Source organism: Emergencia sp., from assembly GCF_048465375.1.
In the GTDB taxonomy this organism is placed as follows: domain Bacteria; phylum Bacillota; class Clostridia; order Peptostreptococcales; family Anaerovoracaceae; genus Senimuribacter.
The window spans coordinates 634,387-692,057 of record NZ_DBFWLQ010000024.1; the positions used below are offsets into that span (position 1 = coordinate 634,387).

The window sequence follows — 57,671 nt, forward strand, 5'->3', positions numbered from 1 at the left end:
CATCGTAGGGGCACCTGCCAGCGTACATATCAACTGGCTGCCTGGCATGATCAAAATGTATTCTGCCCTGCATCCGGGCATCGATATAGAAATCAAGTGCTGTGACGATGCCAACCTCTTGGAGGAGATGATTTACGACGGCGACATCGACTGTGGTTTTATCATCATGCCGCCAAAGAAAAAAATCGAAACTGTAGAACTGATCGACGATCCCATGGTCGCAATTCTGCCGATGAACCATCCTCTTGCCAAGGCTCCATTTTTCCCCATCGACGATCTGGACAAATATCCCTATATCGACACGACAGTCAGCACTGATTTTGAAATTCACGCGGTCTTTGCCAGCCACGGCAAAAAAGCCAACATTGCCTACCGTCTGGACAACGAATTCAGTATTCTGTCTATGGTGAGCCAGGGTTTCGGCTTCAGTCTCTATCCAGAACTGCTGCTGAAAAATATTTCATTTCCTTTCATTAAAAAAAGGCTGGAAATTCCAGCCTTCAGAACCATCGCCTTTGCCGTCAGATCAAAAGCGACCTCTTCTACTGCAGCGCTTAATTTCTTAGACACTGCTCAAATATGGCTGCGACTCAACGAAGGCCGCAGATGAATACATTGGATGTTACAGGCCCAGACCAAAGTTTTCTTTCACTCTCTTCATGGTCTGCACAGAGATGGCGTTTGCTCTTTCGGCGCCGTCTTTGAGAATAGCAAGCAACTCCTCAGAATGCCTGATTTCTTCATATCTGGCTTTAATTGGAGCCAAGGCTTCAACGGTGACCTCCACCAAATCTTTCTTGAAGTCGCCGTATCCTCTGCCCTCATACTCTTTTTCCAATTCAGCCAGGGATTTGCCGGACAAGACGCTGTAGATGTTCATCAGGTTGCTGATTCCCGGCTTGTTTTCTACATCAAATTTGACAACGCCTTCTGAATCTGTCGTCGCTTTCATGATGGATTTCTTAATCTTAGCCGGATCATCCAGCAGCGAGATTCTGCTGTGGATGTTCTCGGCAGATTTACTCATCTTCTGGGTAGGATCATCGAGAGCCATGATTCTTGCTCCTTCTTTCAGATACCTGCCTTCTGGAATGACAAAGGTTTTTTTCCTGGTGTTATTGATTCTCGTTGCAACGTCTCGACAGAGTTCGATATGCTGCTTCTGGTCATTGCCTACAGGCACTACATCTGTATCATAAAGCAGGATGTCTGCAGCCATGAGAATCGGATAGGTGAATAGCCCCGCCGGTGCTGACTCCTGGTTTTTGCTCTTCGCTTTGAATTGGGTCATTCTGGACAACTCTCCTGTGTAAGAATTGCAGGTCAGAATCCATGACAGCTCCGCATGTCCCGGTACATCGGACTGAACGAATACGATAGATTTCTTCGGGTCGACGCCTACTGCCAAATAAAGCGATGCAACATCGAGAATGTGCTCTTTCAGTTCCTTAGGATCCTGGGGCAAGGTGATGGCATGCATGTCTACGATACAATAGATGCACTCGTGATCCTCCTGCAGCTCCACAAACTGCTTCAATGCGCCTAAATAATTACCTAAATGGATATTTCCTGTCGGCTGTACGCCGGAAAACACTCTTTTCATCTTTCTTCCTCCCTCAATTGGAATATACATATTCTACTATATTTCAATGTAATTGTTAATATCTATTGTCAAATATTCTCGTCGTTTTCTTTTCACTTCTAGGAAGTTCACCCATGACGACTCCCATCGGCTTGATCTGCAGTCCTACCTTTGTCTTAAAAGCAGCTGCGACTTCCTTTTCGACGGTCTTTTTGTCCGCCCCCTCCACGGTTTCAAAGAACAGGGTCATGATGTCTTTACCGTTCATATGGTCGATCATCACCTGATATTCGCTGCTGACCCCCTTGACATCGCGGAGAACGTCCTCCACCTGTCCCGGATAGATGTTGACACCCTTTACCTTGATCATGTCGTCGCTTCTGCCGATGATGCGGTCGATTCTCGGGAATTTGGAACCGCAGCCGCACTTTTCAGGAATAATGCGTGAAAGGTCGTGGGTTCTGTATCTGATCAAAGGCGCCCCTTCTTTGCGTAAGGTCGTGATGACGACCTCGCCGATTTCTCCATCAGGCAGCACTTCGCCAGTCTTCGGGTCGATAATCTCGATGTAGACAAAATCGTCCCAGTAGTGCATCGGTTCGTCTTTGTGGCAGCTGATGCCGATTCCCGGTCCGTAGACTTCGGTCAACCCATAGATGTCGTAAAGTTCCACACCCAGTTCATCTGCAATACGATTTCTCATCTTGTCGCCCCAGCGCTCAGAACCGATGATGCCTTTTCTCAAATGAATTTTTTCTCCAATTCCTCTTTTTTCGATTTCTTCAGCCAGAAGAAGTGCGTAGGAAGAAGTGGCGCAGAGTACCGTACTCTTGAGGTCTACCATCATCTTTAGCTGCTTTGCCGTGTTGCCCGGACCCATCGGAATGGTCATGGCACCCAGTTTTTCTGCGCCCAGCTGGAAGCCGATCCCTGCCGTCCACAGCCCGTATCCCGGCGTAATCTGAATTCTGTCCGTGTTGGTGATGCCCGCTGTCTCATAGCATCTCTCAAACATCAAAGCCCAGTCTTCAACGTCTCTTTTTGTATAAGGAATGATGATCGGTGTTCCTGTCGTACCGGAAGAAGAATGGATTCTGACGATTTCTGCATCTGGCACAGCCTGAATGCCAAGGGGATAGACCTCCCGCAGCTCATCCTTTTCCGTAAAAGGAATCGCTTCGAAATCAGCCTGTGTTGCCAAGTCCTCTGTATTTAAGCCGGCGAACTTCTTCTGATATAAATTGCCGTCATACTGTTTTACCTTGTTGATCTGTCTCTTAATCAAATCGTATTGTTTGTCATTTAACTGCATTGTGTTTACCTCTTTTCTGATATTCTGAGTGGGTATGAGGCAATAAAAAAGCCTTTGCCCCATAACGATAAGGGACAAAAGCTATACTTCTGCGATACCACCCTAATTCGCCTGCCTTCACAGACAGACGCACTCTGGACATACTAGCATATGTCATTCGATGTCACGGTCGAATCCCGTCTCCCCTACTCAGCTCTCTGCCTTTCGGTTTGCCCTCCCGAGTCCATTGGCTGCCACGTCCACTGCTGTAATCTCACCATCTACAGCTCTCTCAAAGCGACCTTTGCCAGTTACTACTCTCGGTCATCGGTTTTGATGTTTTCTATTCATTTCTATATTTAGGGATTTTATCACAGGTTTTTTCTAAAGTCAATAGGGAAAATTGTACTTTTGCTCAAGCTTCTGCGTCATATACCCCTGCCCGGTATAATGGCGTGTATCAAACAAAAAAGTGCCATAACTGTCCAGTTTTCGCTAAAATCAGGCAGATTTGTCTATTCACAGTATATAACTTTAGCTTCGGACCACCTGCGAAACCGCACAAAGTCAGAAAAACTGCCATATACAGACCAGGGCAATCTATATATGGCCTTCTAATCCATATTGTCCTCGTTTTCATTTCCTTTAACGACGACATACCCCTGTCCGATTTATAAAAAGTGCCATAACCGATCTGTTTTTTGCCCTTTTCTGGCACTTTGCGCACTCTATGAAGAGATTCCGTCTACGTAATATGTGGCAGAATCAAAATTAATTCTGCCACACTCTCTATTATGCATGTTCAATATCGGTAAACTCTGAAATCTCTCTGCTGATGGTACAGAGGTCCTCAAGGCCCAGCCCGTGGATATCCTCATGGCCTGTGATTCTGGCAAAGGTGCGCAGTTCATCAGCGCTGACATTGAGGAAATTGGCCACTCTCTCTGCTGCCGCATCTCCTTTGAGGCGTTTGCGCAATTCCGGATCCTGGGTTGCTACGCCGACAGGACAGTTTCCGCTGCCGCAGATGCGATACTGCTGGCAGGCTGCCGAAATCAATGCTGCAGACGCGATGGCCACTGCGTCTGCTCCCATGGCGATGGCTTTGGCGAAATCAGCAGAAACGCGAAGACCGCCAGTGATAACCAATTCGATGTCACTGTGAACAGAATCCAGATATTTTCTCGCCCGATGCAGTGCGTAGATAGTCGGCACGCTGGTCGCTTCTCTTAGGAAAAGCGGGCTGGAGCCAGTAGCACCGCCGCGGCCGTCGATGGTGATGAAATCTGGTTCTGCAAATACACAGAATTCCAGATCCTTTTCAATCTTGCCGGCGGCGATTTTGATGCCGATTGGTCTGCCTTCTGAACGCTGGCGAAGTTGGCTGACCAGAGCCTTCAGGTCTTCCTTCGAGTTGATGTTTGGGAATTTAGACGGGCTCTGTACATCCTTGCCCTGCTCCTTGCCACGAATCGCTGCAATTTCGGCTGTCACCTTGTCTCCAGGCAGATGTCCGCCCATACCTGGCTTGGTGCCCTGTCCAATTTTGATTTCGATGGCATCCGCCTCGCGGAGATTTTGGTCGCTCGCACTGTACAGGTTCGGTACGTATTCAAAGATGTATTTATAGGCTGCCGCCTTCTCCTCTGGCAGGATGCCGCCCTCGCCGCTGCACATGGCAGTCTTTGCCATGGCGCTGCCCTTTGCCAGGGCTGTCTTAGTCTCCGCAGACAAAGCGCCGAAGGACATGTGGGATATGTAGATGGGGCTTTCCAATACCATAGGCTTGGCCGCCTTCTTGCCAATGACCGTCTGTATATTGACTGGTGCATCATCGTCCAGCGGAGGCGGATTCAGCTGCGCGCCGAGAAGCAGGATATCGTCCCAGTCCGGCATAGGCATCTGGGTGCTCATGGCTGCATGAAGAGATTCACCCGACACTGCCATCTCGTGAATCTGATCCATATAACGGCAGCTGTCGTCATGTCTTAGGAAGGCGGCATCATAGGCCAGCTCGTTTTCCACTTTCTTGTCTGAAGCTGGTGCAGGCGCTGCTTTCTCGCCATCGACCGGATTACCTTCGTCGTCCTCGATCAACTCAAAATTATCGATAGATGAGCCGCACATGAAACATGCGTCCAGATCAGTGATCTTCATCCCTTCCTTTTCTTCATCAAAAATATACTTACATACTCTGCATTGATATTTTGCCATTTGTATCCTCCTCTTCATTTTGTGTAACCTATGTTATATGATACCACAAAATCTACTTGAAAACCATCATACATCTTTGTCGATACTGGTGAACCCTTTGCCGCTGCCCCATACCGTATCCACATGAAGGACAGTGACAAAGGCAGCCGGGTCCGTCTGCGCGAGAAATTTTTTCAGCAGCATGCTCTCTCTCGGCGAGCAGAGCACCACCAGTTCTTTCTTTTCTACGCCAGTAAACTCCCCTACCATTTTTCGGCTGGAAACGCCGCGGTCCAGGCTCTTCATGACAAATTCGATGGTTTCTTCTGCTTTTGAAGTGATGATGTCCACCTGGACAATCTTCGTCTCGAAACCGTACATGATGAAATCCACCATCTTTGAGGCGATAAACTGAGTCACCAAGGCGTAGAGCGCGATATTGCGTCCATAGATAAAAGCCGAAATGATGATGATGCAGGCGTCCAAGGCGAGGAGAATCTTGCTGATATCCACCTGGGGCATAAACTTCTTCTTGATGATCTTGGCGATGGACTCTGTTCCGCAAAAGGCATAACCTCTCCAAAAGACGATTCCGTTGCACACCCCTGAAAACACACCGCAGAAAATGGCGGCCAGAATCACATCCTTTTCTTCCAGCAGTTTAAAATCAAAGAGTTCTAATACGAACAGAATAGCTGGATACATGATTGTCACTACCAAAACTTTCTTCGCTTCCTTGAGGCCGATGGTGGCAATGACGACAATCAAAATCACAAATGCGCCGGCATAATACATCAACGAAAAGTCAAGGTTGACATAATACTGCATGATTCTTACGATACCAGTCAGGCCGCCAATCGTCAAGCCGTTGGGTATCATCACTGCCGTAGTGGCAAAAGCGCCGATGGCGCAGGCTAAAATCAGAAAAAAGTAATCAACGATTCTCTGTCTCATTGTTTCCTTCATATTCTATCCTTTCAAACACGACATTTCCAAAGATATCTACAATCTTTACGCAAATAGGGCTTTTCCCTGCAATAATTTTTTCATAAGAGGTCGTAAGTTCTCCCTTTGTTCTCACGAAGATGACCTCGGGGCGATGGACGCCGTCTGTATGATGAAAATCGATACTCCAGCCTTCGACCATCTGCAGTGAGTCATCTTTTAGAACTTGCTTCACCCTGTCCTTCGACTTCTTCTCTACAGTCCTAGCTAGTTCCCGCTCCTTCAAGGACACCAGGCTTAACTTCAAAAGGCGTTTATCAGAGGAAGGAATCTCCTCTTCTCTGATTTCCACGACTGCATCTATTTTTGCCTTCCCCTTCGGTTTTAAATCAAAAACCTGGAAAGATTCTTCCTGTCTGGCCAGTCTTTTTATGGTACTTTCAATGGCCAGACTGCCTGAATCGCAGGCGATAAATCTTCTGTCCATCTGTCCAGCTGTTGCAGGCAGAGTTCCGCTGCCACAGAAAAAATCTGCACAGATATCGCCCTCCCGGGTACAGCTCTCGATCATCCGTGAAAGAAGCTGCTCTGGTTTCTGCGTTGCATAACCGGTTCTCTCCGCGGAAGTCCGTCCTACCATATCTATGTTCCACACGTCCTTCATATTCACCATGGTGTACCAGCCCATTTCGTCCTTATATTCTTTCACGCCTTTGAAACGATAAGGCTTGAACTGCCTGTTGTAGGATTTCTCCCGCAGAGGGTAAAACTGATACTTTGGTCCTTTGGCATATACCAAAATCGTATCATGCTTTCTGGCGAAATGTTTCTTGCTGGTCCCCCCGGATTTGTAAGTCCAGATGATTTCATTGACAAAGTTTTTCTCTCCGAAGATTTCATCCATCAGAACCTTTGCATAGTGCACCACATGCCAGTCCAAATGCAGCCAAATCAGACCGTCATCGGCCAGCAGATCTTTCATCAGATAGAGGCGCACCGCCAGCATCTTCAGATATTCAGAAAGACCTTTCTCCCATTTGTCGCCATATGCCAGATGTTTGATGTTGGTGCCTGCAGCCTTGACCACAGCATCATAGTTAGATTTTGAAAAAAAGGGCGGATCGATATAAATCATCTGTATTTTCCCCGCCATATGCCGCTCATCGAGCAAAGTCTTCATGAAAACTTTGTTATCACCATGGCAGAGCAGGTTCTCCCCGTCTGACGCCTCAGCTCCGACTTCTTCTGTGAGAAGCAGCGGTTTCGCGCTTACGTTTTTGTACTGTCTTTGACTTTCCCCTATCATCTTTGCGAATTCTTTTATCAGACTCATTTGCCTTTCCTCTGTTTCCGCCTAGCAGACAGCCTATCAGGTCTTCTCTGCCAGCTTTTTTCAGGGCTTTGATTACAGTGTTCTTATTTTCAGGCTTATTATAGTGAATCAATGCCCTCTGCATCTTCTTCTCTTCTATATCCTTAGCGACGTACACCGGCTTCATAGTAAAAGGATCTCGTTCCGTGTAATACATACAGGTTGCCAGGGTTGCCGGCGTAGGATAAAAGTCCTGCACTTGATCAGGTACAAAGCCATATTCTTTCAAAAATAAAGCCAGCTCTATGGCGTCAGAAAGAGTGCTGCCTGGGTGAGAGCTGATCAAGTAGGGAATCAGGTATTGCTTCATGCCCAGTTCTTCGTTGATTTTCTTGTATTCTCTGGCAAAGTCTATGAACACCTGTTTCTCCGGTTTGCGCATATAATACAGCACTCTGTCAGAGATGTGTTCCGGTGCCACTTTCAGAGTTCCGCTGACATGGTGCTCACACAATTCTCTCAAAAAAGTCTTATCCTTGTCAGCCATGACATAATCGTAGCGGATACCCGACCTGATAAATACTTTTTTTATTCTGTCTATCGATCTGACAGCCCTCAGTACATCCAGATAATCACTGTGATCCACCTCCATGTTTCTGCACGGATGAGGATAGAGACAGTCCTGATTCTTGCAGACGCCGCTTGCAAGCTGTTTCCTGCAGGCAGGTTGTCTGAAATTAGCCGTTGGACCTCCGATATCGTGAATATAACCCTTGAAATCCTCTTTTGTTGTCAGTTTTTCTGCTTCTCGGACGATGGATTCCTTACTTCGGCTCCTCACCTGTCTGCCCTGGTGATAGGTCAGAGCGCAGAAACTGCAGCCGCCGAAGCAGCCACGGCTTGACACGATGCTGAACTTGATTTCTCGGAACGCCGGTATGCCGCCTTCTCTTTCGTACATGGGATGATATTCATTCTCAAAGGGAAGTTCGTAGATATCGTCCAGCTCTTCCCTGTCCAGCGGCGGCTGTGGCTGATTCTGTATCACATATACTGTTTCCGCATACTTTTCAGCAAGACGCTTTCCGTTGATGTAATCATTGTTTCGATATTGCAGGGCGAAGCTGCGGCAATAGGTTTCCTTGCAGACTGCAATCTGCTCAAAATCCGGCAGGCACACCGTATCCTCATCCATTTCAAGGCACTTTGCCTTATAACAAGTCCCTCTGATCCAACAGATATCACCCACCTCTATGCCGGATTCCAAAGCTTCCGCAATCTCGATGATGGCGCGCTCACCCATGCCGTAAATCAATAGATCTGCTTTTGCATCCAGCAGGATAGATCGTCTTACCTTATCGCTCCAGTAGTCGTAATGTCCCAGACGCCGAAGGCTTGCTTCGATGCCGCCGATGATAATTGGCACATCCTTGTATGCCTCTCTGGCTCTGTTACTATATACGATCACTGCCCGGTCCGGCCTGCGTCCTGCTTTTCCTCCCGGTGTATATTCATCGGCCTTCCGCCTGCGTTTAAAGACGGAATAATTGTTGACCATAGAGTCAACGGTTCCACTGTTAATCAAAAATCCCAGGCGTGGCTTTCCAAAACGCTGAAAGTCTGCTGCCGATTGATAGTCAGGCTGCGCCAGAACGGCCACCCTGTATCCTCTGCTTTCCAGCAGGCGCCCGATAATGGCTGTGCCAAAAGAATGATGGTCAACATATCCGTCCCCTGTAACGAGAACAAAATCCACCTGTTCCCATCCTCTTTTTTCCATATCTTCTCTCGTAACTGGTAAAAACATCTCGATCCTTTCCAAACAAACAAAGGGGCAGGCTCGGCCTGTCCCCTGATTTAAGGTTAATCCACTGTGACATTCACAAAATTCAGTTGTTTCTTTTGCGTCAAAAGGCTCACCTTCTGCGCGTCTTCGCTAGTGGCAATATTTAGCTTTCCATTCTTCAGACTCTGATAGAGGGCATCATAACTTTCCTGATCAAAGACTTCAAATCTGGAAGTTTTCACGTCAAGGCCGACTGCATCCTCAGACGCCCCCAGTACAAGATTGCTCCCGCCGGCAAGCTCTCCGTTATAAAAGGCTGCAAGTTCTGTCTGCACAGCAATTCCACATTCTTTTACTGCTGAGGTTATGACATTTTTGGATTTTGCATTCATATCAGATCCACAAGCGATGACCTTTGTATTTGCGATATCAGCTTCTGTCTTTACAGAATCAAAGATATCATTTCCGCAGGCAAAAATCACCTCGGTCCCATCTTCGTACCAGGTTTCTGCTTTCTTTTGAATATCTGCTGCCGTTTCTCCTTCTTTTTTGTAGCTGTAGTTGATCTCGGCAACGACACCGATATCCTCCGCAGCATCATTGCAGCCCTGAATAAATCCATAGCCGTAATTCTTCATGGATGGAGTGCTGTTTTCACCCATAAAACCTAACGTCCGATATCCATCTTCTACTGCTGCATAGCCAGCCAGGTAACCGAGTTCATTTTCGGCAAACTTGACACCGACAGCGTTGGTTCCTGTCTCTTGGCCGCCTTTTTTGTCTGTCGGATATCCGTCAATCAAGAAAAAGGTCTTGTCCCCATATTTCTCTTGCGCAGTGTGAATCACTGTTTCAAATTCTTCTCCACAACAGGCGATTACAGAAGCACCGCTTTGGACTGCCTGATCGATCTGTTCTAATCTGGCATCTGTTGAGTCTTCACTGGGCTCATAATATTTATAGGTGAGGCTATTCTCCTCTGCGTATTCCCGCAGCCCCTCCCAGGTGCTCTGGTTATATGCCCCATCGTCGATAGATCGTGACTGGGACGTTGTAATCATTGCGATTTCATAAGTATTGGTACTTTCCGCCTCCTCCTTACCACAAGAAAAGAAGGTAAAAATCATGGCTGCACACATCATAAACACTAGTATTTTCTTCATTTGCATTCCCTCCAAATTTAGCGTAATTCTTCCCATTAACATTATAGTCTAATCCGCATTCATTGAAAAGGACTTTTTCCCTGCAGGACTTCTATGAGATTTTCTGTAATTCTGGCAGTCAGCCCCCAGATAATTCTGCCGTCTATATCATAGATGGGAATCTGCCAGTTACCGACTCTCCACTGATAATCTTTTCCGATTCCCACTTTGTCATAGGGAAAATTCTCATCGATATCAGTAAAGATGTTTTCGCTGTGAACCTCTGGCGGATTCTCTATGAACTTCGAAAGCGGCACAAGAAAAATCTCGTCTACTTCTTCGCTTGCCAGTTTTGCCTCTTGATAAGCCTCATAAGGGATGATTCCCATATATGTGAACAGCGTATAGTTTGCATAGCCGTAAAGGGTATCCCCCTGGCTGATCAGTTCAATTTTGTCTGGCGGTATACCGATTTCTTCAAAAGTTTCTCGCACTGCCGTATCTCTCGGGTTTTCACCCTTTTCCACATGTCCGCCTGGAAAACACACCTCTCCTGGCTGTGACTCCATGTTCTTCGCCCTCACTTCAAAGAGCAGGTGCACGCTGCCATTCTTTTCAACAAAAGGCACCAGAACCGAGAAAAACTTGTGCTTGCCGATCGGTTTTGCGGCCCAATTTTCATAAATGTTTCTGATATCATCTAGCGTCAAATTCAAAATCCCCTTTCACAAAAAAATAAGGGGCGGTCATCCGCCCCTACCCATGTCGTGATAAATTAATTGAGTATTTCGTATTCAGAGAAATCTACGCCGATCATTTCTTCTTTTTCGGCACTTAAGCTGACAACAAAGTCCATTCCATAATTCTTTGAGATGACTTTCAGTCTGCCAAGGAACTCTGGAAGATCTCCTAATGAAAAATCTGCATGCTTGAGAATACTGTCGATGTAAATCGTTTCGATATCGTGATCGGAACTGATAATTCCATAAATAAAGCCTATGTATTCATCACTGTTGGTGATGTGCTCGTATTCTTCCATGCAGACTACTCTGATCTTATATTTCAAATCGTACATTAACCTTGAGTTCTTATTAATGAAAATGAGACTTCCATTACTCTGCTCAACCTGCTCATTTGCAAGATCGATCATCTGTTTTGTTTTTCCTGTTCCTTTATGTCCAACCAATAATTTAACCATGATTATTGTCCTCCCGTTCTTTTGTATTATTGTTATTATACACTAACCCCGAATTACATTCAATGTTTTTTTAGATAAAATAGAGATGGAAAAAAATATGCAGAGAGGGAAACCCTAAGCTTGCCCTCTCTGCAAAAAATTCTATAGGAACGGATTAAACGATGCCTACGTATGGTGCTACAGAAATGATCACTGCCGCAACCACTAAAATCGGTACAAGAATCTTCGCCCACTGTTTCAGGAAGACGTTATACGGTACGCCCGACATTTCGCAGATACCCATGTTGGTGGATTCCGGATAATGTCCGCAGACGAAGTTGATGCCGCAGGTAAATACGGACAACAGAACCGTCTGACCTCCCAGAGAACCTGCACTGGAAGATGCAAACAAGGTGAATGCTAATACGCCGAAAATCGGCATGGTGATGCCGGCAACTCCACTTGTGGACTGCAGGAAGATACCGATGAGCAGATATACGCAGATACCAGCCACAACAAAAGCCCAAAGCGGTACACTGCTGAGAATGTTCTGAATCCAGTAGATAAACGTAATGCTCATGCCTTCTTCACTAGAACCCATGAAGATAGAGATTCCTCTGGATGCGGCCAGTACCAATACTACGCCCACCAGGTCTCTTGCACCTTCTGCAAATACGGAAACGAACTGCTTTTCTCCCATTCTGTTGATGACAGCTACGACGATGGCACCGATCAGCCATACTGTTGAAAATTCGTTAAAGTACCAATCACCAAACGGCATAAATTTGTCAGTTCCTACGAAGTTTCCAAGGAAGCTGCCGCTGATGGCGTTCTGCAGGCCGTTGACATAGTCATAAGCCGTACCGTCGCCTATAGGGATGGAACCCCAAGGAATATACCCGATGATGCAGATCAAAATCATAATGATAAATACAGCTAATGAAGCCTTGCGGCGTCCCGTCAATTCTGTATTCCCAGATTCAGTTTCTGTCAAAGCCGTATGAGTGTCCAAACCAGCCACACAGGACAGATCCGGATTTTTCTTCACTTTGTTTGCGTACTTGATGACAGAGAAGATTCCCATTGCCAGCATGACGACAAAGAGCAGCAGTCTCAAGGTGATACCAGATCCCAGCGACAACTCATCGTTACCGATGGCCGCAACGGCTGCACCGATAGAATAAGGATTTACAACACTGGCCATGTTACCTACGGTGGCGCCGATCAGAATAACCATCATACCGGTGACGACGTCATAACCGGCTGATACAAATAATGGAATAATAACGATTGCATAAGCAGGAAGTTCCTCCCATGCACCATAAACAGTACCCATCAAGGCGAATACAAACATCAGAATTGTGATGAGGGTGTTTCCTTTAAAGCGCTTTACCAATCCGCCAATACCAGCATCCAGTGCGCCAGTGCTGTTGAGTACAGCCAAGAATCCACCAGAGATCAAAATTGTAATAGCGATATCCGCAGCAGAGATGAATCCTTCAATCGGGGCTAAGAAAAAGTCCCACAGTCCTACAGGATTGGTTCCCGCATTTTCAATAATATTACCATCGCCATCAAAGGCTGCATTGAAATGGATGATGTTTTCTCCAGCATCATTGGTGGTAACCACAGATGTCGGCACAAACCAAGTCAAAACAGCTACAACCGCAAGGAAAATCATTACGATTGTCAACGCTGAAGGCATTTTAAATGTCTTTTTCATGATAATTTCTCCTAATAAATATATTTTTTCTTTTGTATCTTTTCTTATTTAGCCAGCTGATAGATGGCCTCCAGGCAGATCTTCAGCCAGATTTCCAGCTTGTCCAGTTCTAAGCATTCGTTCGCCTGATGCATGGTGTCTTCCTGATCCGGCAGAAGACAGCCGAAAGCTACACAGTTGTCCATCGTTCTGGAGTAAGTCGCACCGCCGGATGACATCGGCTGACTTTCTGTGTCTCCCGTGACCTTCCTGTAAGCTTCCATCAAAGTCGTAACCAGCTTTGAATCCTTTGGTACATAGAGAGCATCTTCCTTGGAAGCGACTTCGAAGTGATAGCCGCTGTCTTTCAGAACAACTTTTACCTTTTTTTCAATCTCTTCTATCGGTAAGCTGACAGGTACTCGACTGTCACAGTAAAGGTTCAGTTTCCCGTCTTTGACAAAGATTTTACCGATATTCAGTGTCAGCTTGCCGGAAGCCTCATCTTCTGCAGCGATGCCCATCTTCTCGCCATACAGACAGGTTCCGAAATGGTCGTTATAGAATGTAACGATTTCTTTCAGTTCTCCCTCTACAGGCAGTTCAGCCAGCAGCTGCATCATGTAGCTGACAGCGTTCTTTCCCTCTTGAAGATGTGCCGCATGAGCGCCTACACCCTTTGTTGACAGAATCAGTCTGCCATCAGATACCTCGTAAGTGTAGATAGATGGATCTTCACTTGTATTGATGGCTTTTTTCAGTTCTTCTTCAAGTGCGCTCGGCAGAGACACTTTAGCTGAAGAAGGAACGGAATTAAACGCGCCACCGCCTTCAATCTCTATATCCTCGGTTATTGGTCTTGTCAATATGTACTGCAGCATTCCCATTTCTGCATAAGTTACTGGGAACTCAGCATCTGGTGAGAAAGCCAAAGTTGGAAGTTCTGGTTTTACCTCTTTTAGGTAATACTCCATACATTTCCAATCGGTTTCTTCGTTGGTTCCGAGGATGATACGAACTCTCTTTTTCAGAGGAACGTTCAAGTCCTTGAGAATCTTCATCGCATAGAGGCAAGTCAGAACAGGACCTTTATCATCCAGAGTCCCCCTGCCCCAGATTTTTCCATCCTTGATGACGCCTCCCCATGGGTCGCTTTCCCAGCCGTCTCCAGCAGGAACTACATCCACATGGCCTAAGATGCCAAGGAGTTCTTCTCCTTCGCCATATTCAATGTGACCGACATAATTGTCAAAATTCTCGGTCTTAAAGCCCATCGCTTCACCCATTTTCAGAGCTTCCGCAAGGGCCATTGCCGGACCTTCACCAAAAGGCATTCCCGGCTTTGGTTCTCCTTCAACACTGTTAATTCTGCAGAGGGCAGAAATATCACGTGCCAAAGGTTCCATGGAATCTTTAATTGCTTTTGTAAAATCCATAAAAATCCTTCCTTCAATTTGTATGATTTAAAATACAGACATAAATTATTTTATTTTTATTTCATCAATAATGCAAGTAAAATCTTCTGGATTTGTCGTTAAAACAAATTTTTCTGCTAATTTTAGAGAAAAAAACAATATAAGTTCAAAAAACTAGTTAATATAAATAAAAAAGATACTGCACAATAGCTGTACTTTAACCATTTTGCAGCATCTCTATGATAGTTTGTGATTTATTTACGGTTAAAATCCATGGCGACCTGTGCGTATAACATTGCGCCCTTTAAGAGAGCACTTTCATCTACGCAGAATTTGCCAGAATGCTGCGGCCAGATGGCCCCGCAAGCCTCGTTGCCTACACCGAGTAGCGCAACCGCTCCTGGCACCTTCTGCATGAAAAATGCAAAATCTTCTCCGCCCATGGTGGCTTCTGAAGAAACAGGTGCTTCTTCCCCCATGATTTTCTTCGCTGCTTCACACGCAATGGTCGACATGGTTTCCTCGTTTATCGTCGGTGGAACCAGCCTAATATTTTCTACTTCTGCCTCTGCGCGGAATACCTTTGCAGTATCCTTAGCGATACTTTCGATTCTCTCAGGAAGCAGTTGCCAAGCCTCGTTGCTGAAACAGCGGGAAGTTCCTTCTAAAACAGCATCTTCTGCCACTACGTTCCAGCGAGTGCCCACATCCATCCGTCCTACGGTTACGACGGCAGAATCCACTGGCGCAATTTCGCGGCTGACGATGGTCTGCAAGCTGCTGACGATAGCGGAGGATACCACGGCGGCGTCCACACACTGGTGGGGAGCCGCACCGTGTCCGCCCTTTCCTTTGACCCGAATGATGAACTGATCGGCAGAAGCCATCCTCGGACCCGGTTGGCAGCAGATATGTCCTGCAGGAACGTCAGACCACACGTGAATGCCAAAGCAGCCGTCAACGCCGTCTAATGCACCCTGCTCAATCATTGATTTTGCACCAGTCGCAACCTCTTCAGCCGGCTGAAATGCCAGCTTCACGGTTCCACACAGTTCTGCTTTCATATCGTTTAGAATGTGTGCGGCAGTCAGCATCATAGATGTATGACAGTCATGACCGCAGGCATGCATAATCCCCTCGTTTTTGCTGGCATAAGACAGTCCTGTATCTTCGTTTACGGTCAGTGCATCCATGTCTCCGCGAATCAGAATCGTCTTCCCCGGTCTTGCGCCCTGAATCGTGGCAAGAACTCCTGTTTCCAAACCGCAGGCTTTCCATGGCACGCCGATTTTATCCAGCTCCTCTTTTACCATTTTACTTGTATTGAACTCGTGCTCGCTGATTTCTGGATTCTCGTGAAAATAGCGGCGCATTTTGATCTGATAGTCGCCGTATTTTGCGGCCGTTTCTAAAATATTCATTTTCATCACCTTATTTCATTGTTATTTTAAATACATAAGAGAACCACATCTGATGTGATTCTCTTAATATATGTAATACTTTTATTGTATCATGTGTATTCCTTTAAATCTATCATTGCAGCACATGTTTCATGGGTTCCTTCCTCTCGACTACGTCGTTATATGAACGGAACCCTTATAACATCTTCGCGAAAAGTCCTGCAACGAAAACAGATGTAATGGTTACAGTGACAAATCCACCCACTACCATAGATGGGAACATCTTGCTCAGCAGATAAGATCTCTCCTCCTCGTTAGCGCCCAAGGCATTGCAGGTGGATTCAGTGATGATGGCATCACAAGGGAATCCGTATAAGGCAGTCAGACCGTTGGCAAAAGCCAAAGGAAATGACATTCTCAATATCTTGGAGATGAGGAATGCAGCGATGGCCATGCCGATGACGCCGATGACAATCAAAAGAATCATCGGTCCGATGATGCTCTTCAGCATTGCAGGCGTGCAGTCCTTCAGTCCGTCAAATACATACATCATCAGAGCAAACATGGTAATCTGGAAAGAATTAGCTCTGTTTAACAGATTCGTGTCCAGGAATCCCAATCTTGTAAAGACGACCCCCAATACCAGCGCCCAGATTGCGCCGTTGATGCCACTCCAACTGCCCAGCATGAATGCGAACCATGCCACGATACCCAGTTTTAACAGCATAAGAACCGGCGTATTCCACTTGTCAGGAACTTTCGGAATTAGCTTTTTGACATCATCGTCACTTGCGATAGCCGTCATGCCTACGTTGGCCATTTCCTTTCTATCTCTCTCTGTTAAGACGACTTCGCCGCTGCGCAGTCCCTTCAAAAGGCGTCTTCCTTCCTTCTGGAGGCAGACAGCGGTCAAAGGATAGCCGGCAAAACCCTGGATGCAGTACATGGCAATAGCAAATACGCCAGCCACTTTAAGTCCTGCCGCTTCTGCGGCATCACGCATAACCGTAGCAGCCACGATACCGCCTGTCAAAGGAGGCAGTCCTGCGATGACATAAGCCTTATCGATGATCAGCGGTCCTACGAAATATCCCAGTCCAATCATCCCCGCCAGTCCAGTCAGGCAGACCACGATCGTCCGCCACTGTTCCATCAGCTGCTTTAAGCTGATTACAGTACCCATGTGGGTAATCAATAAAAAAATACCTGTGGTTCCTGCAAAAAGCAGCATATTGGAATCTCCAATTACTTCTTTTGGCAGAATTGTCCAGTAGCCGATCAGCAATACGACTGCTGTTACAAACACAGATGGAATCCACGCTTTTGTTATCGTTGATACGACTTCGCCGATGACATAAACAGCTGCACAGATTACAAATGCTAGTACGAAATTATACATTCTTTCTTACTTCCTTTCTATCCTCAATTTTTATATATTAACCTTCTAGGAATTTCAGTGCCGTGCTTGCCATTGCAGCTACACCGGTTGGCATAGCTTCTTCCTTCATAGCGCACTTCGGATTGTGAAGAGAAACCAGATCCCCTTCGTGCCCTGCAAATAGAAGCATGTATGCGCCAGGAATGTCTGACAGCTCTGTAAAATAACTGAAATCCTCACTGAAAGACTTTGGCTCTCCCAGCTGGACGATAGCATCTTCCCCCAAGGTTTCTCCTATGGCGGATTCTGCCACTTCGATCAAAGCTTTATCATTATAACAGGCCGGATAGCCCACGATGTGGTCCACTTCTATTCTACAGCCGCTGAGGGTCCCAACGCCTTCTGCGATTTGCGTTACTTGCTCTTTGATCTGACCGCGAACTGCATTATTGTAAGTACGCGCTACACCGGAAAACTTTGCTTCTGACGGGATGACATTGACCGCCTCCCCTCCCTGAATAGTACAAATCGGAAACACGACTGTCTCCAGTGGATTGATATATCTGGCAGGAATCTGCTGCAGCAGGGTAACCATCTCACAAGCTGCCAAAATCGGGTCTTTTGTGGTGTGCGGCTCTGATCCGTGGCCACCTTTTCCCTTGACTGTTACATTATAGATGTCCACTGAAGTCGTCAAGGGGCCGGCATGGATACCGATTTTGCCGACTTTGTCTTCGTCAGGGTACACATGCATTCCGTAGATGGCGTCCACCTGAGGATTCTCTAAAACGCCCTTTTCTACCAGTTCTTTCGCACCGCCCGGCATGGTGTCCTCACTGTGCTGAAAGATCAGTTTTACGGTGCCAGCAAATTCTTCCCGTTTCTGGCAGAGAATCTTTGCCACGCCCAAAAGCATTGCCACATGCATGTCGTGACCACAGGCGTGCATCATACCCGGCACTTCACTGGCATATGACAGCCCTGTCTCCTCCTCTACAGGAAGAGCGTCGATATCCGCTCTCAGAGCGACGCACTTACCCGCTCCCTTTTTTCCGTCAATGATAGCGACGACTGCAGTCGGAACCGGACTCTCAATCTGATCCACACCGTATTCCGCTAATTTTTTTCGAATCAGATTGGCTGTGCGAAATTCCTTTCTGCCAATTTCAGGATGTTTATGTATATCTCGTCTGAGTTCTATGACCTCTGACGAGTTTTCCATTGCTAACTCATGTATTTCCTTCATAACTTTTCACCTTCCTTTTTGTTAACAGACACAATAATAGCACGTAGAATGAACAATGGCAAGGAATTTTTTTACGCAATTCTAATAAAAGAAACTTCAAAAAAATCTGAATCATGCCCATGTTGTCTGGATTCCTGTCATGGTGTAAATCAAGTAAATTGGCACACAAAAAAAGAACCAATGAAAAATCATTCGTTCTTTTTCGAATATTCTTTTAATTGCATATTAAACAGAATTGATGGAAAAAATTACAAAAAATCAATAGGATACTGCAAACTGGCATTTTCATAACAATCTTTTATAACTGCAGCGTCAGAGATTCTTAAACATAAATTTGAAAATACCGCCAAGGACAGTTAACCCGAAGGCAATTGCAAGATGAATGAACTTTCTTTTAGTAAAGAATAAGACGAACAAAATAAGTGCAGCGCCCCAAAAAACAGTAGATAATAACAACATTGTGTGTTTACTCATGTCTGACCTCTCTTTCTTTCTACGAATATCTACATATAGTATTATTTTTATCGTTTCCTCAGTCGAAGTTGTCCACAGGCAGCGTCGATATCGGCACCCAGCTCCCTCCGCACCGTAGCAGGAATTCCCCGCTTCTCCAAAATCTGCTGAAATTCCGCAGCCCGCTCACGGCTGACCGTATCAAAGCCTGATTCTTCCACTTTGTTCAAAGGAATCAGATTGACATGACAAAGCATGCCGCGGAGCAGTGTGCAGAGCCGGTCTGCGTCGCCGTCACTATCATTGACACCGTTTACCAATGTGTATTCAAAGGTGATGCGGCGTCCAGTCTTCTCGGTATAAGCCCTGCAGGTTTTCAGCAAAATGCCCAGCGGATACTTCTGGTTGACCGGCATCATCGCCCCTCTGATTGCGTCAGTCGTTCCATGGAGTGAGATTGCCAGATTTACCTGTGGAAAATCTTCTGCAAAACGTTCAATCACCGGCACCAGTCCGCAGGTGGAAACAGTGATGTTTCGCATGCCGATATGCAAACCGTCTTTATGATTGACGATTCTGAGGAAGGCTGCCAGGTTCTCATAGTTGTCAAAGGGCTCTCCTGTACCCATAACGACAATATGGCCGATTTTTTCGCCGGTATCGGCTTCTGCTTCCATCAGCTGTGAAAGAATCTCTCCCGGGCTTAAATGACGCATGAGGCCATTCCTCGTCGATGCGCAGAACCGGCACCCCATTCGGCATCCCGCCTGCGAAGATACACAGATGGAATTGCCGTATTTATATTTCATGAATACACTCTCAATCGTGCAGCCATCTGCAAGTTCGAAGAGATATTTCCGCGTACCGTCGGACTTGGATTTCTGTATTTCCAAGATATTCAGTCTGCCGATCTGACTGACCTCTGCCAGCTGCTCGCGCAGGGCTTTTGGTACATTGGCCATCTGCTCAAAGTCCGTCACACCTTTATAGATCCACTGAAACACTTGTTTCGCTCTAAAAGCAGGCTGTCCTAGGGATTTGATCAAAACCTCCAGTTCAGAAAGCTGCAGGTCACGTAAGTTTATTTTTTCGTTCATCATCTTTCCTTGTCATTCTATCTCGTTATAGATATAAGTGTTGTGTACATTCTGCGGGTATCCATCATCGGAATGCCCTCCTCCCGGCTTTTTACCTGCATTACTTTCAAGTATAGCAGAAAAAAACAGATTCTGCATCAAGAAAGTGAAATCTGTCTTCTGCACTTTTGGCATCCTCCCCGTACGGAGGCAGTTTGGATATTAGGCCCGCACTTTTGTGTCAATAACATACAAATAGCTTTGCACCGGCGAATCAGCGCAAAGCTATTTATTTCACTCCTATTCTTTTCAATCAATTTTTTCCACATGGATGGCGCCATTACGGCTTTTAGCCATCTGCAGCACCTGTTCCACTTCCTCACGGCTGAACAAGAGACGTCTCGTCATCACGTCCCTCAGAAAGTGCATGCCCTGATGGCCGCCCCGAATCCCTTCCAGATGGATATCCGTTATTTCTTCAAAGTCCCAGTGAATAACGTGTTTAAATACGAGAAAATCATACTCCATAGAAATCCCTTCTTCCGTCGCGTAGGTCTCTTTTCCAAAAATCACTGCCAACAGCAGGACGACACCGATGACAGCGGAATACTTCACTGATGAAAAGGCACTCAGAGCGATAAGTGCGATCCCCGCAATCGAGGCCGCCGCCCTGGTGGACTTGCTCAAGGCCCTGTCATCATACGCTTTGACCTTAACCATTGCGCTTCTCTGCCTTTCTCTTCGCTTTCAGTTCTTTGATCTCTGCTCTCGTCTTTCCGTCATATTCTTTGTATTTAATGCCAATGCCCATATAGGAAATCACGATAGCGAGGACCGGGTTGATCAGGTTCATAAAGGCGTAAGGCATAAATGCCCAATTGGACACGCCTAAGGTTGCCGACTGATAAGCTCCACAGCCGTTCCAAGGAATCATCGGTGACCAGAGGGTAGCGCCATCTTCCGTGGTTCTCGACAGGAAGCTTCTGCTCAGACCCTTTTCATCAAAGGCTTTGGTGTACATTCTTCCAGGAACCAGGATGGCCAGATATTGGTCAGTCAGAACGACATCACAGATGATACCTGTTACGATGGTACAGAGGACAAGGCCTCCCACTGTCTTCACCCTTTTTACCAGTCTGCCCAAAAGGACTTCGACAAATCCGCACTTTTCCAACACGCCGCCGAAGAACAGGGCGAACATGATGAGAGAAATAGTCCACATCATGGAGTCAATGCCGCCTCTGTTGAGCAAATTATCTGCAACTGCATTTCCGCTTTCGATGCTGAAGCCAGTCTGCAGTCCTCCAAATACTTCAGCAAAGGAAGCACCCTGAGCAGCCATAGCGACCACACCGCCGCAGGCCGCCGCCAGAAGCAGAGACGGTATTGCCGGAATTTTCTTTACTGCGCCGAAAATAACCACCAGTACCGGCAGCATGATCCACGGTGACAGATAGAAGTTATCGGCAATCGCGTTTTGAATATCCAGTGCCAGAGAAGCATCGTAACCGGATTCGTCAATGACCATGACACCTACGATGCCATAAAGAACCAGGGCGATTAGAAATGACGGAATGGTGGTCGTCATCATCGCGCTCACATGGTCATACAGCGGTGTTTCAGCACCTGCCGCCGCCACATTGGTACTGTCAGAAAGGGGAGATAACTTGTCCCCGGTATAAGCACCGGAAATGACCATGCCTGCCGCTAATGCCGGATTGATACCCAGCCCCATGGCAATGCCCATCAACGCTACGCCTACCGTTCCGGAAGCTGTCCAGGACGAACCGGTTGCAAGTCCCACGATAGCGGTCAAAATTGCACCTACCACCAGGAAGGCACCCGGCGAAATCAGATCCAATCCATAGTAGACCATGGCCGGCATAGTGCCTGACCATACCCAGGAACCGATCAGCATGCCCACGCACATGATAATCAAAAGGGCTTCCACCGTCCTTCTGATACTGTCAAAAGCGCCTGCTGCGATATCCGCCCAGGAATAGCCGCACTTAACTGCAACGAGAGATGCAACTACACAGGACGCCACAATAGGCATGTGGGGATCCAGTCCCCATTTTACCGTACTCAGTATGATAATGACCATCATAAAAATTACCGGAATCAATGCTTCCCAGACCTTTGGCAGCCGGGGTTTTCTTTCTTTTGTCATGATAATTCCTCCTAACAAATATAATATCAATGAAGTAAATAAGTATATATACACGGCTTCCGCCGGATACATCAGATTATATTATCAGCTCTGGTCCGACTTCTTCAATGACTGGCAGCATCTCCGCAAGGGCGATTTCTACCTGCTGGAGGCCGAAGCGGACATCCCTTTCCTCCATCGCTGTGGACATGCAGAACATGCCTCGTTCCGCGTTAAACACGCCTTTGGTCAGCAAGAGCATATAGAGCAGTTTATTCAACTCCTCATGGGAGGCTGCAACGTCCCTGTAATTGCGTACTTCCCTATCTGTAAACAGAATGTTGTAAATGGAGCCTTCACCGCTGACCTTCATATTCAGACCCAGGCGGTGATAAATTTCTCTCATCTCTTCAGCGAACAGCCTGCCCAGACGGTTCACATGGTCCACTGCCTCTTGATCATAGCATTCCATGGCTGCCAAGCCGGCCGCTACAGTCAAAGCATTGCCGTTAAAAGTACCTGAATGGTACATTTTCTTCTGTTTCGGGTCGTAAAGCTCCATGATTTCCCGCTTTCCGCCGAATGCGCCGACCGGCGTTCCGCCGCCGATGATCTTTCCTAGCGTGGTAATATCCGGAGTGACTCCATAGAACTTCTGCGCCCCGCCTAATGACAGTCTGCCTGTGACAACCTCGTCAAAGATGAGCAGAATATGATAGTTTCTGGTGATGTCTCTCAGGAAGGCCAGATATTCTTTCATCGGCGTAATCTGCCCTGCTGAGCCCATAATCGGCTCGATGATCAGGCAAGCCGTCTCCCGATAGTTTCCTTCTATGACCGCCCTAGTTCTCTCGATATCGTTAAAAGGCACGACCAGGACATCTTTCAGCGCATTAGCAGAAACACCTCTGCTCTCGGGAATCACTTTCATCTGATCCAGTGTACCGGCTTTTTTGATATTGGGGTCAACACTGGCTTCAAACACATCTGTGGTGCCGTGATAGCCGCCCTCTGTCTTGATGATCTTCGCCTTTCCCGTATAAGCCCTGGCAATGCGCAATGCATGCATATTGGCTTCTGTTCCCGAATTGGTAAAGCGGACCAGTTCCAGCCCCGGAAAACGCTCTGTCAAAAGGCTGGCGAGACGAGTCTGTGCTTCAAAAGGCGCTGCGTAAGCGCTGCCCAGAGAAATCTGCTTCTGCACTGCCTCTGCTGTCTGTCTGTGACCATGGCCGTGAATTAAAGAAGTATAATTGTTCTGGAAGTCTAAAAGTCTGTGACCGTCCACATCGTAGAGATATGCGCCACTGCCTCTTTCAATAAAATTGGGGTATGGCAGAAAGAAAGTGGCCGTTCGCGTATCGCCGCCGGGCAGAAATCTGCGCGCTTCTTTATGGAGTTTCTCTGATAAAGGCCGCTCCTGTGCATATGCTAACTTCACTTTTTCCATTGCTGCTGTAAAACGTTTCTTCATCATCAACACCTCTCGATCATCTAATAACATAGCAAAAACTGTGCCACATGCCCGAACCCGATATTTCGTGAGAATTTTTAAATTTTCGCCTTTCGGCCATGAAATTTATTTCTCACTATAAAGAAACCGTGAAAAAAGTTTCACGGTTTCGGATCTATTTTATATTCATTGATCTTGTTCCAAAGCTGCCTCGGGGTGATGCCCAGCGCCCCTGCACACCTGGTCACATTGCCCCCTGCTTCTTGCAGCGCGTTCTCGATATACTGCTTTTCAAAGGCTGTCCGGGCGTCTCGCAGGGTCAGATTTTGATCGATCTTCATACCGCCGTCGCCAGATACAGTGTGAAGGGAGACAGGCAGGTCGTCCGCTGTAACGACCCCCTCTTCACTGAGGGCCACCATCCTCTCGATAATGTTTTTCAGTTCCCGCACGTTGCCGGGATAGTCATAACTCAGCAGGACGGACATGACTCGATCCTCCACCTTGACGATTTTTTTCTTCTGCTCCATTTCGATTTTACGCAGGAAGAAATCGATCAGCCCCGGCAGATCTTCCTTTCTCTCTCTGATGGGCGGAATCACCATGGTCAAGGTGTTAATTCTGTAGAGCAGATCCTCTCGGAACCTGCCGCTGACGATCTCGTCCTCCGGCACCTTGTTGGTTGCCGAAATCAGTCTCACATCGAGGTCGATGGACTTATTGCTGCCGATCCGTTCAATCTTCTTATTCTCCAAAACCCGCAGCAGCTTCCCCTGCAGGCTCAGTGGCAAGTCACAGATTTCGTCCAAAAAAAGAGTACCAAAATTTGCCTCTTCAAACTTGCCGATCCGTTTTGCTGTCGCACCGGTGAAGGCGCCTTTTTCGTGACCGAATAGTTCTGATTCAATGACGCCCTCCGGGTAGGCCTGACAGTTGATGGGAACAAAAGGCTCCTTACAGCGGCTCCCCCGGCTGTGGATGTAGTTTGCAAATACCTCCTTGCCTACGCCCGACTCTCCCAGCAGCAATACGTTGATATTGGTGCCCGCCGTCTTGTCACAGAGGTCCAGCAGTTTGAGAAATGTTTCGTTTTGGGACTGCAGAAACATGTTCTCGCTGTTTTGATTTTTCAGCAGAATGTTGCTCTTCTCCTCCAGCCGTTTCAATTTTGCCAGTCGTTCCACTTTAATCATCAGTTCTTCTAGATCATTGCTCTTTACAAAATAGTCCTTTGCGCCGTATTTGATCGTGTCCACAGCACTTTCGATGGAGCCGTAGGCTGTCATGACGATGATATCCAAATCCGGATTGGTTCCCGTCAGCTGTTTGATCAGCTCCTCGCCGTCCATCTCCGGCATGCGCAGATCAGTGATAACCAGGTGAATCTCATGATCTCGAAGAAATTCTATAGCCTGCCGCCCATTGGAGCAGGCATCCGTGTGATAACCGGCTCCATCCAAAATCAGAGAGACCACCTTCTGGTATTCTGGTTCGTCATCTACAATCAAAATTCTATATCCGGCTTTGCTATTCATCTTCCATCCTCCTTGTCGGTATTTCAATATAGAAGGTCGTGCCTTCCCCTTCCGCACTTTCCGCTCGGATCGTCCCCCCGATCTGCTCCAGCTGCGAGCTGATGATATAAAGTCCTAGTCCGGTTCCCTGTTCTTTATCAGTATAAAAAGGATTGAAAATCTTCAGAAGCTTTTCACTGTCAACACCACAGCCGTTGTCTCGGAACATGATGCGCACCGCTTCTGAATCCGCATGAACATAAATCTCAATCCGCCCCTGTCGTTCCACCTTTTCTAAAGCTTCAATGCTGTTGTTGAGCAAATTGATGATGATCATTTTCATCAGATCTTCATTGAGATAGACGTGAACACTTTCCCCCCATTCCAGACGGTAATCGCAGGTGATGTTCCTTTTTGTCATCCGCTCTTTTTCCAGCCGCAGAATATTGCCGATCAGCTCGTCAAGATTGACCTCTTGGCATTCGTCGCTGGACAGCTTAGAAAATTTCAGCAGACTCTCAATCAAACCATTGATTCGGTTGATAGAATCGTTGATCACTGCCACAGCATGCTTCCCGTCTTCTCCTGTGCAGAAATTTTTGATCAAATACATATAGCTTCGAATCAGTCCCAGAGGATTTCTGATTTCATGGGCCAAGCCGGCAGAAAGCTGCCCTACAGCAATCATCTTCTCCTCCTGGATGTTTCTTATTTCGTTGATATATCTGCGGGTACAGTCCTCTAGTATGTAAAGCCGCTTCTGCTCGTCGGTCAGGTCGATGGTCTTTTTGATGTAATAGTGCTGATCCAGCCTGAACACTTTTTCGTCATCCCTGCCAAAGAATCGCTGTAATGCGCTGTTCTCAGAGACCGAAGTCTTCTGCAGCTGTTCCTTGCCTGCACCTGTAATCCTGCAAAGTTCCCTGTTCACCTCATTGATGGTGCCGTCCTCCTCTGTAATGATCAGCCCCCGGTCTAAGGTGTCAATGATTAGACGCAGCTGCTCTTTGCTGTGCAGCAGTTCTCTAGTCTTATCTGTGACCTTTTTTGCCGTCGAAAGATTCCATATGGTAAAGGCCACGAGGGAAAGCATAAAACTCAGAGCGATCTTATAAATAAAATCGACTTCCTGCATATCAACCATCTCCGGCTCCAAAACACCAAACCACTTGCTCTGGGTCTTGGCAATGAGATTTTTCTTCTTCATGGACAAAATGCCCTTATTAAATGCACTGAGCAGCTGTTTTTGCGACTTTTCTATGGCAATGCATACCTCTTTGCGGGAAAAAGAATACTTTAAGAATCGGTAATACTGATCAGTCCGCTTTTGATTCAAGTGGTAGGATATCTTTGTCTCGTCTCCGGCCACCACCTCTACCTGATCCGTTTTCAGCATGTCCAAAGCCTGGTCAAAATCCTCCGCATAGACGATTTTGATGTTTTTGTGACCGTAAAGCTCCATAATTCTATCGGCAGAATCCGCCTCTGTCCGCTCCACGGCAATTCGCACATCTTTCATCTCCTTGATATTCTGAAAAGGTGACTCTTCTTTGACCAACATCTTTCCATGCATGATATAAAGAGGTTCCGTAAAAAAATAGTCGTCTGCCGGCAGATCTCCTCGTTCGGCGATAACCGCTTGAAACTGTTTCTGCTGCAGTCCTCTCGCCAAAGCCTCTGTCCGCTCCAATTTGACAGAAATAGCATTTTCTACCTCAACAGAAAGCTGAGATAGAAAATCAATCAAAATACCGTCGTTTTCTTTCTCTTCGTTGACAAAGGAAAGAGGCAGGTCGTTGTATTTGACGCCGCAGACGATGTCCGTATCGTTTAAGTAACTTTGCTCCGCCTTGGTCAGGGGAAAGCTGTATTTGATGAAATCAATCCAGTCCAGATTGTATCTGATCAAAACGTCCAGCGCCCCGGCAAAGGCCGTCACTAAAACACTGCCTGCAATCAGAAAGGCTAGTCCTCTTTTCATAATCCACCTGCTTCCTGGGAAATTCTTATCCACAGTATAGCAGAAAAGAAAGTGGCCTGCATCAAAAAATCGTCATTTATCTATCCAGGTCTCGGGATTGGACAGCAGGTTCTGGACACCATCAAGGAAGGCTGCCACATGATAACCGTCAGCGACGGCATGGTGGATAGTGATGGAATAAGGCATCAGACGTCTTCCTTGGCGGGTAAAATATTTCCCAGCTTGGATTACGGGGAAATAGCAATCGCTCTGTGCATAAGGGATTGGACAGTAGTGAGTGAATTCTATCCAGGGGACCATGCCAATCATACAGCTATTTGCCGGCGGCATATCCGGTTTCGCCAGAATCCCATGATTATTCTTAAACTTTGCCATATCCTCTTCATAACGCTGTGAAAACGTTATGAAGCTATCCGCATATGCAATCCACATATTCGACATGGTCTTGTCATCTTCATGCAATACAGCGAAAGATGGATGCAGTACATCAAAATATCCCAATTTGCCGTCAATCGTGGTAATCCTAAACTCTTTCTGTACAGCCAGCTGTTTTAAGGTTGTATAAAGGTAGGCGGCAAAAAAACTGCTTCCCTTCTCTTTTATCATGTCATAAGTCTCTGTTATGTCCATCTCTACAGTCATGGAATAACCAGTTGGCAGCATTTTGGTAAAATAATAAAAGTATTGCTGCCTTTCCCAGTCTGCCATGTCAATAGGATGAAACGTTTCGTTTATCTTTTTCATAATCTTATCTCTCCTTTGCAGCTAGTATACACAATCTCAGATGGAGAGGCAATCAACGCTCCGTAGACAACAGTTTTACGGCAAAAAAAGCCCGGGAAATGCCTGCTTTGCAGTCTCCCGGGCTTCTATTGGCTTGTATTTATCTGATTTTTGCTAAATTCTCTCTACGCCGATTCCAGTCTTATGACCGTTGAGGTCAAACTCACTGAGACCGTCTTTCTTCTCGATGGCAACAGCAAGAGTTTCCTTTTTGATATAGTCCTCAAAGGTATCTACAGCTTTCTGCACCTCTTCATCTGCGGCAACAAAGATTTTGATGTTGTCCATCATCTCAAAGTCTTCCTGCTTACGCATCTGCTGAACCTTGGAAACCAGTTCTCTTGCCAGTCCCTCTGTAGCCAGTTCAGGAGTTACTGTCGTATCTAAAATGGTGAACACGTTGTTCTCCATGGCTACGGCAAAGCCCTCCTTGGCGCTGATACGCACATCGACAAAGTCTTTCTCAATGTCGAAATCTTCGCCGTCCAGGTTCAGAACCACCTTGCCGTCTGCCTCCATCTTAGCGACAAACGCAGCTGCATTCTCTTTTGCAAGAGCGCCGCCAAAGGCTTTGATCTTTTTGCCTAGAACAGGACCTGCCACCTTGAAGTTCGGCTTCAAGCTGAAGTTCATAAAGGTATCCAGATCTTCTGCAAAGACTACGTTTTTCACGTTCAGTTCTTCCATGATCAGTGGAGTCAAATCTTCGATGGTAGCTTTATACTTTCCGTCCACCATGATTTCGGAAAGCGGCTGTCTGACCTTGATTCTCTCCTTTTCTCTGGTGCCTCTTCCCAGAGTGACCAGGGTTCTGACCAGATCCATTCTCTCTTCGACCTTTTTGTCGATGAGTTTTTGATTTGCTTCTGGGAAATAGGCCACGTGAACGCTCTCTTCGCCAGTCAGGTTGGTATAGATTTCGTCAGCTAGGAACGGTGCAATCGGAGCGATCAGTTTTGCTGTACCGACTAAAACTTCATAAGTGGTCGCATAAACGCTCTTCTTATCCTCGGTCATCTCCTCTGCATAGAATCTTCTTCTCGCTCTTCTGATATACCAGTTGGACAAATCTTCAGCCACAAAGTCGGTGATGGCTCTTACGGTCTTCATATGATCGTAGCTGTCCATATATTCCGTTACGTCTTTAATCAGTTGGTTGTATTTTGATAAGATCCATCGATCCAACTCCGGTCTTTTGTCATAATCAACGGCCAGTTGGTCGGCTTTGATATCGTCCTGATTGGAATAGAGAACGAAGAAGTTGTATACATTCTTCAGTGTTCCAAAGAACTTGCTGACAACGTCAATTAATCCGTCCTCGTCAAACTTGGTCGGTGACCAGGCTGGCGATACGCTGAGCAGATACCATCTGGTAGCGTCTGCACCGTATTTGTCGAAGAGTTCAAATGGTGAGACTGTATTTCCCTTGGACTTTGACATCTTCTTTCCTTCTTTGTCCAGGATCAAATCGTTTACCAATACATTTCTGTAAGGAGCCTGGCCTTTGATAAAGGTAGAAATCGCCATCAGTGAATAGAACCAGCCTCTGGTCTGATCGATACCCTCGCAGATGAAGTCAGCCGGAAACAGCTTCTCATCAAAGATGTCTTTATTTTCAAACGGGTAGTGCCACTGGGCAAATGGCATCGCGCCAGAGTCGAACCAACAATCCATGACTTCTGGAATTCTGGTCATCGGTTTGCCGCAGTGAGGGCATGTGATGTGAACATCGTCCACATACGGTCTGTGCAGCTCGATGGTATTATCGATGTCTTCGATGGCTTTTTCCGCCAGTTCATCTCTGCTGCCGATGCATTCCAGATGGCCGCATTCGCATCTCCACACCGGAATCGGCGTACCCCAGTATCTGGTTCTGGAAATCGCCCAGTCCTTCACTTCTGACAGCCAGTTTCCAAATCTCTTCTCGCCGACAAAATCAGGATACCAGTTGACAGTGTTGTTATTTTCAACAAGCTTGTCTTTCAGCTTGCTCATCTCGATATACCAGCTCGGTTTCGCATAGTACACAAGCGGCGTGTTGCATCTCCAGCAGTGCGGATAGTTATGCTCCAGCTTCGCTTTGCTGAAGATCTTATCCTCGCTGGCCAGCCATTTGATGATGTCCACATCCAGACCCTCTTCCATGACAAAACGTCCGGCCCACGGAGTCTCAGTATAACATCCTCTTTCGTCTACAGGCTGCAGCATCGGAAGATTATATTTTCTGCCGCACTGATAGTCGTCTTCACCGAATGCCGGTGCAGTATGGACGATACCAGTACCGTCTTCAACGGATACATAGTCCATGCAAGTTACGAAGAACGCTTTCTTATCTGCTTTTACAAAAGGCATCAGCTGTTCGTACTCAATGTATTCCAAGTCGCTTCCCTTCATTTCGGCAGCCACTTCGTATTTGCCTTCGCCCAGGACTTTATCAGCCAGCGCTTTGGCGACATAGAAGATGTTTCCTTCCTCTTCGCCCTCTGTCATCTTTGCTTTGATATAGTCAATGTCAGGACCTACGGTGAGCACGGTGTTGGAAGCCAGAGTCCAAGGCGTTGTCGTCCACGCTAAGAAATACTCGTTTTCAGCATCCTTTCTCTTGAACTTGGCGACCAGGGTGTTGACTTTTACTTCCTTGTAGCCCTGGGCTACTTCGTGGGAAGCCAGTCCCGTTCCGCATCTTGGACAGTAAGGGAGAATCTTGTGTCCTTCGTAGATCAGCCCTTCTTTGAAGAATTCTTTGAGAATCCACCAGCAGGACTCGATATAATCGTTGTCCAATGTGATATATGGGTCGTCCAAGTCCACCAGATAACCCATTCTCTCTGTCATCTCTCTCCACATACCGGTGTAGGTAAATACAGACTCCTTGCACTTCTCGTTAAATTCCTTGATTCCGTATTTTTCGATATCTTGTTTGCCGCTCATGTTCAGCTGCTTTTCCACTTCGATTTCTACAGGCAGTCCGTGAGTATCCCAGCCCGCTTTTCTGTTGACCTGAAATCCCTTCATGGTCTTATAACGGCAGATGGAATCCTTCAGGGTTCTCGCCATGACGTGGTGAATGCCCGGTTTCCCGTTTGCCGTCGGCGGTCCTTCATAAAAGACAAATTTAGGCTGACCTTCTCTGGCTGTCACGCATTTATGCAGCAGGTCTTCCTCTTTCCACTGTTTCACCTGTTCGTTCTGCACTTCTGCTACAGGTTTTTCTGATAGTTTCTTAAACATTTGTATTCTTGCTTCCTTTCCATTTCTTTGGTTAGGTTAGGGCAGCGCCGTAAAAATCACAAAATTAAAGTTTTGGCTTTTCTGGCGTTTGACCTACCAACGATTTCTTTCAGAAATCAGGTTAGGGTATAAAGAAAATCCCTAACCGAATATGATTTCGATTAGGGACGATTAGTAACTTAACCGCGGTACCACCCTAGTTGCTTACCTCCAGTACAGCTTACACTGCACTTAAGGTGCCTCTCTTTAAAGTGTCAGACTCCAGAGTGATATTCACATCCTGTTTCACCGACTGTCTCTCACCAAATGACAGTCTCTCTGTAAGGATCTTACACAGTGCTACTGGTTCCTTCAACGTCTGCATATTGAATTGTCAATACTTACGTACCCAGATATTTTAGCACTTCTCACTTGTTTATGCAAGTAAAAATTTATATTTATGAATTTCTCAGCTTATTAACGGCCTGTACACGATTTTCAACCTCAAGTTTTTTATACAGTCTATGATTATGTACTTTGACGGCGCTTTCTGACATGGCAAGCGCATCTGCAATCTGCACGTTGCTCTTCCCTTCCAGCAAAAGCGCGGCCACAGCCCGTTCGCCGTCGCTAAAGCCATAGCGTTTTGCAGCCAGGTTCAAGCCTTCTTCAAAGGTACTGTCCCTTCGGCAGGATTTCCAGACTAAATAGAGGTTGGTGCTGCTGAGAATCAGCCATATCAGAATCGATACCAGGTCTTCCCCTATCATATAGTCACCGCCGCTGCGGTAGTATAGAGAAAGCAAAGCGTCTTCCACGCATTCAAAGAGGAAAGCCGCATCATAAAGCAAGATGACGCCCCTGTTGATTCCAAGGCTTGTGTGAAAGATTCTGACTGTATACCGAGTACCTTTGACAGATATGAAAAGCCAGACGATTCCACCCAACAGGAGGTAGACAGTATAGTACGCCTTATCAGAGATGTTTACGAAGTCAAGCACCAGGTTGCCTGCCACGATGAGGCTAAAGACTATGCCCATGTACCTCTCCCTTGGCTGTCTGGCAAATTTACGCTCAAACTCTATGAAATAGTATGCCAGCACCGTCCAAAAGGCGTTATCTACGGCAAGCATGATATTTTCATAATTATACAATTTGACCTGCCAGAAATAATAATAGAGAAAATCGATGATATTGAGAGCTGCAATCATAACAAAGAATATGGTGGTATTGTTTTCTTTTATGCCGCTGTCAGCAACTAACATGTCCTTTTGTCTCAGCAACAATTGAATAGCCAGTGCGGCAACGCCCAGTAAAACAGTCATGCCATAGCACAGCGTGATGATACTCTCCATATAACGCCTCCCAATACGACAAATACGACAAAAAACCAGGTATCATATCCTAGTTTTTTGTCATTGGATTTTATTTTACTTTTATTATATAAGAAGGACTTATAAATGTCCAGACTTATCTGTCGTTTGCCAAAGGATTAAGCTTCTAATGCTTTCAAGGCGGCAATTTTATCTTCTTCCCTCTGCTGAAGGACTTTTTGATATTCCTCCTCGGTCATCTTGGTCATGGTAATGCCGGTAAATCCATAGAAAATAGATATCAATGGGTTGACCCAGTTGAGGACGGCATATGGTATGTAGCCAGAACCAACGCCCAGGAAACTGCGCATGGTAGCACCGCAGGTATTCCATGGGATAAAGTTGGAGGTGATGGTTCCGGAGTCTTCCAGACATCTGGACAGGTTCTTCGGCGCCAATCTCATATCCTCAAAAGCTTCCTTATACATTCTTCCTGGAAGAATAATTGCCAAGTATTGGTCAGAGCAGAGTACATTGACGATAAAGCAGGATACGATTGTGACCGTAACCAGTCCTCCTCTTGTCCCTCTTGCCAATTTCAGCAGTGCCTGCGCCAGGGTGCCCATGATACCGGTGCAATCTACAATACCGCCAAATACCATGGCGCAGAGAATCAATGAAATGGTGTTCATCATGCCCTGCATACCTGCTGAAGAGAGCAATCCGCCCAGTTTGGCGATGACCATGCTGGCGTTTTCCGGAACTGCGGTTTCCCATCCATAGTTTGTAATAGAAAACACTTGCTTGAGCAGAGAAGAATCCTGCATAGCGATAAACGGGATGCCCAGGACCACGCCGCCCAAAAGGGAAGGCAGCGCCGGCAGCTTCATGGCCACTGCAACGATGACGAACACAGGTGGGATCAGATAAAGAATACCTACGTTAAAATTATCTGTGATAAAGCCTAATATTTCCTGTACAGTATCCATATTCGCGCTTCCGCCGCCACGAGTGAAACCGATGACCAGATACACGGCCAAAGCGATGATTAACGACGGGCCTGTGGTAAATACCATGTGCTTGATATGGTCAAACAGCGTTGATCCGGCAACGGCAGGTGCTAGATTTGTCGTATCTGACAGCGGCGACATCTTGTCTCCAAAATATGCGCCTGATACTACCGCGCCAGCGGTCATAATTGCCGGATAGCCTAAGGCTGTGCCGACACCAATCAGTGCCACACCCATGGAACCTGCTGTGGACCACGAAGATCCTGTTGCCAGGGATACGATGGAGCAGAGCAGACAGGCAGTAAATAAGAAAATGCTCGGTGAAATGACCTTAATTCCAAAATACATCATGGAAGGAACGACACCGCCGGCTACCCAGGAGCCCAGCATCAAACCTACGACTGCTAAAATCAAGATGGCCTGCATGGTCCTGTTGATGGCAGCCAGAATACCCTGCTCCATAAAAGGCCATTTCCAGCCGTTGATTGCCGCGATGATTGCCGCAAAGGCTCCGCTCAGAATCAGCGCGAAGTGCGCCTTATCCTCGTTGGGATCTACCATGATCGATAGGTACAAGAGTACCAGCAGTACAACCATAACAAGGATGCATTGCCACATAGGAATTTTTTTACCCATAATAAATCTCCTATAAAAAATTGTAATGAGTGATAACTTCCAGGTCTCATTAAATCATCATAGGAGATATTGTGCAATTTAACTTAAGTTATTTGCATGTTAACTTAAGTTACAGCGTAAAATTTTGTCTTTTTGACCAGAAATAAAAGGCGATTCCCAGGAGGCTCCAGATGACGAGACAGATTCTCGATTCTGGCGCTAAGTAAGACGGCATGCCCGGAACCAGCAGCAGCAGGACGAAGATCAGAGAGAAAAATGCGCCCACGATGGCAAAGAGTTTCAGCATTGGCTTGTGGTCCTGCGGGTTTGTTTTCAGGGTTTTCAGGGTTGCCAAACATGTATAACCATAGCCGATGGCCGCCCCGATAGATGACATATCCACAATCCAGCCCAGCACCTCCCGGCCAAACCACGGTGCGGTCAGAGAGATGGCCATGATGAACAAAATTGCGTTCTTTGGGGTTTTGCTCTTTGGATCGATTTTACCAAACCAGGCAGGAAGGGCTTTTTCTCTGGACATGGAATAGAGCAGCCTGCTGGTGGCCATATAAAAACCGATGATGCCAGAGAGCACCGCGCATATCAATGCGACACCTAAAAAGATGAGTCCTGCTTTTCCCATGATGAACTCCACGGCTTCACCAGTAGGCCAGTCATAACCTTTTGCCATAAAGGTTTCCCATGGCATTACCGCAGCTGTAATCGTATTGATGGCGATGTAAACAAATCCACCAAATAGAACAGCAAAAATCATGATGCCATTTGCTTTTTTCGGAGAAAAGTCAAATTCCTCTGCCGCCTGGGGGATGGAATCAAAGCCGACAAAAGCCCATGGTGCTATGGCAACCACAGCGACGATAGATGCCCAGGAGGATTTACCGTCAGGATACGCAGGCTGTAAATTGGATAATTCAACCTGCGGATTGAGAATGGCGCCAATCAGCAAAATGAAGACTGATGCGACTAAGGACAGCGCCATGACAGTCTGCATCCAACCTGCAACACTGATGCCTTTGATGGAGAGGGCTGCAAATAAAATCAGCGCCAGAGATGCTAAAATGATCTCCCCTGCATAAATGTCCCAGCCAGCCACTGAATACAGATATCCCACCTCCAGCACGCCTCCCAGAAGCTTTCTGCTGACCAGACCCAGTGCCGTAGCATTGAGAGGTACGATGGACAGATACGACAGACCTAAAAACCAACCGCAGATATAAGCGTTTCTCCGTCCAAAGGTGTTCTTTGTAAAAGTGTATTCACCGCCTGCCACTGGATATTTCTGCACCATATAGCCGTAGTTCATCGCTATAGTAATCATAATCAAAGCGCCGATGGCTAGTCCGATTGCGCTGCCCAAGGGGCCGGATTTGGGCAGAAAGGTAGTGCCTGGCATGACAAAAGCTCCCCAGCCAATGATACTGCCCAGTGCCAATGACCAGACGTTGATAGGTTTTAACTTCCGTTCTAAATTCAAGTCTGTATGATTTTTCATATATTTGTCTCCTGTAGATGTTGCGTCGTAATGTCTAAAACACTATCGATTATAGCATATCAGGAAAAATTTATCAAAAATAGTTTGTATCATATTCCTTTTGTGGTAAAATCTAGGTAACAGGAGGTGAAGGTTATGCAATTAGTTTTATTAGGCCTCGTATTTGTAATCGGCCTTTTTGCTTATTATCTATTCAGCACCAGAGGCGGTTCGAGTGACGACAGTAAAAAAACAAAGAAAGATGACGATTTGAAGAGAGAGGAAAACGTAATCTTCCTGCCTGATGATCTGGAAAAAATAAAGAGTAAGCATAAAAAAAAGTAGAAACAAAGAAACGCCGCTGCGCATATGATAAGGCAGAGGTGTTTTTATGTCATATGGAATCAGACGAATCAAAAAATCTTTTGCAAAGGCTCTGCATATTTCAATTGAGGATCATCCAAAAATTGTCATCATGAGCGATTGCCACCGGGGCAGTGGTACCTGGGCAGACAACTTTCTTAACAACAGACCCATCTATACGGCTGCACTGAAGCACTATTACAGCCGTAATTTTACATATATCGAATTGGGAGACGGCGATGAGCTCTGGGAGAATCGCCGTTTTTCTGATGTCTATAACACGCATAGAGAAATCTACAATATTTTAGAGGAATTTCACAATGAAAACAGGCTTTACATGGTTTTTGGCAATCATGACCGCGTCAAAGAAAACTCCGCTTACGTTTGGAAAGGCCTGACAGAAACAATTCCCTTTTACGAATCTATCATCGTCGATGGTCTTGACATTCCCCCTATCTACATGTTTCACGGATACCAAGGCGACCTGATCAACGACCAGTTCTGGAAAATCTCTCGCTGGCTTGTCCGCTATCTTTGGCGTCCCTTGGAAATTCGTGGAGTGAAAGATCCGACCAGTGCAGCCAAGAACTATACAAAAGTCCGTCACATAGAGGAGAACTTTATCAACTACAGCTGTCAAGAGCGGTGTGTCGTTGTCGCCGGTCACACTCACAAGCCCACACTGATGAAAACGGACTGTGGCATGTATTTTAACAGTGGCAGCTGCGTGCATCCAGAAGCGATCACTGCCATCGAGATTCAAAACGGCTTTGCCCAATTAGTCAAATGGTCGATCTGTTCTGGTGCAGATATGGGTTTATACGTATGCAAAGAAGTGATTGCCACACAGGAACTGTGAAAAATCATTGCCAGCCGGTTCGGAGAGCCGACATGGAGAGCATTTTTACTATATAGAAAATTTTTATGTTAATGAGTATAAAAATATGTAAATATATGTAAATCGAATTTGTATAATCGTTAAAATGAACTAACAAGAGCATAAAAATAAAGATTTTATCCTCTTGCCTTCAATTATTTACCAGTTTTTTACTTTTTCTTATACTCAAAAAAATATTTTTTGCTCATATAGTAAAATTTCCAAAGGGATTCCATATCCATATCATTTTAAAACTGCTTTAACAATTTTTATTTACATATTATTACAATTATGTTAGAATATATTTACAGTTTGGAGGTGCACCATGATTAATTATCTAAAATTAACAGAACAGGATATAGAAGCACAGGAAACCGTATACAGAATTGCCACGGAAGTAATCCAGCAGCTGCCGGAGGGGCGTTTGAATTGCAAAATAATGAACAACCGTTGCTATTATTATTGGGTTGATGCAGTAAACAAACAGCACTATATACGAAAAAAGGATCGGGATTTAGTTCATCTGTTAAAGTACAAGAAACTACTTCAGCTGACGATTGATGTAATCCGAGAAAATCTAAAAATCCAAAACCGCATCCTGAAGACTTACAAAGAGTATACTCCGGCATCCCTCTACGAACTGTTGCCTAATACATACCGAGACATGCCGGTTTCATTTTATACAAGTGAGTTCCTTCCTTCAGATGCAGAAGCAGAGGACGACGACGAAAAGTTCATTGCAGAAGGTCTGAAGCAAAAGACGAGTTTTGGTCTATCGGTGCGGTCAAAATCCGAAGCCTTAATTGCTGAACTGCTCCACGCGGCATCTATTCCCTTTGAATATGAAAAGAAACTCGTTATTAGAGATGCAAATAACAAGAAAGTTAAATATCGCCCTGACTTCACCTTTACGCTGCCCTCCGGTTTAAAAATCTATTGGGAACACGTGGGACTTCTGCATGACGAGGATTATCGAAAACGCACGATGAAGAAATTTATGGATTACTATCTCAATGAGATCATCATGCCTGACAGCCTCATCCTCACCATGGAAACTGCTGACGGCGCCATCGACATTGCCGCCATCGACAGGGTTATCAAAGGGCAATTACTGCCCTTCTTCCAATAGTTTTATCAAATAATCCTATCCTAAAGCCACATCCAAGGTCATCATGATGACAAAACCGACAGCAAAGCCGATCGTGCCGATATTGCTGTGGTTTCCTTCGCTGGCCTCAGGAATCAGCTCTTCCACCACCACGTAAATCATCGCACCCGCCGCAAAAGCGAGGATGTATGGCAATATCGGTGATATGAAATGGGTTAGAAAAATCGTCAGAACTGCTGCGATAGGTTCTACCACTCCAGAAGCGGTTCCATACAGGAAGGCTCTGCCTCTGTGCATCCCATTCTCACTCTTCAGCGGCATGGAAACAATCGCGCCCTCCGGGAAATTCTGAATGGCGATTCCCACCGCCAAAGTCATGGCGCTTGCCATGGTAATATCGCTGTTGCCTGTCAGCATGCCGGCAAAGACCACACCCACTGCCATGCCTTCTGGAATATTGTGCAGGGTCACTGCCAGGACTAACATCGTATTCTTTCTCAGTTTACTATCCCTGCCCTCCGGAGTGCTGCTTCCTAAATGCAAATGCGGAATGGTCTTGTCGAGAGCCAATAGAAACAAAATTCCGATCATGAGCCCCGCCGCTGCTGGAACAAAGGCCAGTTTACCCATTGATTCAGACATATCCATGGCCGGTATCAAAAGGGACCATACGGAAGCCGCAATCATGACGCCAGATGCAAAGCCAAGCAAAGCTTTCTGTATCAACGGTTTGATTTCGTTTTTTAATAAAAAGACACAGGCCGCGCCTAAGGTCGTGCCTAGAAATGGTATCAATAGCCCAAAAAAAGTCTGCATAGAGAATCTCCTTTCACTCCTTATTCTATACCACACACCCGATATTCTATTCACGAAAAAAGAAGCTGCCACAAATCTGTGACAACTTCTCTGGTTTATTTCAGTAATTCTTTTCTAGAAAGATTGATTCTGTTCTGATTGTCGATTTCAGTTACCTTAACGGTGACCTTATCTCCGATATTCATCACGTCTTCCACCTTTTCAACTCTTTCCTTCGCCATCTTGGAGATGTGCAGGAGACCTTCTTTGCCCGGCAGGATTTCGATGAAAGCTCCGAAGTTCATGATTCTCATAACCGTTCCTTCATAAGTTTCGCCTACTTCTACGTCCTTGGTCAGAAGTTCGATCTGCTTTCTTGCAGCATTGGCGCCCTCCATGTCAGCACTGTAAATACTTACAAGACCTGGATCATCTTCTGAGATATCGATCTTTACGCCGGTCTCTTCCACGATTTTGTTGATGGTCTTTCCGCCCGGCCCGATGACAATTCTGATCTTGTCAGGGTCAATACGCATTGTAATGCTTCTAGGTGCATATTTTGACATCTCTGCTCTCGGCTCAGGAATTTCTTCTAACATCTGTTCCATGATATACATTCTGCCGATCTTTGCCTGCTCCAATGCCTTCTCCAAAATCTCTCTGGACAGTCCATGGACTTTGATGTCCATCTGGATGGCGGTGACACCGACTTCCGTACCAGTTACTTTGAAGTCCATGTCGCCCAGGAAGTCTTCCATGCCCTGGATATCGCTCAAGATTGCCATTTTGCTGCTGCCGTCTTCTTCGACTCTTTCAATGAGCCCCATGGCGATGCCTGCTACCGGTCTCTTGATCGGAACACCAGCATCCATCAGCGCCAGACAAGAGCCACAGGTAGATCCCATGGAAGTTGATCCATTGGATGACAATACATCTGAAACCACACGAATCGCATATGGGAATTCTTCAACAGTAGGCAGTACCGGAATCAATGCTCTTTCTGCCAGAGCGCCGTGTCCGATTTCTCTTCTGCCAGGGCTTCTTGACGGTCTCGCTTCACCGACAGAATAAGCAGGGAAATTATAGTGATGCATATATCTCTTTTCCGTCTGCTCACTGATGCCGTCGATGGTCTGTGATTCACTAGCCGGTGCAAGGGTGCAGGCACTCATAACCTGTGTCTGTCCTCTCTTGAACAAGCCGCTGCCGTGAACTCTTGGAAGCAGTGATGTTTCACACCAGATTGGTCTGATTTCGTCCAATTTTCTGTTGTCCGGCCTGATGCCTTCGTCAAGAATCATAGCGCGTACACATTCTTTTGTAATATTGTAAAGTACACTGGCAATATCTTTTTCATTTTCCGGATAGATGTCAGCAAAGTGTTCTTTCGTCTCCACTTCCACTGCATCCATATTGTCCAGTCTTTCCTGCTTGTCCTGTGTCTTAATCGCCGTCTTCATCTTGTCTACTGCATAAGCTCTGACTGCCTGGTCAATTTCTTCAGGAACTGTGTAGAGTTCAATTTCCTGCTTTGGCTTGCCAACCTCTGCAATGATTTCATCGATAAATTCAACAATTTTTTTGATTTCTTCATGAGCAAAGAGAATCGCGTCCAGCATGATGCTTTCCGGCACTTCTTCTGCTCCTGCTTCAACCATCATGATGGCTTCTTTCGTTCCTGCCACTGTCAGATTCATCAGAGACTTCTCTCTCTGTTCCAAAGTCGGATTGACGATAAACTGACCGTCAACCATGCCTACACGAACAGATCCTGTAGGACCTTCCCATGGAATATCAGAGGTTGCCAAAGCAACAGAGGAACCGATCATCGCCATGATATCAGTTTCACAGTCCGGATCAACGGACATAACAGTAGCGACGACAACGACGTCATTGTAGTAGCCTTTCGGAAACAGTGGTCTGAGTGGTCTATCCATCAGTCTGGAGCAGAGGGTAGCTTTTTCACTCGGTCTGCCTTCTCTTTTTATAAAACCGCCAGGAATCTTTCCTGCTGCGTACATTCTTTCTTCATAATCGCAACTCAGTGGAAAAAAGTCAATGTCAGGTCTCGGCTCTTTCGATGCGCAGGCTGTCACGTTAACTACGGACTCCCCGTATCTGAGCATTACCTGGCCATTTGCCTGTTCGCAAACTTTTCCGATTTCCAGTTGAAGAAGTCTCCCTCCAACTGCTGTTTTAAATGTTCTGTAATCTGTAAATCTCGCCATTATTAATAAACAACTCCTTCCTGTTTATTGTATTTTTCAGTTTGGCTTTAACTATTTATCAAAAAAGGCGACTGCGCCGCTCCGCTAGGGAACCCTAGGTTCCCTTCGGCGCCTGCTTCGCAGGCTGAGCACCCTCCTCAGGACGGCGAGGGGAATCCCCTCTGCACACCCCCTTTTTTGAATGATAGGAAATCAATATTTCCTATCGTATCAAAAAAATAGCGGGGTTTTTGCCCCGCCAAAATTTTCAGTATTAATACTACTTTCTCAATCCTAAACGTGCAATCAATGTTCTGTATCTCTCAACATCAACTTCCTTTAGGTACTTGAGAAGATTTCTTCTCTGACCAACCATTTTCAAAAGTCCTCTTCTTGAGTGGTGGTCTTTCTTGTGAATCTTTAAGTGTTCATTCAGATCGTTGATTCTTGCAGTCAGAATGGCAACCTGAACTTCTGGAGAACCAGTATCTCCTTCTTTTGTAGCATACTCTTTGATGATGCCTGCTTTCATTTCTTTTGTAATCATATTTGTCTCCTTTTCTCAATTCGCTTTCACTGGGTTTTCGCCGGAGTGTCGATAAACTAAGTGAAAGTAATGTTTCAACCAGATAACTATATCATATTCGTTATGTGATTGCAAGCTTTATTTTTCAGTATTTCCGCCGATTTTATCGTGGAAGGCTTTGGCCTCACGGCAGTCTCTGACGATTTGTTCCGATAAATCCTGAACGCTGTCGAATTTGACCTCATCGCGCGTTTTTTCCAAAAATTCCACTTCGATATGTTTGCCATAGAGTTCCTTATCAAAGTTAAAGATATGGGTCTCCACATTTTTGTTATAATGTCCTACGGTCGGTTTGATTCCCACGTTGGTAACGCTGGGATATCTGACGCCGTTATAAGTACAATATGTCACATAGACGCCGTTAGGCGGCGTAACCATGGAGGGATCGATGACCAGATTGGATGTCGGAAATCCCAATTTTCTCCCCAATCGGTTGCCTACGACCACTTCGCCGCCGATAGAATAGTGTCTGCCCATATAGGTCATACATTTTTCCACCTGGCCGGACGCAATCAATGTCCTGATCAAAGAGGAGCTTACCACGTTTCCCTTAATTTTATAAGCCGACATCTCGGTTACATCAAAGCCTTTCTCCAGCCCGACATTTCTGAGAACATCGGGATTTCCCTGTGCCTTGTAGCCAAAATGGTAATTAAAACCGCAGAATGCCGCCTTCATATTGAATTTATCAAGCAGCAGTTTCTTGATGAAGTCTACAGGTTCCATGGTCATAATCGCCTTGGTAAATTCGATGTTAAAGAGATAGTCGACGTCCAGAGACTCGATAATCTGCGCTTTCTCTTTTTTGCTCAATATGTTTTTTACTTTTTTCTCTTTCGGCAATAGGTCTTTCGGATGATTGGAAAAAGTGAATACCGCAGCCTTGAGATTCTTTTCCCTGGCAGTCTTTACCATCTGCCTGATCAACTCCTGGTGCCCCAGATGAACCCCGTCAAAATTGCCCAAGGCAACAGCTGCAGGTTCGATATCTCTTATTTCTTCCAAAGTCTCAAATATTCTCATTTCTACACTACCTCACATAAAACACTTTGTCTGCCACCAATTTTTTGTACTTCTCATTGAAAAACGCAACTCCCAAAAAAACTTCTCTGCCCTCAATCCGGCCGAAAACATTGTAAGCACTTTTGTACTCTTCCCGCATGGGCAGATAAAAGGAGCCGTCTTCATATGCAGGTCTTTGCACGATCTCACATTTGTCCAAAGGCAGATGCCAGCCGCTGGCAAATTGTACAGCAGTCACCTGATCCGTGACCACCTTGCCAAAGTGGACCAGCGGCTCGAAGGTCTGTTGTAACTTCGATTCTATCTTTTCTTGCGGCCATTCTTGAAAGGCGTTCAAGTCAATAGCCGATTGGATATCAAAAATACCGCTTCTGGTCCTCTCAAGACTTGCGAGGGTGCCCCCGCATCCCAGATACTCACCTACATCCTGGCAAATCGTTCTTATGTATGTTCCCTTTGAGCATTCTACAGTAAAGGTCACCGTCTTTTCCTCTGCAGACAGATGAATCTCTTCAATCTCCAGGGACTTGATGAATATTTTTCTGGTTTTAACCTCTACTTCAATTCCGGCCCGGGCATATTCATATAACTTCTTGCCATTCACCTTCAGCGCAGAATACATGGGCGGCTTTTGATCGATGACTCCATAAAAGCCTTCGAACGCGGCTCTGATTTTATCTTCATCGATACCAGAAGTATCAAAACGTTCCAGTGTCTCTCCCCAGATATCCTGGGTATCTGTCACCAAGCCCAGCACCATGGTACATCTGTATTTTTTCATATCCAAATCCAGATATTCCATAATGCGCGTGCTCTTTCCAATACAAATAGGAAGAACACCTGTAGCCATCGGATCCAGCGTACCAGTATGGCCGATTCTTTTGATGCCCAGAGTTCTTCTCATTACACTCACAACATCGTGTGAAGTCATATTCTGCGGTTTGTTGATATTAAGTATACCTTCTGTTATCATAATTTCCCCAAGCTGTCTGTCATTCTTTCTGTAATCATGTCAAAGGCTTCTGTCAAACTACAGTGAAGGGTAAATCCTGCGGCTCTCTCGTGTCCTCCTCCACCTAAGGAGGCGGCAATTTCTGCCACATTGACCCTCTTCTTTGAACGCATGCTGACTTTGACCCTGTCGGCGTCTGCTTCTTTTAAGAATGCTGCCACCTCTACGCTGCTGATACTGCGGAGTTCTTCGACGACTCCTTCCGTTTCCTCCATCAAGGCGCCGGTTTCTGTCAGCATTTCCTGCGTCACATAGGCAATGGCGCCCTGCCCGTCGCAAACTGTGGACAGCGTATTCAGTGCGCGGTTTTTAATCAGAATCTTTTCCATCCGGTTATTTTCATAAAGTTCTACGCTGATTTTGTTGGAATCAAAACCTGTATCGTAGAGCGCCGCTGTAATTTCATGGGTTTCTTTTGAGGTGTTGGAATACTGAAAATTCCCAGTATCTGTAGTGATTGCGGCAAAAATGGCTTCTCCCATCTCCCGATCGATCTGCAGATTCATCACCTTTAAAAGCTTAAAAATCAATTCACCCGTAGCTGACGCCTTACTATCGACATAATTGTAATCACAATATAATTCTGTCGTCCCATGGTGATCGATGCAGATCGTTACCGGACTCTGCTGAAATTTTTCTTTCCGCTTGAAAAATCTCCCCGCATCGCCGCAGTCGATACAAATTGACAGATCTGGCTTCGTCACGATGTTTTGATCAAAAGTACAGTAACCTCTGTCGAGAAAAGCCAGGTTGGCAGGGATATGATCTTCGATCAAGATATAGCACTCCTTGCCTAGATTTCGCAGGGCTCTGCACAATGCCGCGCTAGAGCCCAGGGTGTCTCCGTCCATATTGACATGGGGAAACAGCAAAATCTTCTCCGCTTTTCCGATTAAATTACCAATCTCTTCAAAGCTGTTATTCTTCATGGTCTATACCTAATTTGTTTATCACTTCTGAAATATGTCTGCCATACTCCATCGAAGTATCGATTTTAAATATTAATTCCGGAATGTGTCTCAGCTTGATTTGTCTGCCAATTTCCTTTTTGATCAGACCCTTTGCGCTTTTGAGACCTTCCAAAACCTGCTCTTCCTCTTCCCGTTTTGCTTCCTCGTCTTTGCCTGTGGTAAGCACGGTGACGTAGCAGGTTGCGTAACTTCCGTCAGAAGTCACTTCCACATCAGAAACACTGATCATTCCTGATGAAAGTCTGGGGTCTTTCAGTTCCCGCAAAAGCATCTCACTGACGACTTTGCGGATTTCTTCACCCAGACGGCCTTGTCTATATCCTTTTCCCATCTTCTTGTCCTTTCGTTATTTCAAAAGGGGGTTGACATACCGTCCTCTGTCTTTCGTTTTTTTGCCATATTGTATTGCACAGACCGGACACCTATGAAGGCAGCCCAAACAGTGAACGCACTGCTCTTTGACCCACACCGGCCTGCCCTCCTCCATCTGGATAGCTTTTACAGGACAGATGGTCTGGCAGAGTCCACAGCCGATGCAGGTATCTTCTGCCAAAAATTTCTTTGTCCCACATTTGCCTTTATAGAAGGAATAGGCGACTTTACTGACTGCACCCAGCCCAATACTCGAATGATAACTCGTTCGAAAATTGAATCGGATCGCGTCAATACAGAGATCTATTTCTTTATCAGCTCGCCGCAGAATCATCGTCTGCTCTTCTGGAAGAGGCATCTTATACATCAGGACGTAATTGCCAACCATTTTGATCTTATAAAATGCTCTAAAGTGTACTTTCTTGCCCTTCAGTACTGCTTTAAACATGCGGTCAGCGGCACCACAGTTGCCTCCGTAGGTTGCAACCCCGCAGACATCAGGTGTTCCGCCTGTGAACTGCACTGTTTTCATAAACGCAATGACCAGGTTCGGAAGTCCGAAGAAATACGCAGGAAAGACGAAGAAGGTTTTTTCCTCGTCTTCTACCTGGTACTCATATTCATTATTCCTCATTGCTTCAGAAATATTTATTAACTGACCGCCAAATTCTCTGCTGATTTTTTCTGCAGCGTATTTCGAATTTCCTGTAGCCGAAAAATAAAATACCATTTTCCCTGTGCTCCTTATCAGTCACGTTCAATCTCAACCATATGGAAGCATTCGATGATGTCGCCTTCTTTGATATCGTTGTAAGCTTCCAGACCGATACCACATTCAAACCCAGTTGCAACTTCTTTTGCGTCGTCTTTGAATCGCTTCAGAGATGAAATCTTTCCTTCGTGGATGACGATGCCGTCTCTCACTAGTCTGACTTCCGCATTTCTGACCACCTTGCCTTCCTGTACATATGCACCGCCTACGATGCCGACGCCAGGTACTTTGAAGGTGTTTCTGATTTCAACTTTTCCGAGGATTTCTTCTTTGAATTCTGGATCCAGCATACCTTTCATGGCGTTTTCTACATCGTCAATGACGTCGTAGATGACGCGGTAAGTTCTGATCTGAATGTTGTCTCGATCAGCCATGGTCTGCACAGCTGTGCTCGGTCTGACGTTGAAGCCGATGATAATTGCGCCGGATGTTCCTGCCAGCATGACATCAGACTCTGTCACAGTACCGACACCCGTATGGATGATGTTGACTTTTACATTCTCGTTATTGAGTTTTTCCAAGGATGCTACGAGGGCACCGACAGAACCCTGTACGTCGCCTTTGATAACCAGGTTCAGCTCTTTTACTTCGCCTTCCTGTATCTGGCTGAACAACTGCTCTAACGTAGAGCTTGCATTTCTTGCCAGCACTTCTTCTCTCAGCTTTTCTTTTCTATTCTCAGCGATTTCTCTCGCCATCTTATCTTCTTTTACAGCGTTAAATTCATCACCCGCCTGTGGTACGTCGGTCAATCCAAGAACCTCAACTGCTGTAGCCGGACCTGCTTTTTTGATGGTTCTGCCCATAAAATCTGTCATCAGTCTGATGCGTCCGGAGCAAGTACCTGCTACGATACTCTGTCCGCTCTGCAGTGTTCCATTTGTTACCAGTAAGGAAGCGACTGGACCCTTTGATTTGTCCAGACGTGCTTCGATGACAGAACCCATAGCAAGCCTGTTCGGATTGGCTCTCAGTTCCATCACTTCTGCCTGCAGCAAAATCATCTCCAGAAGGTTTACGATGCCCTCTCCGCTCTTGGCAGACACCGGTACGCTGATGACGTCTCCGCCCCAGTCCTCTACCAGAATTCCGTGTTCTGTCAGATCCTGTTTTACACGATCCGGATTTGCACCTGGTTTATCCATCTTATTGATGGCTACGATCATCGGTACGCCGGCAGCTTTTGCATGACTGATAGATTCTACAGTCTGCGGCTTTACGCTGTCATCTGCAGCGACGACCAGGACTGCGATATCTGTTACATGCGCACCTCTGGCTCTCATCGCAGTAAATGCTTCATGGCCCGGTGTATCTAAGAATACGATTTTCTGTCCATTAATTTTAACTTCCGAAGCACCGATGTGCTGTGTGATGCCGCCTGACTCAGAAGCGGTCACATTGGTCTTTCTGATTGCATCCAGAAGAGAAGTTTTACCGTGGTCAACGTGACCCATAACAGTGATAATCGGAGGTCTTGCTTTCAGATCCTGCTCTTCGTCCTCAAACAATTCCAAACCTTCTTCTTCCAGTTTTTCTTCAACTTTGCCGACTGCTACACTGAGACCCAGGTCTTCAGCAAGAACCATGACGGTATCCTCATCGATATTTTGATTGATATTGGCCATAATGCCCAGTTTCATCAAAGTCATGATGACTTTTGAGGTTGAAACTTCTGTCTGTTCACAAAAGCCTGCAACAGTAATTGGCACGTTTAATACAATTGTACCTTCTGGTAATACTTCTTCCTCGATAATCGGTTCTACTACAACCGGTTTTTGTTTTACGTGTTTCTTCCTAGTCTGTTTTTCCAATGATCTTCTTTCCAGCTTTGCAAATTTATTTCTCTCTTTATCCGGCTTTTTCTTGCTGTCATCTCTTTTGGCAATTGATGGCTTCACTTCCATCTTCTCACCCTGCGGTCTGTCTTTGCGTGGTCCGCCCGGACGATTATTGCTGCGGTCATAATTTCCGCCGCGATTGTTGTTGCGGTCTCCGCTTCCACTCGGGCGGTTGTTATTGTAGCCTCCGCCTGAACGGTTGTTGTTATTGCGGTCATTGCTGCCGCCGCGGTTATTGTTGCGGTCGTTGCTGCCGCCGCGGTTGTTGTTGCGGTCATTGCTGCCGCCGCGGTTATTGTTGCGGTCGTTGCTGCCGCCGCGGTTATTGTTGCGGTCGTTGCTGCCGCCGCGGTTATTGCTGCGGTCGTTGCTGCCGCCGCGGTTATTGTTGTGGTCGCTGCTGCCGCTGCGGTTATTGTTGTGATCGCTGTGATTGCGATTATCGTTATGCGCAGACCCGTGTTCTGGTCTTTTCACCGCTTCCTCCTGTGCTCTAGAATCAACGGTTTTCTTCTCTGCCACAGGTTTCTCCGCCGTCGGCGCCGCAGTTTCTTTTTTCGGCTGAATTTCAGCTGTCACCGGCGTTTCAGCTACAGCCGGCTCTTTCGTTTCTGCCGTCTTTTTGCTTCTGTTCTCCAGTTCTTCTTTGTTCACAACTGGTTTACCCACTGGCGGTTTATGCTTGTTGGCAAGATACTCTGTATCCACCACTGGTTTGCCAATTGGCGGTTTTGGTCTGTTAGGCAGACCCGGTCTCACTGCCGCTTTGACAGTAACCCTCGGCTCTTCCTGATCTGCGTGATCTTTTTTCTTTGGCTCAGCTTTGACAATCTTTGTCTCCGTCTTCGCACCTTTAATTTTTTCTATATCTGCATCAGATAGTACGCTCATATGACTTGATACACTGATTCCAAGCTGTCCAGCCTTTTCCTGCAGCTCCTTGCTCGACACATTTAATTCTTTTGCTAGTTCATGTACTTTTTTCGTCATTAGAACCCCTCCTTTTCTGATTGAATGCGGTCAATCTCCTTACAAATGATTTCCGCGAAATGCTGATCGGTAATTCCAAAAATACCTTTTCCAGACTTCCCCGTTATTTGGGAGAGCTGATCAACGCTCCCGAAAATCCTATATTCCACGTTGTTCTTGTCGCATTGCTGCAACATCTTTTTTACTGTATTTTCAGCCAAATCTTTGGTAAGAATCAGAAGTTTTATCTTCCTTTTTTCCATCATCATGATGCACGTATTATAACCTGTAACCAAGTTCCGCGCTCGAGCTGCAAAACCGAGATAACTATATACCTTATCCCTCATTTGTAAGCTCCTCAAACACGCGTTCAATCTCGTCCTGCGAAATATCCGACTCAAAATTTCTCTGAATCACTCTGCGCTTCTTCGCTTTCTCAAAGCATTCGCTATGATTGCAAAGATACATGCCTCTGCCTTTGGCTCTGCCAGTTCTATCGACGGTCAGCTTACCTTCATAACATGCGATTCTGATTAATTCCGATTTAGGTTTTGATTCCATGCAGGCCGCGCATCTTCTCATAGGAATTTTATTCTTCTTCAATTTCTATGACCTCTTCTCCTTCATCATCACCAAAGTATTGTGTGTGGCTCTTAATATCTATCTTCCATCCGCTTACTTTTGCAGCCAGTCTTACGTTCTGTCCTTCCTTGCCAATGGCCAATGACAGCTGATAATCAGGAACGATGACGGTCGCGGTATTTTCCTCATCTTCCACAATGACCTTCTCAACTTTTGCCGGGCTCAATACATTGCTGATCAGTTCTTCCGGATCTTCACTCCAGAAGATGATATCAATCTTTTCACCATTGAGTTCATCAACAATCGCCTGCACTCTGCTGCCTCTCGTACCGACACATGCGCCCACAGGATCGACATTTTCGTCTTCTGTATAAACAGCGATTTTGGTTCTTGAGCCAGCTTCTCTGGCAATGCCTTTGATTTCGACAATGCCATCCTGTATTTCAGGAACTTCCAGTTCAAAGAGCCGCTTGACCAATCCCGGATGGGATCTGGAAAGGAACACCTGCGGGCCCTTTGTTGTCTTTTTGACGTCCATGATATAGACTTTCAGTCTTTCGTTGACCTCAAAACTTTCTCCCGGTACCTGTTCGTTGGCGGAGAGAATACCTTCCGCTTTGCCCATGTTCACAAAGAGTGTATCGCCGCTCTTCCTCTGAACGATACCAGTAACGATTTCACCTTGTTTCGTGATGAAATCATCAAAGATCATGCCTCTCTCGGCCTCTCTGATTCTCTGTACGACAACTTGTTTTGCAGTCTGTGCTGCAATTCTTCCGAAGTCTCTAGGTGTAACCTGGAATTCGATGGCATCTCCGATTTCGTAACGCGGGTCTATTTCCTGCGCCTCTTCCAGAGACATCTCGATCATATCGTCGTAGACTTCTTCCACGATGTCTTTCTTCATCAGGACAGCAATGTCGCCAGTCTCATTGTCGATATCAACTCTCACGTTCTGCGACGTGCCATAGTTTTTCTTGTATGCCGACACCAAAGCTGATTCAATCGCCTCGATCAAAATGTCTTTTGATATGTGCTTCTCTTTTTCCAGTTCATCTATAGCTTCGATAAATTCTCTGTTCATTTGTCCTTTGCCCTCCTTAGAAAACCACTGCCAGGTTGGTCTTGGCAACCTGATCCAGCGGGAACATCAATTCTTTATCATTTTCAACTTTTATCACAACGTTTCCGTCTGCCAATCCTACCAGGGTTCCTTCATAGAATTTCTTGCCATCTACGCCTTTGTAGAGTTTCACCTCTACCAATCTGCCTGCAAATTTTTCGAAGTGTCCGGGCGTAAGCAGCTCCCTATCCATACCAGGTGAGGAAACTTCTAAATAGTAGTTTTGCTCGATGGGATCCAGTTCATCCAGTTTTTCACTGAGAAATCTGCTGACCTTTTCGCAGTCATCCGTATCCACATAATCTTCTTCTGCTGCCTCTTGTTTGTCGATATAAACTCTGAGGAACCAATCTCTTCCTTCTTTTAAGAACTCTACATTATACAGTTCCAGTCCGTTATCCGCCATAAACTCGGACGCAATTTCTTCTATGACTTCTTTTATTTTCTTTTTTGCCATTTATAAACCTTTCTTGCTGTAAACCTTCAGACAGAAGGGCATCGTTTCCCTTGTGTCTGAAGGCGATTTAGCCCTAACAAAACTGAAAGAGTGGGTTTTGCCCACTCTTCTGCTTGCTTCAGTCTAAAATTCGTACATACATATACTACCACAATTTGACTTATGTGTCAAATGTAAAATAATCTTTCAACCTATCTGATGAAATTTGTTTTGACCGTCTGATTCTCCGGCGCGGATACGCCCTTCTCACGACCAGCTTCGATGCAGCGCAGCAGCCAGGTCATGTTAGATGCGATGTTTCTCATGGTCTGTAACCCTTCCAAATCCTGTTTCACTTCTTCTGGTTTGTTTCCGTGAACCATATTCCAATAAGTAGACGCGACCACTGGCATCTGATTGATGGTGAAGTATTTATTCAGAACATCCACTGATGCTGTGGTTCCCCCTCTTCTGGCCGAAACGATGGACGCCGCCGGTTTAAAAGCGAATGCCTTAGATCCTGCATAGAAGATACGATCTAAAGCAGATAAAATTCTTCCGCTTGGATGCGCATAATAGACTGGACTTCCAAAGATGAAGCCATCCGCGTCTTCTGCCTTGGCGATGATTTCGTTTACCACATCGTTATCGAACACACATCTTGCGCCAAGCTCAGAACATTTGCCGCAAGCGATACAGTCTCTGATGGGATCGGTGCCGAGCTGCACGATCTCACTTTCGATTCCTTCCTTTGCCAGTGTATCTGCAATCTCACTCAGTGCAGTAAACGTACATCCCTTTGCGTGAGGGCTTCCATTGATCATTAAAACTTTCATAAATTCTGACCTCCATTTCTACCTATCATTATATGTTTGTTTTTCCAGTTTATCAATTGGATTATCGGGAGACATGGAAAGAATTCCGACCATTGATGGACTCATTTATGAACACGTGCTCCATAGGCGGCAATGATATATCGATGGTCTCCCGCATAACATCTTCTATCGAATCCACGAATACCACTGTCATCTCGTTTCTTACTTCTGGCGGCAGATCCTTCAGATCCCCGGCATTCTCTCTCGGAATGAGCACTTTCGTGATTCCTGCTCTCTGGGCGCCCAGCAGTTTCTCCTTCAGCCCTCCAATCGGAAGCACCGCGCCTCTCAGCGTAATCTCTCCTGTCATCGCCAGTCGCGAATTTACCTTTCTGCCCGTAAAAAGCGATGCAAGAGCTGTAAAGAGAGCAATTCCTGCCGACGGTCCGTCTTTTGGTACGGCGCCGGAAGGTACGTGGATGTGGATGTCCCGCTCCTTGAAGTTAATTGAATTGAGCGGCAGCCTGGATTTTAGAAGGCTGAGAGAAATCATCGCCGATTCCTTCATTACATCACCCAGCTTTCCGGTCAAAGTGACTTGACCACTGCCCGGCATATCGGTGGCCTCTATGAAAAGAATCTCACCTCCCGCCGGTGTCCAAGCAAGACCGGTCACCACTCCCGGAGGATTATCCATCTGCACTTTATCATGGCGGCAGGATTGGCGTCCAAGCATTTCCTCTAAATCTTCCCCTTGCACTTTATAAGGAAGTTCCGTTTCCTTGAGGACGATTTTTTCGGAAACCGCTCTGGCAATGGCCTCCAGCTGTTTTTTCAGTCCGCGGACGCCTGCCTCGCGTGTATAGTCTTCGATAATATTTCTTACCACTTCATCTCCAATGATGAGCTGCTCCGTTCTCAAACCGTGCTCTTCAAGCACGGAGGGAATCAAGTGTTCCTTGGCAATATGGAATTTTTCTTCCGCCGTATAGCTGGAAATTTCAATGGTCTCCATCCTGTCAAGCAGTGGTTCCGGAATGGTCTCCATGGTGTTTGCCGTTGCGATGAAAAATACATCAGAAAGATCGTAAGGCAAGTCCAAATAGTGATCTGTGAATGTATTGTTTTGTTCTGGGTCGAGGACCTCCAGCAGCGCACTGGCAGGGTCGCCGCTGAAACCGCCAGTCATCAGTTTATCCACTTCATCCAGAACCATGACAGGATTCGTGGCACCCGCTTTTTTCATGCTTTTAAGGATATTACCTGCCATAGCACCTACATAAGTGCGGCGATGACCGCGAATCTCGGCCTCATCGCGGATACCTCCCAGACTCAAACGTACATAAGGTCGTTCTAAAGCCTCAGCAATGCTTTTTCCCAAGCTGGTTTTTCCGGTTCCCGGAGGACCGACCAACAGCAGGATGGAGCCTTTCTTGTCCTTCTTCAGCTGCATCACTGCCAGATGCTGAAGGATACGCTCCTTTACCTTTTCCAGTCCGTAGTGCTGCCGGTTGAGCGTATCTCTTGCTTTTAGCAGGTCGATTGCTGTCGTTTCTTCTTTTTTCCATGGCATCTGAATGATAAAATCCAGATAATTGCGAATCACACTCTCCTCTGCGCTGCCTTGGCCAAGATTTTCCAACCTGTCCAGCTGATCAAGCACCGCAGTGCGAACCTCCTCTGGCAGCGGCACAGCTTCAATTTTGCTGCGGTAATCATCACTCTTTTGTTCGTTTTCTGATTTTCCTTCATTTAGTTCTTCTTGAATGGCTTTCAGCTGCTCGCGCAGCACCTGCTCACGATAGACGCGATTAGCCTTTTGAGAAAACTTCTCGTTGATTGCAAGGCTCAGTTCAATGGATTCTTTCTGTTTCAGCAGAAAATCCATAAACCGCAGGCAGCGTTCTTTTACAGACTCCGTCTTGAGAAGTTCATAGCGCTCTTCTGCCGACATCGGCATGAACTGACTCAGATAGGTAATCATGGTGTTGACATCCTTGATGCCGTCCACTACTTTGCGATAGTCGTCCCCGTTCTGAAGGTTTTCACAGATTTCCGAAACAATCTGGCGAAAATAACCTAACATTTCTTCTCTGCTCTTTTCATCGAGATCATCTGCTTCAGGGTCTTCTATGTAGTCAGCAGAGAAATGATCCTCCCCTTTGAAAATACCAGTTACGCTGACTCGCTGTAAAATTTTCACTTCAAGGAAATCGCCCCGCGCTCCGCTTTCTATCCGCTTTGTCAAAAAAGACACGCCGATGCTGCAGAAATCGTCACTTTCTAACGCTCTGTCGCCGGAAGGCTGCTGGAAAGGCAGTGCAATAGCCACTTCTTCACTTTGTAAATCTTTGAGCAGCAGATTGTCATGCGTTCCCAGATGTATTACCGTAGTCACTGCCGGCAATAAAACGGTATTCGATACGGGAACTACAATTCCGTGTTTCATTTCTTTTCTATCTTCCATTTCGAAAATCCCCCTTTTAAATGAATGTTCATTTAACAATATTGTTTAAAACAGCGGGATACGGTGTGTATGCATTCGTGTCCCGCTTTAATAATGATAGGTTTAACAGGCGGCTAGGTCAAAATTGCATCCTGCACGATCTGTATCATTTCTTCTAACAGCGCCTCTTGTTCCTCTTTGCTTTTGTGGCGATCGGTCGCGATGGTTTTCACCGGAGAAAAAATCAGTGCCGATAAAATCTCATCGCTGTATGGCTTGACCACGTGTGCCTCTTTCAGACTGGAAAGCAACTCAAAAATATGGCAGATGCCTTTCTTACCGGTGCACTGATTAGACAGCGCCGGGCATCCAGAGAATTGTTCTACAAAACTGAAGGCCTCCTGATGATTGAGCATATAGGCGTAAAATTCACGAATCAGCGTTTCAATTAACTGGAACCCGTCCATGTCAGGCCGTACCCTTGCCAGCAGATAGTCATATACCTCTTCAGAGTATTCCAGATAGATGTTTTGCAGCATGTCTTCCTTGCTTTCATAATAGATATACACCGTTGCCGGCGACACTTCTGCTTTTCTGGCGATCTTTGAAATCGACGTGCCATGAAACCCTTCTTCTAACATCAGCTCTATCACAGCGTCCTTAATGCGTTTTTCTTTTTCATCGTCTCTCCGTCTCATATATACACCTCTTAAAGTTATAATAAACGTTCATTCATTTATTGTCAATCATGATTTTTCTAATCTGCTCCAAACTTTCTGATAATCCTCCCCCTTGATATCAAGGTTTTTGTCAAAATTCCCATAATAAATGGTATCGAAATTCTCCCCTTGCCCAAGGACAAAGGTATGCTCCTTTTCATCTTTTTTCGCAAAAAAAGGAGCGACATATTTTGACCAAGGAGTGTGGTAACAGTAAAAATAGCCCTGTTTTCCAAGGCTTTCGCCTGTTTCTGCATCAAAAGCGGCTGCCTTACTTTTTGTTCTGTCCGTCCCGAATTCCCGTACCCCTGCAAAAGTCTCACCATAATAGTGTATGACCACACTGCCGTTAGGTTTTGATGTCACAGAAAACAGGTTCTGATCATAAGGGATGTAAATTTCATAACTGTTCATCCATTGGAACAGGGCAAAACAAGCTGCAAAAGTAAGCGCGATAGACAACGCGGCAATGCCGGCCTTCTGACTGCGCCACTTCTTGCGAAAACCTTTGATTACAGCTGCATCCTCAAGGGATACTTGTGAATCAGCTGGCAGAGTTAATTCTTTTCCCAATAATCCACACTCTTTGCGGCAGTCTGGGCATTCCTGCAAGTGTTCTTCAATAATCCATCTCGTATCATCACAAACCGCGCCGTCTACATAGAGAGGCAGCAGGTCCCTGATCACATTGCAATTTATTTTTTTCATCGCTCCATCTCCTCCATATAAGCCATAATCTGTTTTTTTGCCCGATAATAAGTCACTCTCGCCCAGTCATCGCTTTTTCCGAATAAAAGACCAATCTTTTTGAAAGGAAGTTCGCCAAAAACCCGCAAGTAAAATACTTCTTTATAAGGCTCGTCCATATTGTGAAGGTATTGATGGATGAAAAAAGCGGTCTCTTTGTCGACGAGTCTTTCCGATAGTGAGACATCTGTAACGACGGTATCTTCCATAACAGATTCTTTTTTCTTTCTGCAGTGAGAATAGTATGTGTTTTTCGCTATAGAAAAAAGCCACGCTCTGACGTCTGTTCTGCCGTCAAAACGGTCGACTGCTTTCAGTGCCTTTACAAAACTCTCTTGTGTCACCTCTTCTGCAATAACAGCGTCTGCTGACAGACCGCAGACATATCGGTATACATCCTTGAAATATGCGCTGTATATCTCTTCAAAGTCCACGTTTCTTCCACCTCCTTCACTTTATTAACGCATGAGAATGGAATTCGTTACAAAGAAATAGAATCTACATCTCAAACTGCCATTTCTTTAAGAATGAAACGAACTTCTTTACTGCCGGAGAAGTATTTGCTGACTTTCCATAGAGCAAGCCGATCATCCTATAGCAAGGCAAATCCAATTCTGCGATTTTAATGTCCTCGTGGCAGTTTTGCAGAACCAGATTAGGCAGCAGGCTGATGCCAAAACCTCTTGAAACCATGGAGATGACACTGTTGTCATCGACATAGGTGTTTTGTTTTTTTGGATGTATATCATAATCAGAGAGCAGGCGCTCCACATCATAGTCATTTCCACAGGTAGAACAGATGAATGGTTCTTCTTCAATTTGCCGCAGGGGGAACTTCTCTCCTGCCTTCAAGGGATATTCTTTCGGCAGACAGGCGAAAAACTCATCTCGCACCAAAGGTATGAAGTCGTCTCTTAAAATCATATTGCTGGTGATGCAGACATCAATGGTGCCCTGGTCCAGCCACTGATACATTTTGCCGTCGCTTTCCTGTATTTCGAAGGAGATCTCCGGGTATTTTTTTTGAAAGGATACCATGGCATCTGGCAGCCAGGTTCTGATGACGCTGGCAATGGCCGCCACTCTGATGACGGAAGCTTTTTGTTCTAAAATCAGTTCCACCTCTGTTTCCAGCTTTTTATCAATTGCTGCCAGTTCTCTGAACAGCGGCAGAAGCCTTTTGCCTTCATCAGTTAATTTGACGCCGAACTTGCCCCGCTGCAAAAGCGTAACGCCTAACTCGCTTTCTAAGGATCTCATCATATGTGACAACCCAGCCTGCGTATAGCCCAGTTTCGTTGCAGTTGCAAGAAGACTGCCGTTTTCGACTGCTTGTATCAGCACTTTCACCTTATTAATGTCCATTATATCCATCCCATCTATTAAAATTTGTTATACATGTATAATAATAAAGTCTCTTTCATAAGTCAACAGATTGTAGTAAAATTAAAGTATATTCTGAACATTATCAGTAACACATAATGAAAAGTTTTAGGAGGAATTTATTATGTATAATCAAACTATGTACGAACTGGGCAGTCAGCCATCTATCATCCGTGAACTCTTTGCTTATGGACTTCAACAGGCAAAAGTTGTCGGGCCAGAAAACGTTTTCGACTACACACTGGGAAATCCAAGCATTCCAGCACCTGCCAAAGTACAGCAGGCGATCAAGGACATTATTGATGACACAGACTCCATCAAGATTCACGGTTATTCCATGGCCGGCGGCTTTGATGAAACTCGCGAAGCCATCGCAGCAAATCTGAACAAACGCTTCGGAACTGACATCAAAGCGTCCAACCTATTCGTAACCTGCGGTGCAGCTCCTGCTTTGATATCCGTAATCAAGACGCTGGCTGTAGATGAACAGGCAGAGATTATGGCAGTTGCTCCTTTCTTCCCTGAGTATCGTCCATTTGTGAACAAAAACGGTGCCAACCTGGTAGTGGTTCCTGCTGACAGAGAGCACTTCCAGATCGATCTGGCAAAGGTTGAGGAACTGATCAGTGAACACACCCAGGCAATCATCATCAATTCACCGAACAATCCATCCGGTGTCGTTTACACGAAGGAAACCCTGGAAGCCCTGGCTGCTATCCTGACAAAGAAAGGCGAAGAATACGGCCATCCAATCTACATCGTTGCTGATGAACCATATAGAGAACTGGTTTACGGCGACGCAAAGGTTACTTTTATTCCAACAGTATATAAGAACACAATCGTCTGCTATTCCTGGTCCAAGAGCCTGTCTCTGCCAGGTGAACGTATCGGTTACGTATGTGTACCTGA

The 57,671-nt window shown here is 45.9% G+C and carries 50 protein-coding genes and 1 other annotated feature (2 of these 51 only partly in view); of the genes, 5 read left to right on the forward strand and 45 right to left on the reverse strand.

What is annotated here, in order from left to right:
* Positions 1 to 610: the 3' portion of a LysR family transcriptional regulator gene (locus ACMQ5W_RS18230; RefSeq protein ID WP_419026389.1), read on the forward strand. It extends 278 nt beyond the left edge of the window; the window shows 610 of its 888 coding nt (coding positions 279–888); its start codon lies beyond the left edge, outside the window; the stop codon is at positions 608 to 610.
* Between the two features lie 12 nt (positions 611 to 622).
* On the opposite strand, the gene trpS is transcribed toward ACMQ5W_RS18230, so the two are convergent.
* The 26 genes from trpS to ACMQ5W_RS18360 all read right to left on the reverse strand — a co-directional run bounded on the left by trpS (position 623) and on the right by ACMQ5W_RS18360 (position 35,639).
* Entirely contained in the window at positions 623 to 1,603 is a 981-nt protein-coding gene (gene trpS / locus ACMQ5W_RS18235) for a tryptophan--tRNA ligase (RefSeq protein ID WP_419026390.1), read from the reverse strand.
* Between the two features lie 55 nt (positions 1,604 to 1,658).
* Positions 1,659 to 2,894: a phenylacetate--CoA ligase family protein gene (locus tag ACMQ5W_RS18240; protein WP_419026391.1), complete on the reverse strand. Its 1,236-nt coding sequence runs from the start codon at positions 2,892 to 2,894 to the stop codon at positions 1,659 to 1,661.
* A 67-nt stretch (positions 2,895 to 2,961) separates the two neighbouring features.
* Positions 2,962 to 3,210: a binding site (T-box leader), on the reverse strand.
* A 455-nt stretch (positions 3,211 to 3,665) separates the two neighbouring features.
* On the reverse strand, positions 3,666 to 5,087 hold the full coding sequence (locus ACMQ5W_RS18245; RefSeq protein WP_419026392.1) for a glutamate synthase-related protein: 1,422 nt from the start codon (positions 5,085 to 5,087) through the stop codon (positions 3,666 to 3,668).
* Positions 5,088 to 5,153: 66 nt separating this feature from the next.
* The gene (locus ACMQ5W_RS18250) at positions 5,154 to 6,020 is read right to left on the reverse strand and encodes a YitT family protein (protein ID WP_419026393.1); all 867 of its coding nucleotides are present in this window, start codon (positions 6,018 to 6,020) and stop codon (positions 5,154 to 5,156) included.
* Positions 6,001 to 7,344 (reverse strand): DNA methyltransferase, encoded by a 1,344-nt coding sequence (locus ACMQ5W_RS18255; protein ID WP_419026394.1) that lies wholly within the window; start codon positions 7,342 to 7,344, stop codon positions 6,001 to 6,003. The genes ACMQ5W_RS18250 and ACMQ5W_RS18255 overlap by 20 nt, the downstream gene beginning before the upstream one ends.
* Positions 7,241 to 9,130, reverse strand: a complete 1,890-nt coding sequence (locus tag ACMQ5W_RS18260) for a YgiQ family radical SAM protein (protein ID WP_419026395.1) — start codon at positions 9,128 to 9,130, stop codon at positions 7,241 to 7,243. Before ACMQ5W_RS18260 ends, ACMQ5W_RS18255 begins: the two co-directional genes overlap by 104 nt.
* A 56-nt stretch (positions 9,131 to 9,186) precedes the next feature.
* The gene (locus ACMQ5W_RS18265) at positions 9,187 to 10,272 is read right to left on the reverse strand and encodes a BMP family lipoprotein (RefSeq protein ID WP_419026396.1); all 1,086 of its coding nucleotides are present in this window, start codon (positions 10,270 to 10,272) and stop codon (positions 9,187 to 9,189) included.
* Positions 10,273 to 10,331: 59 nt separating this feature from the next.
* Positions 10,332 to 10,961 carry an NUDIX hydrolase gene (locus tag ACMQ5W_RS18270; protein ID WP_419026397.1) on the reverse strand — a complete coding sequence of 210 codons (630 nt, stop codon included), beginning with the start codon at positions 10,959 to 10,961 and terminating at the stop codon, positions 10,332 to 10,334.
* Between the two features lie 65 nt (positions 10,962 to 11,026).
* On the reverse strand, positions 11,027 to 11,449 hold the full coding sequence (locus ACMQ5W_RS18275) for a hypothetical protein (protein ID WP_148491764.1): 423 nt from the start codon (positions 11,447 to 11,449) through the stop codon (positions 11,027 to 11,029).
* 154 nt (positions 11,450 to 11,603) lie between these two features.
* Positions 11,604 to 13,151, reverse strand: a complete 1,548-nt coding sequence (locus ACMQ5W_RS18280; protein ID WP_148491763.1) for a YfcC family protein — start codon at positions 13,149 to 13,151, stop codon at positions 11,604 to 11,606.
* Positions 13,152 to 13,195: 44 nt separating this feature from the next.
* Positions 13,196 to 14,566: a dipeptidase PepV gene (pepV, locus tag ACMQ5W_RS18285; RefSeq protein WP_419026398.1), complete on the reverse strand. Its 1,371-nt coding sequence runs from the start codon at positions 14,564 to 14,566 to the stop codon at positions 13,196 to 13,198.
* Positions 14,567 to 14,799: 233 nt separating this feature from the next.
* Positions 14,800 to 15,966, reverse strand: a complete 1,167-nt coding sequence (locus ACMQ5W_RS18290; RefSeq protein WP_419026399.1) for an amidohydrolase — start codon at positions 15,964 to 15,966, stop codon at positions 14,800 to 14,802.
* 175 nt (positions 15,967 to 16,141) lie between these two features.
* A complete protein-coding gene (locus ACMQ5W_RS18295) occupies positions 16,142 to 17,344 on the reverse strand; it encodes a hypothetical protein (RefSeq protein ID WP_419026400.1) in 1,203 nt (400 codons plus the stop codon).
* A gap of 37 nt (positions 17,345 to 17,381) precedes the next feature.
* Positions 17,382 to 18,569 (reverse strand): M20 metallopeptidase family protein, encoded by a 1,188-nt coding sequence (locus tag ACMQ5W_RS18300; RefSeq protein WP_419026401.1) that lies wholly within the window; start codon positions 18,567 to 18,569, stop codon positions 17,382 to 17,384.
* Positions 18,570 to 19,090: 521 nt separating this feature from the next.
* Positions 19,091 to 20,119, reverse strand: coding sequence for a 23S rRNA (adenine(2503)-C(2))-methyltransferase RlmN (gene rlmN, locus ACMQ5W_RS18305; RefSeq protein WP_419026402.1), 1,029 nt, complete (start codon positions 20,117 to 20,119; stop codon positions 19,091 to 19,093).
* A 12-nt stretch (positions 20,120 to 20,131) separates the two neighbouring features.
* Positions 20,132 to 20,284: a hypothetical protein gene (locus tag ACMQ5W_RS18310; RefSeq protein ID WP_419026403.1), complete on the reverse strand. Its 153-nt coding sequence runs from the start codon at positions 20,282 to 20,284 to the stop codon at positions 20,132 to 20,134.
* A 123-nt stretch (positions 20,285 to 20,407) separates the two neighbouring features.
* Entirely contained in the window at positions 20,408 to 20,818 is a 411-nt protein-coding gene (locus tag ACMQ5W_RS18315; protein ID WP_419026404.1) for a hypothetical protein, read from the reverse strand.
* Positions 20,811 to 22,268: a Na+/H+ antiporter NhaC gene (gene nhaC, locus ACMQ5W_RS18320; RefSeq protein WP_419026405.1), complete on the reverse strand. Its 1,458-nt coding sequence runs from the start codon at positions 22,266 to 22,268 to the stop codon at positions 20,811 to 20,813. The genes ACMQ5W_RS18315 and nhaC (ACMQ5W_RS18320) overlap by 8 nt, the downstream gene beginning before the upstream one ends.
* A gap of 76 nt (positions 22,269 to 22,344) precedes the next feature.
* Positions 22,345 to 23,724: an aspartate aminotransferase family protein gene (locus ACMQ5W_RS18325; RefSeq protein WP_419026406.1), complete on the reverse strand. Its 1,380-nt coding sequence runs from the start codon at positions 23,722 to 23,724 to the stop codon at positions 22,345 to 22,347.
* 137 nt (positions 23,725 to 23,861) lie between these two features.
* Positions 23,862 to 25,235 carry a sigma-54-dependent transcriptional regulator gene (locus tag ACMQ5W_RS18330; RefSeq protein WP_419026407.1) on the reverse strand — a complete coding sequence of 458 codons (1,374 nt, stop codon included), beginning with the start codon at positions 25,233 to 25,235 and terminating at the stop codon, positions 23,862 to 23,864.
* Positions 25,228 to 27,195 carry an ATP-binding protein gene (locus tag ACMQ5W_RS18335; protein ID WP_419026408.1) on the reverse strand — a complete coding sequence of 656 codons (1,968 nt, stop codon included), beginning with the start codon at positions 27,193 to 27,195 and terminating at the stop codon, positions 25,228 to 25,230. Before ACMQ5W_RS18335 ends, ACMQ5W_RS18330 begins: the two co-directional genes overlap by 8 nt.
* A gap of 72 nt (positions 27,196 to 27,267) precedes the next feature.
* Positions 27,268 to 27,939, reverse strand: a complete 672-nt coding sequence (locus ACMQ5W_RS18340) for a CatA-like O-acetyltransferase (RefSeq protein ID WP_419026409.1) — start codon at positions 27,937 to 27,939, stop codon at positions 27,268 to 27,270.
* 153 nt (positions 27,940 to 28,092) lie between these two features.
* Positions 28,093 to 31,215 (reverse strand): isoleucine--tRNA ligase, encoded by a 3,123-nt coding sequence (gene ileS / locus ACMQ5W_RS18345; protein ID WP_419026484.1) that lies wholly within the window; start codon positions 31,213 to 31,215, stop codon positions 28,093 to 28,095.
* A gap of 431 nt (positions 31,216 to 31,646) precedes the next feature.
* Positions 31,647 to 32,543, reverse strand: a complete 897-nt coding sequence (locus ACMQ5W_RS18350; protein WP_419026410.1) for a helix-turn-helix transcriptional regulator — start codon at positions 32,541 to 32,543, stop codon at positions 31,647 to 31,649.
* A 137-nt stretch (positions 32,544 to 32,680) separates the two neighbouring features.
* Positions 32,681 to 34,147 carry a Na+/H+ antiporter NhaC gene (gene nhaC / locus ACMQ5W_RS18355; protein WP_419026411.1) on the reverse strand — a complete coding sequence of 489 codons (1,467 nt, stop codon included), beginning with the start codon at positions 34,145 to 34,147 and terminating at the stop codon, positions 32,681 to 32,683.
* 109 nt (positions 34,148 to 34,256) lie between these two features.
* Positions 34,257 to 35,639, reverse strand: a complete 1,383-nt coding sequence (locus tag ACMQ5W_RS18360) for an APC family permease (protein WP_419026412.1) — start codon at positions 35,637 to 35,639, stop codon at positions 34,257 to 34,259.
* Between the two features lie 135 nt (positions 35,640 to 35,774).
* Here ACMQ5W_RS18360 and ACMQ5W_RS18365 point away from each other — a divergent pair, with 135 nt between their 5' ends.
* The 3 genes from ACMQ5W_RS18365 (at position 35,775) to ACMQ5W_RS18375 (ending at position 37,987) form a co-directional block, all read left to right on the forward strand.
* Positions 35,775 to 35,963: a hypothetical protein gene (locus ACMQ5W_RS18365; protein ID WP_148491746.1), complete on the forward strand. Its 189-nt coding sequence runs from the start codon at positions 35,775 to 35,777 to the stop codon at positions 35,961 to 35,963.
* A gap of 46 nt (positions 35,964 to 36,009) precedes the next feature.
* Positions 36,010 to 36,840 (forward strand): metallophosphoesterase family protein, encoded by an 831-nt coding sequence (locus tag ACMQ5W_RS18370; RefSeq protein ID WP_419026414.1) that lies wholly within the window; start codon positions 36,010 to 36,012, stop codon positions 36,838 to 36,840.
* A 343-nt stretch (positions 36,841 to 37,183) separates the two neighbouring features.
* Positions 37,184 to 37,987, forward strand: coding sequence for a hypothetical protein (locus tag ACMQ5W_RS18375; protein WP_419026415.1), 804 nt, complete (start codon positions 37,184 to 37,186; stop codon positions 37,985 to 37,987).
* Positions 37,988 to 38,002: 15 nt separating this feature from the next.
* On the opposite strand, the gene ACMQ5W_RS18380 is transcribed toward ACMQ5W_RS18375, so the two are convergent.
* From ACMQ5W_RS18380 to ACMQ5W_RS18470, 19 genes are all read right to left on the reverse strand, one after another.
* Complete coding sequence (locus ACMQ5W_RS18380) at positions 38,003 to 38,782, reverse strand: ZIP family metal transporter (RefSeq protein WP_148491743.1); 780 nt, start codon at positions 38,780 to 38,782, stop codon at positions 38,003 to 38,005.
* 95 nt (positions 38,783 to 38,877) lie between these two features.
* Entirely contained in the window at positions 38,878 to 40,989 is a 2,112-nt protein-coding gene (locus ACMQ5W_RS18385; protein WP_419026417.1) for a polyribonucleotide nucleotidyltransferase, read from the reverse strand.
* A 259-nt stretch (positions 40,990 to 41,248) separates the two neighbouring features.
* The gene (rpsO, locus tag ACMQ5W_RS18390) at positions 41,249 to 41,515 is read right to left on the reverse strand and encodes a 30S ribosomal protein S15 (RefSeq protein ID WP_148491741.1); all 267 of its coding nucleotides are present in this window, start codon (positions 41,513 to 41,515) and stop codon (positions 41,249 to 41,251) included.
* Between the two features lie 117 nt (positions 41,516 to 41,632).
* On the reverse strand, positions 41,633 to 42,577 hold the full coding sequence (locus ACMQ5W_RS18395) for a bifunctional riboflavin kinase/FAD synthetase (protein WP_419026418.1): 945 nt from the start codon (positions 42,575 to 42,577) through the stop codon (positions 41,633 to 41,635).
* Between the two features lie 7 nt (positions 42,578 to 42,584).
* Complete coding sequence (gene truB / locus ACMQ5W_RS18400; RefSeq protein WP_419026419.1) at positions 42,585 to 43,550, reverse strand: tRNA pseudouridine(55) synthase TruB; 966 nt, start codon at positions 43,548 to 43,550, stop codon at positions 42,585 to 42,587.
* Positions 43,547 to 44,518, reverse strand: coding sequence for a DHH family phosphoesterase (locus ACMQ5W_RS18405; protein ID WP_419026421.1), 972 nt, complete (start codon positions 44,516 to 44,518; stop codon positions 43,547 to 43,549). Before ACMQ5W_RS18405 ends, truB begins: the two co-directional genes overlap by 4 nt.
* On the reverse strand, positions 44,508 to 44,891 hold the full coding sequence (gene rbfA, locus ACMQ5W_RS18410) for a 30S ribosome-binding factor RbfA (RefSeq protein ID WP_148491737.1): 384 nt from the start codon (positions 44,889 to 44,891) through the stop codon (positions 44,508 to 44,510). Before rbfA ends, ACMQ5W_RS18405 begins: the two co-directional genes overlap by 11 nt.
* Positions 44,892 to 44,906: 15 nt before the next feature.
* Complete coding sequence (locus tag ACMQ5W_RS18415; RefSeq protein ID WP_419026423.1) at positions 44,907 to 45,662, reverse strand: EFR1 family ferrodoxin; 756 nt, start codon at positions 45,660 to 45,662, stop codon at positions 44,907 to 44,909.
* Between the two features lie 17 nt (positions 45,663 to 45,679).
* Complete coding sequence (gene infB, locus ACMQ5W_RS18420; RefSeq protein ID WP_419026425.1) at positions 45,680 to 48,532, reverse strand: translation initiation factor IF-2; 2,853 nt, start codon at positions 48,530 to 48,532, stop codon at positions 45,680 to 45,682.
* Positions 48,532 to 48,858: a L7Ae/L30e/S12e/Gadd45 family ribosomal protein gene (locus tag ACMQ5W_RS18425; protein WP_148491734.1), complete on the reverse strand. Its 327-nt coding sequence runs from the start codon at positions 48,856 to 48,858 to the stop codon at positions 48,532 to 48,534. The genes infB and ACMQ5W_RS18425 overlap by 1 nt, the downstream gene beginning before the upstream one ends.
* The gene (rnpM, locus tag ACMQ5W_RS18430) at positions 48,848 to 49,114 is read right to left on the reverse strand and encodes an RNase P modulator RnpM (RefSeq protein WP_148491733.1); all 267 of its coding nucleotides are present in this window, start codon (positions 49,112 to 49,114) and stop codon (positions 48,848 to 48,850) included. The genes ACMQ5W_RS18425 and rnpM overlap by 11 nt, the downstream gene beginning before the upstream one ends.
* A complete protein-coding gene (nusA, locus tag ACMQ5W_RS18435; protein ID WP_148491732.1) occupies positions 49,101 to 50,177 on the reverse strand; it encodes a transcription termination factor NusA in 1,077 nt (358 codons plus the stop codon). The genes rnpM and nusA overlap by 14 nt, the downstream gene beginning before the upstream one ends.
* A 16-nt stretch (positions 50,178 to 50,193) precedes the next feature.
* Positions 50,194 to 50,673, reverse strand: coding sequence for a ribosome maturation factor RimP (gene rimP / locus ACMQ5W_RS18440; protein ID WP_419026426.1), 480 nt, complete (start codon positions 50,671 to 50,673; stop codon positions 50,194 to 50,196).
* Positions 50,674 to 50,864: 191 nt separating this feature from the next.
* Positions 50,865 to 51,488, reverse strand: coding sequence for a flavodoxin family protein (locus tag ACMQ5W_RS18445; RefSeq protein WP_148491730.1), 624 nt, complete (start codon positions 51,486 to 51,488; stop codon positions 50,865 to 50,867).
* A gap of 61 nt (positions 51,489 to 51,549) precedes the next feature.
* A complete protein-coding gene (gene lon / locus ACMQ5W_RS18450; protein ID WP_419026428.1) occupies positions 51,550 to 53,934 on the reverse strand; it encodes an endopeptidase La in 2,385 nt (794 codons plus the stop codon).
* Between the two features lie 113 nt (positions 53,935 to 54,047).
* On the reverse strand, positions 54,048 to 54,611 hold the full coding sequence (locus ACMQ5W_RS18455) for a TetR/AcrR family transcriptional regulator (protein ID WP_148491729.1): 564 nt from the start codon (positions 54,609 to 54,611) through the stop codon (positions 54,048 to 54,050).
* 48 nt (positions 54,612 to 54,659) lie between these two features.
* Positions 54,660 to 55,340, reverse strand: coding sequence for a zf-HC2 domain-containing protein (locus ACMQ5W_RS18460; RefSeq protein WP_419026429.1), 681 nt, complete (start codon positions 55,338 to 55,340; stop codon positions 54,660 to 54,662).
* On the reverse strand, positions 55,337 to 55,813 hold the full coding sequence (locus ACMQ5W_RS18465; protein ID WP_419026430.1) for an RNA polymerase sigma factor: 477 nt from the start codon (positions 55,811 to 55,813) through the stop codon (positions 55,337 to 55,339). The genes ACMQ5W_RS18460 and ACMQ5W_RS18465 overlap by 4 nt, the downstream gene beginning before the upstream one ends.
* Before the next feature lie 64 nt (positions 55,814 to 55,877).
* Complete coding sequence (locus ACMQ5W_RS18470) at positions 55,878 to 56,744, reverse strand: LysR family transcriptional regulator (protein ID WP_419026432.1); 867 nt, start codon at positions 56,742 to 56,744, stop codon at positions 55,878 to 55,880.
* A gap of 142 nt (positions 56,745 to 56,886) precedes the next feature.
* Here ACMQ5W_RS18470 and ACMQ5W_RS18475 point away from each other — a divergent pair, with 142 nt between their 5' ends.
* Positions 56,887 to 57,671, forward strand: the 5' portion of a protein-coding gene (locus ACMQ5W_RS18475; RefSeq protein WP_419026433.1) for a pyridoxal phosphate-dependent aminotransferase. The gene runs 406 nt beyond the window's last position; only the first 785 of its 1,191 coding nucleotides appear in the window; the start codon lies at positions 56,887 to 56,889; its stop codon lies beyond the right edge, outside the window.

Excerpts from the sequence above, each read along its gene's own strand:
- rlmN (WP_419026402.1), bottom strand. The coding sequence starts at position 20,119 with ATGAACGAAAAAATAAACTTACGTGACCTGCAGCTTTCTGAACTGGAG.
- ACMQ5W_RS18260 (WP_419026395.1), bottom strand. The coding sequence starts at position 9,130 with ATGTTTTTACCAGTTACGAGAGAAGATATGGAAAAAAGAGGATGGGAA.
- ACMQ5W_RS18330 (WP_419026407.1), bottom strand. The coding sequence starts at position 25,235 with ATGAATAGCAAAGCCGGATATAGAATTTTGATTGTAGATGACGAACCA.
- ACMQ5W_RS18280 (WP_148491763.1), bottom strand. The coding sequence starts at position 13,151 with ATGAAAAAGACATTTAAAATGCCTTCAGCGTTGACAATCGTAATGATT.
- rpsO (WP_148491741.1), bottom strand. The coding sequence starts at position 41,515 with ATGATTACAAAAGAAATGAAAGCAGGCATCATCAAAGAGTATGCTACA.
- ACMQ5W_RS18460 (WP_419026429.1), bottom strand. The coding sequence starts at position 55,340 with ATGAAAAAAATAAATTGCAATGTGATCAGGGACCTGCTGCCTCTCTAT.
- ACMQ5W_RS18395 (WP_419026418.1), bottom strand. The coding sequence starts at position 42,577 with ATGAGAATATTTGAGACTTTGGAAGAAATAAGAGATATCGAACCTGCA.
- ACMQ5W_RS18470 (WP_419026432.1), bottom strand. The coding sequence starts at position 56,744 with ATGGACATTAATAAGGTGAAAGTGCTGATACAAGCAGTCGAAAACGGC.
- ACMQ5W_RS18405 (WP_419026421.1), bottom strand. The coding sequence starts at position 44,518 with ATGAAGAATAACAGCTTTGAAGAGATTGGTAATTTAATCGGAAAAGCG.
- ACMQ5W_RS18245 (WP_419026392.1), bottom strand. The coding sequence starts at position 5,087 with ATGGCAAAATATCAATGCAGAGTATGTAAGTATATTTTTGATGAAGAA.
- nhaC (WP_419026405.1), bottom strand. The coding sequence starts at position 22,268 with ATGACAAAAGAAAGAAAACCCCGGCTGCCAAAGGTCTGGGAAGCATTG.
- nhaC (WP_419026411.1), bottom strand. The coding sequence starts at position 34,147 with ATGGGTAAAAAAATTCCTATGTGGCAATGCATCCTTGTTATGGTTGTA.
- ACMQ5W_RS18375 (WP_419026415.1), top strand. The coding sequence starts at position 37,184 with ATGATTAATTATCTAAAATTAACAGAACAGGATATAGAAGCACAGGAA.
- ACMQ5W_RS18255 (WP_419026394.1), bottom strand. The coding sequence starts at position 7,344 with ATGAGTCTGATAAAAGAATTCGCAAAGATGATAGGGGAAAGTCAAAGA.
- ACMQ5W_RS18365 (WP_148491746.1), top strand. The coding sequence starts at position 35,775 with ATGCAATTAGTTTTATTAGGCCTCGTATTTGTAATCGGCCTTTTTGCT.
- pepV (WP_419026398.1), bottom strand. The coding sequence starts at position 14,566 with ATGGATTTTACAAAAGCAATTAAAGATTCCATGGAACCTTTGGCACGT.
- nusA (WP_148491732.1), bottom strand. The coding sequence starts at position 50,177 with ATGAACAGAGAATTTATCGAAGCTATAGATGAACTGGAAAAAGAGAAG.
- ACMQ5W_RS18415 (WP_419026423.1), bottom strand. The coding sequence starts at position 45,662 with ATGGTATTTTATTTTTCGGCTACAGGAAATTCGAAATACGCTGCAGAA.
- ACMQ5W_RS18445 (WP_148491730.1), bottom strand. The coding sequence starts at position 51,488 with ATGAAAGTTTTAATGATCAATGGAAGCCCTCACGCAAAGGGATGTACG.
- ACMQ5W_RS18455 (WP_148491729.1), bottom strand. The coding sequence starts at position 54,611 with ATGAGACGGAGAGACGATGAAAAAGAAAAACGCATTAAGGACGCTGTG.
- rimP (WP_419026426.1), bottom strand. The coding sequence starts at position 50,673 with ATGGCAAAAAAGAAAATAAAAGAAGTCATAGAAGAAATTGCGTCCGAG.
- ACMQ5W_RS18335 (WP_419026408.1), bottom strand. The coding sequence starts at position 27,195 with ATGAAAAGAGGACTAGCCTTTCTGATTGCAGGCAGTGTTTTAGTGACG.
- ACMQ5W_RS18380 (WP_148491743.1), bottom strand. The coding sequence starts at position 38,782 with ATGCAGACTTTTTTTGGGCTATTGATACCATTTCTAGGCACGACCTTA.
- ACMQ5W_RS18265 (WP_419026396.1), bottom strand. The coding sequence starts at position 10,272 with ATGAAGAAAATACTAGTGTTTATGATGTGTGCAGCCATGATTTTTACC.
- rbfA (WP_148491737.1), bottom strand. The coding sequence starts at position 44,891 with ATGGGAAAAGGATATAGACAAGGCCGTCTGGGTGAAGAAATCCGCAAA.
- ACMQ5W_RS18425 (WP_148491734.1), bottom strand. The coding sequence starts at position 48,858 with ATGAGGGATAAGGTATATAGTTATCTCGGTTTTGCAGCTCGAGCGCGG.
- ACMQ5W_RS18240 (WP_419026391.1), bottom strand. The coding sequence starts at position 2,894 with ATGCAGTTAAATGACAAACAATACGATTTGATTAAGAGACAGATCAAC.
- ACMQ5W_RS18385 (WP_419026417.1), bottom strand. The coding sequence starts at position 40,989 with ATGGCGAGATTTACAGATTACAGAACATTTAAAACAGCAGTTGGAGGG.
- ACMQ5W_RS18340 (WP_419026409.1), bottom strand. The coding sequence starts at position 27,939 with ATGAAAAAGATAAACGAAACGTTTCATCCTATTGACATGGCAGACTGG.
- ACMQ5W_RS18360 (WP_419026412.1), bottom strand. The coding sequence starts at position 35,639 with ATGAAAAATCATACAGACTTGAATTTAGAACGGAAGTTAAAACCTATC.
- ACMQ5W_RS18370 (WP_419026414.1), top strand. The coding sequence starts at position 36,010 with ATGTCATATGGAATCAGACGAATCAAAAAATCTTTTGCAAAGGCTCTG.
- infB (WP_419026425.1), bottom strand. The coding sequence starts at position 48,532 with ATGACGAAAAAAGTACATGAACTAGCAAAAGAATTAAATGTGTCGAGC.
- ACMQ5W_RS18300 (WP_419026401.1), bottom strand. The coding sequence starts at position 18,569 with ATGAAGGAAATACATGAGTTAGCAATGGAAAACTCGTCAGAGGTCATA.
- ACMQ5W_RS18295 (WP_419026400.1), bottom strand. The coding sequence starts at position 17,344 with ATGTATAATTTCGTACTAGCATTTGTAATCTGTGCAGCTGTTTATGTC.
- ACMQ5W_RS18290 (WP_419026399.1), bottom strand. The coding sequence starts at position 15,966 with ATGAATATTTTAGAAACGGCCGCAAAATACGGCGACTATCAGATCAAA.
- ACMQ5W_RS18250 (WP_419026393.1), bottom strand. The coding sequence starts at position 6,020 with ATGAGACAGAGAATCGTTGATTACTTTTTTCTGATTTTAGCCTGCGCC.
- ACMQ5W_RS18350 (WP_419026410.1), bottom strand. The coding sequence starts at position 32,543 with ATGGAGAGTATCATCACGCTGTGCTATGGCATGACTGTTTTACTGGGC.
- truB (WP_419026419.1), bottom strand. The coding sequence starts at position 43,550 with ATGATAACAGAAGGTATACTTAATATCAACAAACCGCAGAATATGACT.
- ACMQ5W_RS18325 (WP_419026406.1), bottom strand. The coding sequence starts at position 23,724 with ATGATGAAGAAACGTTTTACAGCAGCAATGGAAAAAGTGAAGTTAGCA.
- ACMQ5W_RS18315 (WP_419026404.1), bottom strand. The coding sequence starts at position 20,818 with ATGGTTAAGGTCAAAGCGTATGATGACAGGGCCTTGAGCAAGTCCACC.
- lon (WP_419026428.1), bottom strand. The coding sequence starts at position 53,934 with ATGGAAGATAGAAAAGAAATGAAACACGGAATTGTAGTTCCCGTATCG.
- trpS (WP_419026390.1), bottom strand. The coding sequence starts at position 1,603 with ATGAAAAGAGTGTTTTCCGGCGTACAGCCGACAGGAAATATCCATTTA.
- ACMQ5W_RS18275 (WP_148491764.1), bottom strand. The coding sequence starts at position 11,449 with ATGGTTAAATTATTGGTTGGACATAAAGGAACAGGAAAAACAAAACAG.